Consider the following 54,930-nt stretch of genomic DNA (forward strand, 5'->3'; position numbering starts at 1 on the left):
TTGTCCTCTGGCTTCTTGTCTTTCCTAAGACCACCCCCCCCAACCCCCCTTGGGGCCCAGTTCGGCCAGCAGGTCCGTAAGGCTCTGGGGGCCCCGGGCGTTGGCGAGCACGACCTGGTGGTCCGCCGCCACGAGGATCCTGGCCAGGGTCGATCCGATCCGGCCCGTTCCGATGATGCCGATCCGCATGGGGGCTCCTCAGGTGGGTGCGGGGGGTCAGCCGGGTGTTCAGTCCATTCCGATCCAGACCGACTTGGTCTGGGTGTAGCTCTCCAGGGACTCGGGGCCGCACTCGCGCCCGTAGCCGGAGGCCTTGTAGCCGCCGTAGGGCACGGCGGGGTCGTACTGGTTGTAGCAATTGACCCAGACGGTCCCGGCCTTGATCTGCGAGGCGACCCGGTGGGCGCGCCGCAGGTCCTTGGTGTGGACGCCGGCGGCGAGGCCGTACGCGCTGTCGTTGGCGATGCGTACGGCGTCCTCCTCGGTGTCGAAGGGGATGATCGACAGGACGGGTCCGAAGATCTCCTCCTGGGCGATCCGCATGCCGTTGTCCACGCCGGTGAAGATGGTCGGCAGGAAGTACAGGCCTTCGGAGGAGGCCCCTTCGGGGGTCCAGCCGGTGCCGCCGACGCGCAGGTGGGCGCCTTCCTTCTCGCCGACCTCGATGTACGAGCTGACCTTGTCGAACTGCCCGCGGTGGGCGAGCGGTCCGAAGAGGGTGTCCGGGTCGCGCGGGTCTCCGGGCCGCAGGGCGGCCGCGCGGGCCACGAGCCGTTCGACCATCTCGTCGTGGATCGGGCGGTGCAGCAGCAGACGGGAGCCGGCGGTGCAGATCTCGCCCTTGTTGTAGTAGATGCCGAAGAAGGCGAGTTCCTCGGCGGCGTCGAGGTCGGCGTCGGCGAAGACGATGTTGGCGGACTTGCCGCCGAGCTCCATCGTCACCTTCTTCAGGGTGCCGGCCGCCTTGCGGATGATCGACTGGCCCACGGAGGTGGACCCGGTGAAGGCGATCTTGTCGATGCCGGGGTGGCCGGTGAGGGTCTCACCCAGTTCCACGCCCGGACCGGTGATGACGTTCAGCACGCCGTCCGGGATTTCCGCCTCCTGGAAGAGCTCGGCGATCTTCAGGGCGGTGAGCGGGGTGGCGGGCGAGGGCTTGTGGACCACCGTGTTCCCGGCCGCGAGGGCCGGGGCGATCTTCGTCATCGACAGCAGCAGCGGGAAGTTGAAGGGGGTGATGGCGCAGACCACGCCCAGCGGTTCGCGCAGGGTGTACGCGAGCTGCCCGCCGGCCGGGGCCCGGGAGGAACCGTCGACCCGGGTCACGGCTCCGGCGTAGTAGTGCATGAGCTGGGCGGCCATGGGGGCGTCGACCGTGGAGGAGAAGGCGAACGGCTTGCCCATGTCCACCGTCTCCAGCAGGGCGATCTCCTCCAGGTCGCGCTCGATGAGCTCCCCGACCCGGTTCAGCCGCAGCGCGCGTTCCTGGGCGGACAGTCTGCTCCAGGGACCTTCCTCGTACGCCGTACGGGCGGCGGCCACGGCCGCGTCCGCATCCGCGGCGGCCGCCTGGGCCACCGGCACGATCTCCTGGCCGTCCACGGGGCTGATGTCCGGTTCGGTACGGCCGTCCCGGGCCGGGACCCAGGTGCCGCCGATGAACAGTTTCCCGGGGTTGGCCAAGGGCTGGTCGCTGAGCGCGCGCTTGGTCATGGCTGTGGCTGCCTTCCGGTTTCGGGTGCGAGGGGCAGGGCGCTGGGGGGCGTCTCGGCAAGACGCCCCCTCCGACTAGCCCTGCGCGAGCTGACGTAAGAACGTCTCCGCGAGGGCCTTGGAGGAGTAGGGGTTCTGGCCGGTGGTGAGCTTGCGGTCCACCACCACGTGCGAGTCCCAGATCGCGTCGGCCTTCTCGTAGCGGGCTCCGAGCCGGGTGAGTTCGGCCTCCAGGATCAGCGGGAGCCGGCCGGCCATGTTGGTGACGAGCTCCTCGCTGTGCGAGAAGGCGGTCATCCGGTAGCCCGCGAAGGGCCACTGGCCCTCGCCGTCGCGCAGGGCCAGCAGGGCGGTGTGTCCGTGGCAGACGGTGGCCAGGGGCTTGTCCTGGGCGATGGCCCAGCGCAGGATCTGCGCGAGCTCGTCGGACTTGGGCAGGTCGCCGATGGCCCCGTGGCCGCCGCTGATGTAGATGCCGTCGTAGTCGGCGATGTCCTTCTCGCCCAGGGTCTCCAGGGCGATCGGGTTTCTCAGCTGCGGGGTGTCCTCTATGACGCGGCTGTACTCCAGGGCGCTGGCCGTGTCCGTGTCGGCGGAGCCCTGGGGGCGGACCCACTGGAGGAACTGGGGGTCGATGCTGGTCGCGTCGACCGTCGGGGTCTGCCCCCCGATCGTCGCCACGTCCACCGTGTGGCCCGCGTTCTTGAAGAGGGTGTAGGGAACGGCGAATTCCTCGGCCCAGAAACCCGAGGGGTGTTGTTCCCCGTCCAGCAGATGAAGCGTGGCCTTGGCCGTCATGACGACGAGAATCTTCATGACTCTTCTCCTTCTTCCGGATGTTCCGGCTGCGCTGGATTCGCTGCCGATTCAACACGCCCCCCGCTAGGGGCGTAAGGGGGAGACGTCAGGCACGCGATACTTCGTCACGTGCGTCCAACGCCGAGATGATGGTGCGGAATTCACCGACCAGGGGGTGGTCGGGATGGGCTTCGGAGAATATGCGCTCCCCGTAGAGCGCGGCCATTTCCGGAACGTAGGGCAGGATTCCGGCCAGCGGGGTGCGGTAGACCTCCTCGGCCCGGCGCCGGGCCGCCTGCCGGTCGATGCCCTCGGGCGCCATGCTCATCACCAGGGTCCGCCGGCAGGCGAGCCGGCCGGTCAGGGCGATGGTCTCCTCGACGCCGAGGAGGTCGATCCGGTCGGCCCTGGCCATGATCAGCAGGACGTCGGCGCTGGCCATCGCGGTGACCGACTCGTTGTTGAGCCCGGCATGGGTGTCGAGCAGCAGGACGTCCAGGGCGTGGTGCAGGGCCAGCCGGTCGAAGCCCTCGGGCAGCAGCCCCACGTCGTAGCCGGTGGTCATGAGCTCCCGGAGGGCCGCCGTCCCGGTCCGCGCCGGTACGACGTACAGGCTCCGACCGCAGCCCGTGACGACCTCCTGGGCGGCGGCCTCGATCTCGCACCGGCCGAGCAGGTAGTCGGCGAGCGAGGGGCCGGGGCCGAGCCGGAAGAGCAGGTCCAGGGTGGGCGACTGGATGTCCGTGTCGATCACCCCCACCCGGCGGCCCTCGGCCGCGAGGAGCAGGGCCAGGTTCGCCAGCACCGAGGACTTTCCGGTACCGCCGCGGTACGAGTGCACCACGATGGTCAGGGTCATCAGGCCACGACCTGGCGGTCGGCGCCGTCCGCGTGCGGCCCCCGCGCCGCGCGTGGCCGGTGCAGGGCCAGCATGGTGACGTCGTCGTGCTGTTCGGCCGTTCCGGTGTGTTCGCGTACCGCCGTGTCCATGCGCTGGACCACCTCCCTGCCGCTCACCGGAGGACCGGAGAGCAGCTGCAGCATCCGCTCGTCGCCGAGGAAGCCGCCGCTGGGGCAGCGCGCCTCGGGCACTCCGTCGGTGAACACGAAGAGCGTGTCACCCGGGTTCACCTGGGCGTAGCCGAGCGTGTACACACAGTCCGGGAGCACCCCGACGGCGGGCCCGGTCACCTCCAGCGCGCGCGGCTCGCCACCGTCGGCGTCCAGCAGCAGCGGCGGGTTGTGGCCGCCGTTGATGTAGACGAGGGAGCCGGTGAGCGGGTCGAGCACCCCGAAGAAGAGGGTGGCGAAGTAGCCCTGCCTCAGGTGGTTGCGGGTCAGGTAGCCGTTGGTGGCGGTGACCGCGTTGAGCAGCGGCGTGGCACCCACCACGGGGATGCGCCGGCTGTTGCCGGTGCGGCCGGCGGCCACCAGGTGCTGGAGGCCGCTGTTCTCGGCGGTGTGCCGCAGCAGGGAGCGGATGAGCGCCATGAAGAGCGCGGCTCCGACCCCCTTGTCGCAGACGTCGGCGACGACGAAGGCCAGGCGCCTGCCGCGGGAGAGCTCGAAGACGTCGTAGAAGTCCCCGGCGACCTGCCGGGCGGGCCGGAAGCACACGTCGATCTCCCAGCCCTCGGGGATCGGCAGCGATTCCGGCAGGAAGCCGGCCTGGATCTCGCGGCCGATCTCCAGCTCCTTCTCGTATCCCATGAGTTCGGCGCGGGCATCGGCTTCGCGCAGGGTGCGGCCGAGTCCGGAGCGCTCCGAGCAGCTGTGCAGCCGGGCCCCGACGAGGGCGGGCAGGAAGGGGGGTACGAGGTAGTCGTGCCCGATCCGGACGTGTTCCTCCAGGGCGGCGAACTCCGTCACGGTCCAGACGACCACGATGGGGGCGCCGGCCCAGCGGCGCAGCCGGCGCACGGCGGTCCGCACGGACTCTCCGTCGGCCTGGGCCGGGGCGAGCAGCACGTCCGCTTCGGGCAGCTCCTCCAGTGGGCCGGCCAGCAGCTCGGCCAGCGTGCGCGGGACGAGTTCCGCGCCCATCTCCCCCAGGGCTCCGAGGAGTTCGAGGGGTGGCGGCGGGTACTCGTCGAGGATGATCACGGTCGTGGAGGGCATGGGTCCGTCCCCTCAGCCATCACAGTCAGCGTGCTGATGTTGCGGCCGTCCCTGCGTACGTAGTCGAACTCGTCCACGCTGGTCAGTGCGAGGTGGATGCCGAGTCCGCCGATCCGCCGCCGCTCGGGAGCGGTGTGCGGCTCGGGCGGCAGTCGCCCCTGGACGGGGTCGAAGGCCGGGGCGCGGTCCTCGATGGAGATCCGCACCCGGCCCGGCCCGGAGCGGCCCCGGACGGTGATCCGTCCGTCGCCGCCCCGGTACCCGTGCATCACGATGTTGGTGGCCAGCTCGTCCACCGCCAACCGGATGCGGTACGAGGCGCCCTTGCCCAGTCCCGCGCTCCCGGCCAGCCGCAGGACCAGCGCGGCGATGTCGCCCAGTGCCCCCAGGGTGGCGGGCACTTCCAGCTCGGCGGACATCCTCGCCGTCTTGACGGCCTCGTCCATCGGACTCAGTCGTCGGAGAGCACGATGCTGCGGTCGAGTCCGGCCGTCCGGATGGTCCGGGACACGGGCTCGATGGCGCCGACCACCTTGATGGTGACGTGCTCCCCCACCTTCTGCTGGGCGAAGACCAGGGAGCGCAGTCCGGCGCTGGCCATGTAGCCGACGCCGGCCATGCGGATCTCGACGGTGGTGGTGCCGTGGCCGGCGGCCTTCTCGATGGTCTGGTGGAAGTCCGGCGCGGTCTTGGCGTCCAGTTCGCCCTCCAGCTCGATCACGGTGGTGTCGCCCTCGATGCTCAGGGACACGGAAAGCGGCATGTCAGGTCTCCTTCGGTGCATGGGCCGGAGCCCGGCCGTGGGCATGAGCGGCCGTGGGCCGGGGCCCGGCCGTGGGCTAGAGCTCGGCGTCGGGCGTGCGGCCGACCAGGATCACGACCGAGCGCGGACCGATCAGGTACTTCCCGGCGTTCTCCAGTTCGAGTTCGGCGCCGGGGGTGCGGATGTCGTACGGGGCCTCGGCCCCGGTGTCCGCGAAGAGGTGCCAGCTGCGGCCGCCCGGGAGGGCGGGCAGTTCCAGGTCGTGCGCTTCCCAGTGGGAGTTCATGGCCGCGTACACCACGTCGTCGTCACCGGTGCCGCAGCGGGCGACCGCCAGCAGCCGGCTGTCCGGCGACCAGTCGGGCTGCCAGGCCCGCTCCCCGTGCCAGCTGATGTCGGGCAGCCCCAGGCTGTCCCGGAGCTGTCCGGTGGGGTGCGAGGTGGAGCGCAGCTCGCGGTGGTGCTTGCGGAAGGCGATCATCTCCCGGGTGAACCTGAGCAGTTCGGAGTTCTCGTCGACCTGGCTCCAGTCGAACCAGGACAGTTCGTTGTCCTGGCAGTACGTGTTGTTGTTGCCCTGCTGGGTGCGCGCCACCTCGTCGCCGGAGAGCAGCATCGGGATGCCCTGGCTGGTGAAGAGGATGGCCAGGGCGTTCTTCATCTGGCGCAGCCGCAGCGCGTTGACCCCGGGGTCGTCGGTCGGTCCCTCGGCCCCGCAGTTCCAGCTTGCGTTGTCGTTGCCGCCGTCGTTGTTGCCCTCGCCGTTGGCCTCGTTGTGCTTGTCGTTGTACGAGACCAGGTCGGCCAGGCTGAAACCGTCGTGCGCGGTCAGGAAGTTGACCGATGCCGAGGTCCCGCGGGTGGAGTAGAGGTCCGGCGAGCCGGCGATGCGGGTGGCGAGTTCCCCGGTGATCCCGGGGTCGCCCTTGAGGAAGCTGCGTACGGTGTCGCGGTACTTGCCGTTCCACTCCGCCCAGCGGCCGTACGCCGGGAAGTTGCCGACCTCGTAGAGGCCGCCGGCGTCCCAGGCCTCGGCGATGAGCTTGGTGTGCCGCAGCACCGGGTCGTAGGCGAGCAGTTCCAGCAGCGGCGGGTTGGGCAGCGGGGTGCCGTCCGGGGAGCGGCCGAGGATGGCCGCGAGGTCGAAGCGGAAACCGTCGATGTGGTAGTCGGCGACCCAGTGGCGCAGGCAGTCGAGGACGTAGTTGCGCACGACGGGGTGGTTGCAGTTGACGGTGTTGCCGGTGCCGCTGAAGTTGAAGTAGTACCCCTCGGGCGTGAGCATGTAGTACGTGGCGTTGTCGAGCCCCTTGAAGGAGATGGTGGGGCCCTGCTCGTTGCCCTCGGCCGTGTGGTTGAAGACGACGTCGAGGATGACCTCGATGCCGGCCGCGTGCAGGTCCTTGATCAGGGTGCGGAACTCGTCGCCCTGCATGCCGTAGCGTCCGGTGGCCGCGTAGCCGGCCTTGGGGGCGAAGAAGGAGACGGTGTTGTAGCCCCAGTAGTCGAAGAGCTGCTCGCCGGTCTCCGGGTTGGTGCGCGGGTTGTCGCTCTCGTCGAACTCGAACACCGGGAGCAGCTCGATGCAGTTGATCCCGAGCTCCTTCAGGTACGGGATCTTCTCCCGCAGCCCCGCGAAGGTGCCGGGGGCGGTGACCTGCGAGGAGGGGTGCCGGGTGAAGCCGCGCACGTGGGTCTCGTACACGACGAGGTCCTCGGCGGGGATGCCCAGCGGGGTGTCGTCGCCCCAGTCGAAGTCCTGGAGGCAGACGCGGGAGCGGTACTGGTAGCCGCGGCTGCGGTCCGGCTCCACGCCCCACACGTCGCGGCCGGCGATCAGCCGGGCGTACGGGTCGGAGAGCACCTGGCGGGCGTCGAAGCGGTGGCCGGTGACGGGGTCGTAGGGCCCGTCGGCCCGGTAGCCGTACTCGATGTTCTCGTGGTCGAGGCCGAAGACCGTCATGGCGAAGACGCTGCCGGTGCGGAATTCCTGGGGGAACTCCAGCTCGGCCATCGGCTCGGGCTCTCCGCGCTGGTAGATGACCAGGGTCATGGAGGTGGCCTGGTCGGAGAAGACGGAGAAGCTGACCCCGCCGGGGACCACGTTGGCCCCGAAGGGGAACGGTTTGCCGGCGCGGACGCGGTACCCGCCCACCTCGTGGGTCGGGTACGCGTCGACGCGCAGCACCTGTTCGGACGCCGGCTCGCTCATCGCGCGGCCTTGGCGGCCGTCTTGGCGGCTTTGGCCGCGGCCGCCTCGGCCTCGCCGGTGGAGAAGAAGTCGAGGAAGCCGGTGGCCGACATGACGAACCGGACTTCCTCGCTCACCCCGTAGAGGGTGACGGCGACCCCGGCGTGCTGGGCCTCGCGGTAGACGACGAGCAGGGTGCGCAGCCCGGCGCTGGAGACGTAGGTGACGGCCGTCAGGTCGATGCGCAGCGGCCTTCCCTCGCGGACCAGCGGCAGCAGCGTCTGCAGCAGCGATCCGGAGGTCTCACTGTTGATCTCGCCGGTGGCGACGAGTACGGTGCCCGCCTTGTTGCGGCGTTCCTTCACGTTCAGGGTCATTGCTTTCCCCTCTGAGTGGGGCGCCCCCGTTGAGCGCTACTGGGCGGTCGGGCGCAGCCGGACCTTGACCTTGACCCGGCCCTGGACGTCGGGCAGCCGGACGGTGAGTCCGTCGGCGTCGAAGTCCGTGTACGGCTTCTCGTCGATCTCGACGGACGCGATCCGCACCGAGCCGGCGGGGAGCAGGTCGGGCGAGACGCGCAGCACGCGGTCGGGCAGGTTCGTCGGGTCGGGCTGGAAGTGGAAGTCCATCTCCCGGCCGTTGATGAGCAGGTTGTTGTAGACGGCGGACAGGTAGCAGAGCTCCGCCGAGTGGTACATGGACATCGAGTGGCTGCCCTTGAGCCGCTCGGTCCCGAGCAGGTACGGGGTCCCGCTCGCGAGGACGTTGAAGTAGACGGCTCCCTCGTCGTGGTCGAGGAAGAAGGTGTTGTAGAAGGCCTCCGCCTGGCGGGCCTCGCGCAGGAAGCCGTCACCGCCGACGGTGCCGTTCAGGATGAGGTAGGCGAGGATCGCCTGCTCCTGCTGCCACCAGGCCTTGCGGTCGTGCCAGGCGAAACGATACGTCTCCTCGTCGCCCGACTTGACGCGCTCGACCACGTCGTACCAGCCGCCGCGCTGCACGTCGCTGCCGACGGCCGGCATGATCTCGCCGATCTTGCGGGCGAGCTCCTCGTAGGCCGGCTTGGCCTTCAGCGAGTTCATCCGCATCAGGTTCCAGGCGATCTTGAGGTTGTGACCGACGACCGCGCGGTTCTGCTGCCAGCTGTGCGCGGTGTCGTGGGACCAGTCGCGGAAGAAGCGCTCCTGGACGAAGGGGCTGTTCTTGTAGTCCGGGAACTTGTCCGCGATCGTGTCGAAGGTGTACTCGAGGAAGTCCGCGTAGCTCTGCTCCCCGGTCGCGAGGTACAGGTTGATCAGGTACGCGGGGGCGTGGTCGCCGACCGAGTTCCAGTTCTTGCGCTCCGCGTTCTCCCCGAGGGACTCGTGGTCGGCGCTGAAGAGGATCGGGTCGATGTGCGAGTAGTAGCCGCCCTGCTCCGGGTCCTTGAAGAACTTGTCGAACAGCCGGATGGTGGCGTCCGCGTCGTTCTTGATCCGGATGTCGCCGGTGACCCGGTAGGTCTGGATCGGGCCGGCCAGCGCGTAGATCTGCTCGTACATCGGGATCGCGTCGTAGTCGTCGGAGAACTCCGAGGTGAACAGCTTGCGTTCGCTGTCCCCGTCGACGCTGATGCCGTGGTACCAGAAGACCACGTCCTCCTCGCTGTCCACGACGCGCATGTGCTTGCGCAGGTACTCGGTGCCGCGCTCGGCGACCTCCAGGTACTCGTCCTTGCCGGTCAGCAGGTAGGCCGAGGCCATGCCGTAGACCAGGCGGGAGATCGTGTCGGTCTCCTGGACGTGGCTGGCGGTCTTGTCACCGCCGAGCCGGATCTCGGTGCGGTACTCGGTGAAGTCCACCGGCCCGTCGCCGAACTGTGCCCGCTTGTAGAAGTCGGCCAGCGACTCGATCTGCTTGATCCACCAGCTGGGCTCCTCGAAGCGGTAGTCCTCGGCCCCGCGGCCCAGGAACACCAGGCGCTTGGCCTCGAAGCGGCCGCCCTGCTCGGGGTAGTGCACCCCGTAGACGTAGAGGAAGCGTCCCGGCGAGAGCATCTCGTCGATGTGCCCGGAGGCGTCGATGTACGGCTCGTCCAGGTTGCGGACCAGCTCGGCGCTGGGGTCCCCGGCCAGGGAGACGTCGAACTCGCGGCCGTCCGAGGTCTTCAGCCGCAGCAGCCGGGACCCGGAGTCGAAGCGGCCGACGTAGCCGGCGATCGTGTCGGAGAAGGAGAAGCTCACGGCGTCCGCCATGTCATGCACCGTCCTTGTCGTGTTGACCGTGTTCGTCCTCGAATCCCTGGCTGACCTCGACGATCACCCCGTCCGGATCGCGGACCCACACGGTCCGCCACCCACAGATGAAGTCGTCGAAGTCCAGTGGTCCCAGGGTCACTTCGGCCGCTTCGCCTAGCGTGGCCAGGAAGCCGTCCACGCTGTCGGTCTGGAAGGCCAGGTGCCGCATCCGGCCCGGCGCCGCCGGCCCGTCGTGCTGGGGCGTGTCGGCCGGCTCGGTGCCCGCCGCGAAGAGCTCCAGGTACACGTCCCCCTGGCGGAGGAAGATGATCTGTGCGTCTCCGAGGTCGACCACCCGGGCCCGGGTGAAGCCGAAGTACCGGGTGTAGAAGTCCTCGGTGGTCTTCTGGTCGGCGCAGTTCAGGCCCACGTGCGACCAGACCATCGGGGCCATCAGGCGGTGCCCTGACGGCTCTGGTCCCCCTGGGCCCGCGCACCCCGACCGGCGGCGATCAGCTCGATGATCCGGCGGGCGAACAGGTGGTGGTGGGCCCCGGTGCGGCCGGTGACCAGGTCACCGTCGACCACCACGTCCTCGTCCACGTACTCGCCGCCCATGTTCCGGACGTCGCCGATGAGGTTGTTGTGGCAGACGACCTTGCGGCCGCGCACCTTGTCCGGGATCGAGGCGGCCAGCCACATGCCGTGGCAGATGATCCCCTTGAGGACGGTCGGCTCCTCGAAGGCCCGGCGCAGCAGCTCCGTCGCCGGGGCCAGCACGTCCACGTCCTCGGTGTAGCGCAGCCGGTCGGCCACCATGCCCGAGGGCACGATGATCGCCGCGTACCGGCGCAGTTCCTCGTCGCTCAGCCCCTCCAGGGACTTGTCGGCGGTGAACGGCGCCCGGTACTCGTGCCCGGAGAAGGTGATGGAGTCGTTGCCCCACAGCCGGGTCAGGAAGTCGACCTCGGCGCCCTCCTCCGCGAACCGGTGGCCGTAGTAGAAGATCTCCGGCTCGTAGAAGTCGCTCTCGACCAGGACCGCGATCCGGGTTCCGGTCAGCGCACCCTCGCGCAGGACCACATCAGGCACGGGACACCCCCTTCAGGAAGTCCGCCGCGCGCTCGGCGATCATCGCGATGGCGGTGTGGCAGTTGCCCGAAGGCACGGCGGGCATCACGCTCGCGTCGACGACGCGCAGGTTCCGTACGCCGTGCACCCGCAGTTCGGGGTCGACGACGGAGAGGTCGTCGATGCCCATGCGGCAGGAGCCGGCCTGGTGGTGGTAGCTCTCCGACTTCTGCTTCACGAAGGTGCGCAGGTCCTCGTCGGACACGTAACCCGGTCCCGGCTGGAGCTCCTGCTTGTACCAGGGCGAGAAGGCGGAGGTCGCGAAGAGCTCCCGGGCGGTCTTGACGCCCTGGACCATCCGCTCCAGGTCCCAGCGGTCGCCCAGGTAGTTCGGGTGGATCAGCGGGTGGGCCAGCGGATCGGCGCTCGCCAGCTTGATCCAGCCCCGCGAGACGGGACGGACGACGCCGGGCAGGATGGACACGGTGTTCGGGTGGTCCTGGCCGACGATCACGTCGAACGGCACGTGGACGAAGGCGATCTGCAGGTCCGGCGCGGGCAGTCCCGGCCGGGAGGAGAGGAACAGCGCGCTCTCCGACAAGTTCTGTGCGGGCGGCGGCAGTTCCTGGGTGACCTCGGCCATCAGCCCGGTCAGGACGTGGTTGTGGAAGTTCTCGCCGACCCCGGGCAGCTCCGCGACCGTTCCGATGCCGTGCTCGCGCAGCTGCTCGGGGTGCCCGATCCCGGAGAGCAGCAGCAGCTTCGGCGATTCGATCGCCCCGGCGGCCACGATCACCTCCCGGCGGGCCCGTACGGTGTGCGGCCCGGGCTCGCTCGCGGTGCTGTGTCCGTCCCGCACGGTACGGCCGACCATCTCGGCAGGGGCCTGGAGCTGGACGTACTCCACGCCCGTGCAGGTGTCCCCGTCGAAGAGCAGCCGGGTGCTCTGCGCACTGGTGCGCAGGGTCAGGTTGGAGCGGTCGAGCGCGGGCTCCAGGTAGGCCGCGAGGACGCCCTGGCGGCGGCCGTCGGCCACGTCGATGTGGTGCCAGCCGGTGCCGAAGAGTCCGCGCCGCGGCCCGTCGGTGTTGAAGTCGGCGATCTCCTCGTGGCCGAGCTCGACGGCGGCGTCGATGAAGGCGCGGGAGACCGGGTTGGGGCCGTGCCGCCCGGCGTGGGTGATCCGCTGCGGCCCGCGGGTGCCGGTGGTCGGCGCGGTGGCGTCCTCCTGGCCCTCCAGCAGCGAGAAGTAGGGCAGTACGTCCTCGTGCGCCCAGCCGGCCGCGCCCTGGTAGGCCCAGTTGTCGAAGTCCGAGGCGTGGCCCCGGATGTGCATCATGATGTAGAGGTTGCTGCTGCCGCCGGGGGCCTTGCCGCGCGGTTCGTAGGTGCGGCGGCCGTCCAGGCCGGGCTGCGGGACGCTGGTGTAACCCCAGTCGACGGGCCCGCCGAGCAGCTTGTACCAGGAGGACGGATCGTCCACCTCGGGAGGGATGCGGCCCGCTCCCGCCTCCAGGACCAGGACGCTGACGTCCGGGTCCTCGGAGAGGCGGTTCGCGAGGACGCTGCCGGCGGTGCCGGATCCCACGATGATGTAGTCGTACTCGTCCACGGCCATCGCGCGCCCCCTCAGCCCTGGCCGAGCACCTGGAAGGGAACCGTGTCGTGGTAGTTCGCCATGTAGGCGATCTTTCCGTCCACGATCCGGAAGAAGTTCATGACCTCGGCCTCGATCTCCTCCCCGGAGGGGGTGACCGCGGTCAGGTGGGAGACGGCCGCGGCCTTCTCCCCGTCGACGAGGAAGTGCACGGGCTCGTTGCGGAAGACCCGGTACATGGTCCCCATGCCCTTCATCATCGACCGCAGCGTCTCCAGGCCCTCGATGTGGCCGGCGAGCTGCTCGTCCATGACCTGGTCCTCGGCGAACAGGTCGCACCAGCTGTCCCAGTCACCGGCGTTGGCGTGCTCGTAGTACTTCTGCAAGATCTGCCGCGCGTCCATGGCGCTCATCCCCCTACTGGTCCCTGCGGGTTCCGTCCGGGGCGAAGGGCGCCCAGAACTGGCTGAAGGCCGTGGCCGTGTCACCGAACAGGCCGTCGTGGCCCTCGACGATCCGGCCGTCGCGCCAGCGCATGAAGTGGAAGACCGGGTAGTCCATCCGCTCGTACGGGGACCCGCTCGAGGCGTCGGCGCCGCCGCGGACGGCGACGTTGCGGCAGACGTCCGCGCTGCAGTCCTCGCCGACGAGGACGGCTTCGATGTCCATGCGGAAGGTGCCGCCCGTGAGCTTGTGGGTCTGGCCCATCAGCTCCAGGAAGGCGTCCAGGCTCTCGTACCAGCCGGCGAGCGGGTGGTTGCCGGGGACCTGCCAGCGCAGGTCCTCGGCGTAGTACTCCAGGATCCTGGCCCGGTCGCCGGAGCCGAGGGCGCGGTACGCCGCTTCGACCCGCTCCCGTGTCACTTCGGTCATCGTCGCTTCTCCTTCGGCGCTCAGAGGGAGGCGGAACCGGGCATGGGCGCCAGTTCGTTGACGGTGTACTGCCGGATCAGCGGCCCGTCGGGGCCGGCGACCACGGTCCAGGTCTGGTCGGCGTCGAAGCCCAGCCACACGCTGCGGGCGGCCGGCGGGTCCCAGATCTTGGCCTGCCAGTTGACGAGGACCCGGACGATCGCCCGGTCGCCCTCGATGACGGGCTCCACCTTCGTGACCGTGTGCACCTCGTCGAAGAAGCGGTTCGTGACCGCCTCGTACCAGCGGCCGAAGCCCTGGTGGCCGAGGAAGGTGTCCTCCGGGACCTTGAACTCCAGGTCCTCGGTGATCAGGGCAAGCACCTGGTCCGGCTGGACGTGCTGGTCCAGGGCCACGTACCACTTCTCGGCGAAGGCGCGGATCGCGTCCTCGGTCAGCCGCTCGGCGGGCATGCGGTCTCCTCCTGTCTGTGGCGGTGTCAGATGTGTATGTCCACGAGGAACGGCCCCGGGTGGGCGAGCATCCGGCCCACCGCGGCGATCGCCTCGTCGGGCTTCTCCACCCGCGTCCCGCCCGCCCCGAGCGACCGGGCCAGGGCGGCGAAGTCGATCTCCGGGTGCGAGAGGTCGAAGGAGCCCGGGAAGCCGTGCTGCGGAATCTCCCGCTCCCGCCAGTACTGGGCGATGTTGTCGTCCAGCAGCCGGTACTTGCGGTTGTTGCAGACCACGAACTTGGCCTCGATGCCGTGCCGGGCCGCGGTCCACAGCGCCTGGTAGGTGTACATCGAGCCGCCGTCGCCGGCGAAGCCGACGACGAGCCGCTCCGGCCGGGCCAGCTTGACGCCGACCGCGCCCGGGAAGCCCACGCCCAGCGAACCGCCCCGGGTCAGGTGGTAGTCGCCCGGCCGCTCCGGCGGCAGGTAGCGGGTGACCAGCGGGGAGGTGGTCAGCGCCTCGTCGAAGACGATCAGGTCCCCGCCCGTGCGCTCGGCCAGGGTCCGCAGGAAGACGGCCATCGGCGAGCCGTCCGCCTCCATGGCCTCCCGCTCGGCCAGGCCCGTCCGCACCCGTTCCCGGGTCCGTGCGTCCAGCCGCCCGGCCGCCGCCGCCCGCTGCGCGGGGGTGAGCAGCCGTTCCAGTACGCCGGCCAGCGCGCGCAGCGCCTGCCGGGGATCGGCGGCGAGCCCGAGGTCCACCGGATGGTTCTTGGCGATCTCGTAGGCGTTCAGGTCGATGTGCACGACCCGCGCGCCGGCCCGGAAGGGGCTCTCCAGCTCCGGGAACACCTCGGGGAAGACGTAGGTGCCGACGATCAGCACCCCGTCCGCCTTCCCGATCAGCTCCTTGCTGTGCGGGCCGAACATGTGGCCCGTCTGACCGCGGCGCAGCGGGTGCGAGGCCGCGATGTTCACCTCGGAGGAGTCGACCTCGTACACGTCGGCGCCGAGCAGCTCGGCGACGGCGACGAGTTCGCGCTGCGCCCCGGAGAGCGCGACCCCGTCCCCGACGAGGACGACCGGCCGTTCGGCGGAGGCCAGCAGCTCGGCCGCCCGCCCCACCGAGGCGGCCGAGGGCGCCACGTCCGTGAGCGGCACCGTGGCGGGCAGCACGAGCTCGGAGTTGAGCTCGTCCAGCACGTCCATCGGCAGCGCCACGAACACCGGCCCGCGCGGCGGGGTCAGGGCGATCTTCACCGCGCGGCGGATCGTGCGCAGTACGGAGTGCCGGTCGGTGACCCGGGTCGCGTACTTGGTCACCGGCTTCGCCATCGCCACGAGGTCGGACGCCATCTGCGCGTCCATGGCGTCGTAGCGCACCCCGGCGTCTCCGGCGACCACGACGAGCGGGGTGTGGCCGCGCAGCGACTGGTAGAGCATCCCGATGCCGTTGCCCAGCCCCACCCCGGAGTGGAGCTGGAGCAGCGCCGCCCCGCCGGTGGCGCGGGCGTAGCCGTCGGCGATCCCGGCGGCCACCGTCTCCTGGAGGGCGAGGACGTAGTGGAAGTCCTCCGCCGCGTCGACCGCGTCGAGGAATCCCTGTTCCACCGTCCCCGGATTTCCGAACATGACGTTCAGGCCGTCGGCCTTGAACTGGTCGATCAGCCTTTCCCGTCCGGGAGTGGCTCCAGAACTCATCGAACTCCCCCTCCTTTTGCGTACCGTCGTTCCGGAGTTACCGGAGTTACCGGAATTACCAGCCGTACCGGGTGAGACCGTTCTCCAGGACTTCCACGATCTTCTGCCCCGTGAGATACGAGTCGGGGGTCGAACGACCGGTCACGAACGGGAAGTCGACGATGACCGAAAGGGGGTGACCGAAATTCCCGTGGTACGCGCCGCGCGGCCCGGTCGCATCGCGCAGGATGTACTCCAGCGGATACGGCGGCGGCCCCATGTTGAAATCGGTGCCGAGGAATCCGGTGCCGTCCTTGTAGTCGTACTCCTTGCAGTGGCCGGTCACGTGCTTGCCCCAGATGATGCTGCGGCGGTCGCCCCAGTCCCGGGCGAAGGCCAGGCAGGCGACGCCGTAGCACTCGGCCGCGACCACCTTGCCCGCGTTCTTGAAGGCGAGGATCAGGGCGTGCACGCGCTCGTTGTTGGCGAGGTCGACGATCGGACCGCTGCCGCCCACGATGAGCACCGCGTCGAAGCCGGCGATGTCGGCCTGGAGCTTGTCCAGATCGCGGTGGTACTGCTCCAGCTTGGGCAGATAGGCCGAGTCGCTCGTGTACGGGCGCTCGGGGGCCCACGCTTCGATGTCGAGGGGGGAGTCGAGCCGGCTCGACTGCTCGAACTCCCGGCCCAGCCGGGCGTTCTCCTCGGTGGTGACCGAGCGTCCCAGCGGAGGATCGATGTAGTTCGCGTCGAGGCTCGGCGGGAGAGCGTGGGCACGCTTTCCGGTCGGCGTGGCGAATACGACTTCATAGCCCTGCTCGTCGAACTGGGATACGGGGCCGATCAGTTCTTCGGCCCAGTAACCGTGTTCGGAGACAATGACCAGAATCTTTCTGCTCACGGATTCCTCCAGGCGCCGCCTGTTGTCGTTGGCGTCCCCCACACTGGCCGCGCCCGGGGCTGCCGTCAAAGCGCTGGTATGCGACTTCGTGAGGTAGTCGACCAGCTCGTGGGGGCACCTCAGGAAGTCGTCCGGCGAGGTCATGAAGTAGCCGAAGGACTACCTGACTTCGGCCGAATCCCTGAACCGTCGCCGGGGCTCCGCCTTATGGTCTGGACGCGCCGTGAATCACGGGCGCGCTGCAATCACGGGCGCGAAGCACGAGAGCGCGAGAGAGGGACGGGGACGATGACGATGGACCTGTTGTGCACCCACATCGAGTCGATACGTCCGGTGAAACCCGGCACCGAGGGCTGCGAGGAGTGCCTCGTCTCCGGTGACGCCTGGGTGCACCTGCGGATGTGCCTGAGCTGCGGACACGTCGGCTGCTGCGACTCCTCGAAGAACCGTCACGCCACCCGGCACTACGGGACCACCGCGCACCCCATCGCGGCCTCCCACGAGCCCGGCGAGGACTGGGCCTGGTGCTACGCCGACAAGCTGATGCTGGACCCGGCGTGAGCGCGGCCCCGGAGAGCGCCGCCGCCGGCACCGCGCCGACGAGCACCGCGTCCACGAGCACGGCGTCCACGAGCACCGCGACCGCGAGCGCCGAAGCCGCGGCGCGCGCGGAGAGCCGCAAGCCCGTCATCCTGGCCGTGGACGACGACCCGCAGGTGCTGCGCGCCGTCCGCCGCGACCTGCGCAGCGCGTACGGAGACCGCTACCGGGTGCTCGGCGCCTCCTCGGCCGCCGACGCCCTCAAGATTCTGGACTCCCTCGACGAGCGCGGCCACGACCCGGCGCTCTTCCTCGTCGACCAGCGGATGCCGGACGTCACCGGGGTCGAGTTCCTGCTGGAGGCCGTCAGCCGGTTCCCCGACGCCCGCCGCGTGCTCCTCACCGCGTACGCCGAGACGGACGCGGCGATCACCGCCATCAACCGGGTCCGCCTGGACTACTACCTGCTCAAGCCCTGGGACCCGCCGCACGAGCGGCTCTTCCCGGTCCTGGACGATCTGCTCTCCGACTGGCTCGCCACCTACCGCCCGGCGTACGACGGGATCATCGTCGCGGGTCACCTGGTCTCCCCCGGCACCCACGCCGTCCGGGACTTCTTCACCCGCAACGGCCAGCCCTTCCGCTTCCTCAACGTCGAGCGGGACCCCGAGGCACTGACCGTGATCGCCGCCGCCCAGCCCGACGCCGCGCTGCCCCTGGTCCGTTTCCCGGACGGCTCGGTGCTCTCCGCGCCGACGGACACGCAGCTGGCCCAGCGCCTGGGGCTGGCCACCACCGCCTCGCGCCCGCACTACGAGTGCGTCATCGTCGGCGCGGGCCCGGCGGGGCTGGCGGCCGGCGTCTACTCGGCCTCCGAGGGCCTGTCCACGCTCATGCTGGACTCCCGCGCCCCGGGCGGCCAGGCGGGCACCTCCAGCCTGATCGAGAACTACCTCGGCTTCCCCTCGGGCCTCTCCGGCGGCGACCTGACCCGCCGCGCCACCATCCAGGCCTCCCGCTTCGGAGCCGAGATCCTGCACCCGGTGGAGGTGACCTCGCTGACCCGTGACGACCCGGCGAAGATCCTGACCCTGGCGGACGGTACGGAGATCAGCGCCGAGACGGTGCTCCTGGCGACCGGGGTCTCGTACAACCGCCTGGACGCCCCGGGCGCCGACCGCTTCGAGGGCGCCGGGCTCTACTACGGCGCGGCGACCACGGAGAGCTCGGCGTGCATCTCGCAGCACGTGTTCATCGTGGGCGGGGCCAACTCGGCCGGCCAGGCCGCCGTGCACTTCGCCAAGTACGCCGCCCGGGTCACGATCCTGGTCCGCGCGGCCTCGCTCGACGACAGCATGTCCCGCTACCTGATCGACGAGATCGAGCGCACCCCCAACATCGAGGTGCGGGTCCGCACGACGGTCGTCCGCCTGCACGGCGAGGACCACCTCGAACGGCTGACCCTCCACGACTCCGAGACCGGCGAGGACAAGGAGATCCCGGCCCGCTTCATGTTCACCTTCATCGGCGCCCGCCCGCACACGGGGTGGCTGGCCGGGGTGGTGGAGCGGGACGAGTACGGCTTCGTGCTCACCGGCTCGGACCTGATCTCCAACGGCGGCGAACTCCCGGCGGAATGGAGCCTGGAGCGCGCCCCGTACCCGCTGGAGACCAGCGTCCCCGGGGTCTTCGCGGCGGGGGACGTACGGGCCCACTCGGTCAAACGCGTCGCCTCGGGCGTGGGCGAGGGAGCCATGGCGGTCTCCCTGATCCACCGCTACCGCTCGATGGGCTGAGAGCGAACAGCGGCCGGACCCCCTTGCGATCAAGGAAGCACCGGACGCACCGTTGATTACATGATTACATCCGAGCAGAACGAGCAGCTCCGCTCCTGGTTCGCCGAGCGGCTGCCGGTGGACGTCTACGCGTCGCTCCTCTCGGTCACGGTCGACCGGGAGGAGATCACCGTCGTCGGTGAGATACCCGCGACCGAATCGGTGGCGGCCTTCCGCGAGCGCACCCGGGAACAGCGCGTCGAGGTGGCCCGGGAGGCGGAGGAGCTCTACCGCCGCAAGGTGTCCTGGGCCGCACAGTCGGGCGAGGAGCGGACCCTCTTCACCCACCTCGCGGTCCCCGTCATGACCCGCCTGCGCCAGCCCGAGCGCCAGGTTCTCGACACCCTGGTCGCGGGCGGCGTCGCCCGCAGCCGCGCCGACGCCCTGGCCTGGTGCGTCCGCCTGGTCGGCCGCAACACCGACACCTGGCTGGCGGACCTCCGCGAGTCCCTGGACCGGGTCCAGCAGGTCCGCGCAGAAGGTCCGGACCTCACCGATCCCCTCGCCGATTCCCCCTCCGACTCCCAGAAGTCCGGGTCATAACGGCGAAAGATCTCCCGGCGCCCGCAAGATCGCGCAAGCCTGGCACGGACCACCGGCGATCAACGCCCGACCCCAGGGAGAGGCCCGCACCATGACCACCACCGTCGAATACATCCGTTACCGGATCGCATTGGACGATCAGCCGGCTTTCGAAGACGCGTACGTCAGGGCTTCCGAGTCCCTGGCCGCCTCGCCGGAGTGCATCGACTACGAACTCGCGCGCAGCGAGGAGGAGCCCGAGCGCTACATCCTGCGCATCCGCTGGACTTCGATCGACGCCCACCTGAACGGATTCCGCAAGGGCGAGCACTTTCCCGCGTTCTTCAGCGCGATCCGCCCGTACGTCACGGCCATCGAGGAAATGAAGCACTACCTCGTCACCAAGGTGGCCGGCCCCGGAAAGGCTTCCACCCCGTCATGAGCACCACACCCGACACCACACCGGACACCACGCCGACGATCTACGAGTGGATGGGCGGCGAGGAGGCGATGAACCGCCTCACGGACGTCTTCTACGCCCACGCCCTGCAGGACGAGATCCTGGCCCCGGTCTTCGCGGGCATGGACTCCGAGCACCCCCAGCACGTGGCGGTCTGGCTGGCGGAGGTCTTCGGCGGCCCGAAGAAGTACACCGCGTCCCACGGCGGCCACCAGCACATGGCCACCAAGCACCTGGGCCGCGGCATCACCGAACAGCAGCGCCGCCGCTGGGTGGACCTCCTGACGGACACGGCCGACGAGGTGGGCCTGCCCACGGACCCGGAGTTCCGCGCGGTCTTCGCGTACTACATCGAGTGGGGCACCCGCATGGCCCTGATCTACTCGGGCCCCAACCCACCCCCGGTCGACGCGGCGGACATCCCGGTCTGGTCCTGGGGCCAAACCCCACCCTGGATCCCGAAGTCCTGAAGTCAACACCCCGGCGGAGCCCACCGGCTCCGCCGGGCCCACCCGGCACCGCCGCACCATCGAGCTCCGCCGGGGCAAATTCAGCCCCGCCGGCGTTTGAGGCGCGGGGTCCGGGACGGAGCCCCGGCGGCCGGCCCCGGGACGGACTCGGCCAGCAGCACGGTCAGCTCGGGCCCCGCCCCCTCGCCCTCGGACTCGGCCCGCCAGAAGTCGACGGCCTCCTCCAGGATCTCGGTCAGGGTCTCCCAGTCCGCGGGCCGAGCCTCCGCGTACCCCCGCCAGGAGGTCACGACGACCAGCCGCCCCGGCGCCGCCGGCAACCACGACAGATCCTTCAGCGCATCGGCCAGCGCATCCCAGTTCCCCCCGAAGTACTCGGGAACGTCCAGCACGGCCCCGCACCGCCGCATCAGCTCCGCCTTGCTCCGTACGCCGTCCAGATCCAGCCGTACGGTCGCCCAGCCGGCGGCCTCCGCCGCTTCGAGCGCGGGGGTCAGGGGCCGCGGGTCCAGGGTCATCGGAGAACCGCCTTGAAGGTCTCGTAGTGGTCGTCCGTGTAGTAGAACTCCCCGCCCCCACCGGTCACGATCCGCCGGGCCCCACGGTCCCGCTCACCGGGCGTCTTCACGGTGAACTCGTGGTAGTAGCCGCGCTTCTTCTGCGGCAGGACCTTCTCGAAATTGCCGAAGACGGTCCCGTCCTGCCGGTACTGGTACGGCCCGCCCTTGTCGATCAGCGCCAGCACGTCCCGGGCCTGCTGCGGCAGTGCCGAGGCCCGTACCGTCGCCATGCCCTTCGCCCATCCGGGCGTCGGCACCGCGGAACTCGCCGCCCCGCTCGGGGCGACGTCAACGCCGGAGCCGGCGCTCGCGCTCGTACTGGTGGCGGCGGCAGGCGCGGGTTTCTTCCCGCTGCAACCCACCGCACCGACCAGCGCCGCGCAGAGGAACACAGCCCCCAGCACACGCAGCAACGATCGGGGCACGTTCCGAAAGATCATGCACCGATCGTGCCAAATATCCGATTCTCCCGCGAATCGCGCGGTGTCTTCAGAGGGCGGACATCTTGGTGTACGGACTCAGGATGCGCTTACGGACCTCAGGCCCGAATTCGACGAGGACAGCGATCCCCTCCTCAATGGCGACGACACGGCCGAGGCCGTGCTCATCGTGAGAAACCCGGTCGCCGACGTTGAAGTGCCGGAGCGGCGCTTCCACGGGGGCCTTGAACGGGCTGGACGGCAGATGGCGGCGAGGTACTGCGGACTTTGTCATTGAACCCAGTATGCGCCCAGCAGGCCGTCGAACGGTCCGCCGTTCGGATCTCAATTACGGCACCATCCGCATCAGCGAACCTCGCGTGCCCGCGTTTGACCGGCATTCGTCCGGACAATCGGATCAATCCGCACCATCACTCGTCCGGGTCGGCCCGCTCCAGCGCCGGCCGCAGACCGGGCTCCGATTCGGTCAGCAGGTAGTCCGCCACGGCGGTGTCGGTGACCAGGCTGGTCACCAGCCCCGAACGCAGCACCGCCCCGATCGCGGACGCCTTGCGCAGCCCGCCGGCGATGGCGACGACCTCGGGGATCCGGCGCAGCCGGTCCGCCTCCACGGTGATGCAGCGCTCGCCGAGGTCCCGGCCGACCCGGCGCCCCTCGGCGTCGAACAGGTGAGCCGACATCTCGGCGGCGACGCCCAGCGAGGCGTAGTGCGCCCGCTCCTCGTCGCTCAGCATGTCGTGGACGGTCGAGATGCCCGGCTCCCAGGAGCCGATGGAGACGGCGGCGACGGTCACCTTGTCGAAGTACTCGAAGGCCCGCGCGATCCCCGTCTGGCTCCGCAGGGCGGCCGCGGTGGCCGGATCGGGCAGCAGCATCGGCGCGTAGATGGGGTGGGCGTCCCCGCCCGACACCTGCGCGGCCCTGCGTACGGCCTCCACGGACCCGCGCTCGGCCGTCCCGGCGTCGTACACGCCCGTCAGCTGGACGACGGTGCAGGGAGGCAGCCGGTGCAGGGAGGCGGCCATGTGGATGGTCGACCGCCCCCACGCGAGGCCCAGCACATCGCCCTCGTTGACGAGCTCGCCCAGCAGATCGGCGGCCACGGCACCCAGGTTCTCCGGGTCCGGAGCGTCCTCGGTGGCATCGGCGGGAGACTCCACGACCACGGCGTGCCGCAGGCCGTACCGGGCGCGCAGCGCGTCGGACCGCTCCGCGTCCAGCTCGGCCGGTACGCGGATCTCGATGCGTACGAGGTCGCGCTCCAGGGCGGTTTCCAGGACCCGGGCCACCTTGAAGCGGCTCACGCCGAACTCCTCGGCGATCTGGATCTTGGACTTCCCCTCCAGGTAGAAACGGCGCGCCATGGCCGCCGCCTGCACCAGCTCCGCGGGTCCCATCCGCAGGGCTGACCGTCCCGCCGACATTGCAGACACCGCGTTCTCCTCACTGCTGTTCACACCATCGTGTTCACACTCTCGACTCGCCGTTCATCCTGTCAGATCCGACGGCCGTTGATCAGCCTGGACAGCTCCCGTTCACCGAGCTGTTCACCAAGCCTTGTTTCAGTGGCTGCACGCCCAGGGCGCAGCAGCGATCGCCGCACCCGCCTGGTCACGCAGCGTGCGGACGGCTGCCGCCGGATCGACCGCTCCGTAGACCGCGCTGCCCGCCACGAACACGTCGGCGCCGGCCTCGGCGCACCGCTCGATGGTCGTCGCGGAGACGCCTCCGTCGACCTGGAGCCACAGCTCCAGACCGTGCTTGGAGATGAGCTCCCGGGTCCGGCGGATCTTGGGCAGCATGATGTCGAGGAAGGGCTGACCGCCGAAGCCGGGCTCCACGGTCATGATCAGCAGCATGTCGAGCTCGGGGAGGATGTCCTCGTACTGCTCGATGGGCGTCGCGGGCTTCAGCGCCATGGACGCCCGCGCCCCCTTGGCCCGGATCTCCCGCGCGAGCCGTACGGGCGCTGCGGCCGCCTCGGCGTGGAAGGTCACGGAACCCGCGCCGGCCTCGATGTACTGGGGGGCCCAGCGGTCGGGGTCTTCGATCATGAGGTGCAGGTCGAGCGGGATGTCCGTCGCCCGGCTGAGCGACTCCACGATCGGCACGCCGAGGGTGAGGTTCGGGACGAAGTGGTTGTCCATGACGTCGACATGCAGCCAGTCGGCCCCCTGGACGGCCTTCGCCTCCTCGGCGAGCCGGGCGAAGTCGGCGGACAAGATGCTGGGATTGATCTGAACGGCCATGCCCCAAGCGTGCCATGCCGCAATCGCCTTCCGGCCACTACCCCGGAAGTGGGGTGCAGGGGGGCGATCACAGGGGGAGAACAGAAGAGGACCAGGATGCTATTCAAGTTTGACTAGCTGGGTCGGGCGGCCCTACGGTCGGAGGATGAGCGAGAAACTGGCGGCGATACTCCCCTGCAGGTCCATCCCCGAGACGGTCGGCTTCTACAAGGCCATCGGCTTCGAGGTCACGTTCTACCAAGAACGTCCGTACGCCTATGCCGTCGTGCGGCACGGTGAGGTCGAGTTGCAGTTCATGGCGCTGAAGGGCTTCGAGCCGGCCGGGTCGTACGGCGCGTGCTACATCACGACCGACGACGTCGACGGGTTGTACGCGAAGTTCCGCGGCGGTCTGAAGCAGGAGCTGGGCAGGATCCCGACCCGTGGCCTCCCCCGGATCGGTCCGCTGAAGGACACCACCTACGGGGTGCGGCAGTTCATCATGGCCGACCCGGGCGGCAACAGCATTCGCATCGGCCAGCCGATCAGCGAGGACCTCCACCACGCACCGGTCCCGAAGGAACCGGTGGCCAAGGCCCTCCACATGGCCTCCCTGCTCGGCGATTCCAAAGAGGATCACCCGGCCGCCGCCAAGATCCTCGACCGCCTCCTTTCCTCCGACACGCTCGACGTCCCTCCCCCGGCCCGCGTCAAAGCCCTCATCCTCCGCGCCGCCATGGCCGTCCACCTGGACGACGGCCCCCTCGCCGCCCGTCTGCTGGCCGAGGCCGACCGGATCCCGCTCTCGGCCTCGGACCGTGCCTCGCTGGCCGACGACCTCCTCCGCGCGGAGGACCTCCGCGCCGGCTGACCCGAAGGCCGTCGCGGACCCCTCACCCCTAGGGCTAGTCGCCGTAGCGCGCCGCGACCGCCGCGCCGCGCTCGCGCAGCCACGTGCGCAAGGACTGCGGGGCCAGGGCCTCCCCGTCCATGCCGAGCTGCCACAGTGCCCACCGGGCATGCCGTTCGTCCTGGAAGGTGACCTCCAGGCGCAGCCAGCCGTCTGCGTCCGGTTCCTCGGCGCGGACCGCCAGTGCGGTGTCGAGCAGGTCTTCCCGCCGGGCCGGGTTCACCCGGAGCAGCACGGCGATGTGGTCGCCGCCGGAGAGGAACCGCGCGGAGCGCTCCCGCCAGATCCGGTCCAGATCGACCCGGCCCGGCCGCTCGGCCGCTTCGGGGAGTTCCTCGGCGGCCAGCACGCGCGACAGCCGGTAGGTGCGGTCCTCGCCCGATCGCGTGGCCAGCAGGTAGGCCCGGTCCCGTACGGTGACCAGCCCGATCGGGTCCACCGTGCGCCACTGCGGCGGCTCGCCCGTGGCCGCGTAGCGGATCCGCAGCTTGTGTCCGGCGAGCACCGCGCGCCGGACCTCGACCATCGTGCCGCCGGGCACCTCCTCGGTGACCAGCCGGCGCGAGAGCAGGTCGGCCTCCGGGTCGACGAGGAACCGCTGGGCCGCGTCATTGGCGGCGGCAAGGTGGCTCACGGGCAGCGCGTCGACCACCTTGCGCATCGCCGAAGCGAGCTCCGGGCCCAGGCCGAACGCCTGCTCGCCGCGCCCCGGTCCGGCGGTCAGCAGGGCGAGGGTCTCGTCGTGGTTCAGGCCGGTGAGCTCGGTGCGGAATCCGGGCGACAGCGCGAACCCGCCGTGCCGGCCGCGTTCCGCGTAGACCGGGACCCCCGCGGCCGACAGCGCCTCGATGTCACGCAGCACCGTACGGGGGGATACCTCCAGCTCGCGGGCGAGCGTGTCCGCGGTCAGCCGACCGCGCTGACGCAACAGCAGCACCAGCGAGACCAACCGGTCTGCGCGCATGCGAAAACCTCGGCCCGACCGGCTAGCCGGTCCGGCGGATCAGCGCCAGGTACATCGCGTCCGTGCCGTGCAGGTGCGGCCACAGCTGCACGTCAGGCCCGTCGCCCAGCGCCGGGACGTCCTGCATGTACGGCCGCGCGTCGATCAGCTCAGCCTCGATCGGGGCCGCACCCGCGCCGCGCCCCTTCAGTACGTCCTCCACCACCACCCGGGTCTCCGCCAGGTGCGGCGAGCACGTCGCGTAGCCCACGACGCCGCCCACCCGGACGGCCGAGAGCGCCTCGCGCAGCAGCCCGCGCTGGAGCGGCGCGAAGCTCTCCAGGTCCTCCGGCCGGCGGCGCCAGCGCGCCTCCGGGCGGCGGCGCAGCGCGCCCAGGCCCGAGCAGGGCACGTCCATCAGGACGCGGTCGAAGGAGCCCGGCAGCCACGGCGGGCGCGTTCCGTCGGCCGTGATGACCTGGTAGGGGCCCGGGTTTCCGGCGAGCGCCCGCTCGACCAGCCTGGCCCGGTGGGGCTGCTTCTCGGAGGCCAGCAGGAACGCACCGCGCTGGGCGGCGAGCGCCGCGAGCAGCGCGGCCTTGCCGCCCGGTCCGGCGCAGCCGTCGAGCCAGCGCTCGTCGCGGCCCTCGACCGGGACGGCCGCCAGGGCCATCGCCACCAGCTGGCTGCCTTCGTCCTGCACACCGGCGCGGCCTTCGCGCACCGCCTCCAGCGCGCCCGGTTCGCCGCCCTCGGCCATCCTGACCGCGTACGGGGACCAGCGTCCCGGCAGCGCCGAGTCCTCGCCCACCGCCTCCAGCAGCTCCTGCGCCGTGGACCGCCCGGGCCGTGCCACGAGGGTGACCTCGGGCCGCTCGTTGTCGGCCTCCAGCAGGTCCTCGATCCCGGCGCGGCCGCCGCCCAGCGAGTCCCACAGGGCGCTGACGACCCACCTCGGGTGCGAGTGGTAGACCGCGAGGTGCTCCTCGGCGTCGTCCTCGTAGGGCGGGGCGACCTTCTCCAACCACCCTTCGAGGTCGTGCGCGGAGATCTTGCGCAGCACCGCGTTGACGAACTTCGCCCGCCCGTCCCCGAGCACCACCCGGGCCAGCTCCACGCTCGCGGACACCGCCGCGTGGGTGGGGATCCGGGTCCCGAGCAGCTGGTGCGCGCCGAGCGAGAGCACGTCGAGCACCGGCGGGTCGACCTCGCGCAGCGGGCGGTCGATGCAGGCCTTGATGACCGCGTCGTACGTGCCCTGGCGGCGCAGGGTCCCGTACACGAGCTCGGTGGCCAGCGCCGCGTCCCGGGCCTGGAAGGTCTCGTCCTTGCGGGCCTTCTTCAGCAGCGGCGGCAGCACGAGGTTCGCGTACGCGTCGCGCTCGTCCACCGCCCGCAGCACCTCGAAGGCCAGCATCCGGACGGGGTCCTTCTTGGGCCTGCGGTACGGCTTGGCGGGCTTGCCGTTGGCCTTGGTGGCGGCCGGTCGGCGAGGGGGCTGTTCGCTCACGTGAAAGGTGCTCCGGGATTACGTAACGCTATGACGATGGAACAGGAGGACGAAGGCGACTCCGCAGATCAGCGTACGTCGGACCCGCCCAGCCGCTCACCCGGAGCGATCCGCACCCCGCGCGCCCAGTCGGCGGCCTTCATCGGCTTCTTGCCCTGCGGCTGCACCCAGAGCAGCTCCACGGCGTGCGAGCCGGTGCCGACGTAGACGTTGTTCTTGGCCGCGCCCAGGTCGCCCGGCTTCAGGTCGGTCCGGTCCGCGACCGGCGCGACCGAGACCAGCTTGAGCCGCTCCCCCCGGAAGACCGTCCACGCGCCCGGCGCCGGGGTGCAGCCGCGCACCAGCCGGTCGACGCGCATCGCGGGCGCGTTCCAGTCGACGCGGGCGTCCTCGACGGTGATCTTCGGCGCGAGCGAGACCCCGTCGGCGGGCTGCTCCACCGCGCGCAGGGTGCCGTCCTCGATGCCGTCCATGGTGGCGACCAGCAGCCCGGAGCCGGCGAAGGCGAGGCGGGTCAGCAGGTCGCCGCTGGTGTCGGTGGGCCGGATCTCCTCCGTGAGGATCCCGAAGACCGGGCCGGTGTCGAGCCCCTCCTCGATCCGGAAGGTGGAGGCACCGGTGACCTGGTCCCCCGCCATGATCGACTGCTGCACGGGGGCGGCACCGCGCCACGCGGGCAGCAGCGAGAAGTGCAGGTTGACCCAGCCGTGCTTGGGGATGTCCAGGGCGTCCTTGGGGATCAGCGCCCCGTACGCGACCACCGGGCAGCAGTCGGGTCCGATCTCCCTCAGCCGGGCCTGGAATTCCGGGTCGCGCGGCCGGGCGGGCTTGAGGACCTCGATGCCGGCTTCCTCGGCGCGCTCGGCGACGGGGCTGGCGACGAGGCGACGGCCCCGGCCGGCCGGCGCGTCGGGCCGGGTGACGACGGCGGCGACCTCGTGGCGCCCGGAGGCGATCAGAGCGTCCAGGGCGGGCACGGCGACCTCGGGGGTGCCTGCGAAGACGAGCTTCACTGGGGTCTACCTCGCTATCTCGGCTGTCAGCAGCGCATCAGTCTATGCGGTGGCCGCACACCGTCCCACTTGCGAGGCGACGCCGGCCCGAGGGGGCGTACGCACACACGCGCGCTCCTCGCATATGCCGACACGCCCCCATAGCGTGACCTGCCCACCGGGTAGCGCGTTGGTCAAAAGAGATTGACCGAAACGGGCCGCGAAACAGAACGGTGTCTGCGGCCCGATCCGCTCTTCAGCACCGGTTCGAGAGGCTTCTTCATGGCCGACCACGCCACCCACGACGCCCAAGCACGGGCCAGCCTGCACCTCCTGGTGCGGGACATCGAGCGGGTTCGCCGGCAGGTGGATGCTCTGCGTACGCTCACCGCCCAGCTCGGCAACGTCTACCGCCCGCGCCGATCGGGCCCTTCCACGGGATTCGTCGTCTACGGCAGGGCCCCCGCACCCACCGTCCGCCTCGCGCAGGAACTGCGGGACAGCGTCGAGACGCTGGTCACCGCCGCGGTGGACTTCGACCGCTCGCTCGGCTTCTCGTGGGACGCGGTCGGCTCGGCGCTCGGCGTCACCAAGCAGGCCGTCCACCGGCGCTACGGCGCCCGGCGGGCGCAGAGCGCCGATTCCGCCGAGCGGGAGCCGCTGGCCGAGGGCACGACGACCCGGACCCTGGGGCCACTGCCCACCGTCCCGGCGGCGCGCTCGGTGCCGCCGCAGCCGGTGCGCGAGGAGGCGGGCGCGTCCCGCCCCGCCGCCTTCCCCGGCCCCCGCAACGGCTGACCCCCGGCCGCCGGGACGCCGACCCCCGACGACCCAGCCCCCGCCGGAACGATCCGACAGATCACCTCCGGCGGGGGCTCCGTCGTTTCCCCCACCGGGTTGGGCCCGTTGCCCTGCGGGGCGGTGTCCCCTACCCGCCCTCCGCCCGGACCCGGTCCTCAAGCGCCGGACGGGCTGGATTTTCCGGCTGCGCCGGAAAATTTCAGCCTCGCCGGCGTTTGAGGCGCGGGGTCTGGGGCGGAGCCCCAGGGGGGTCCGGGCGCAGCCCGGGGAACGGTGGAAGGGCGGGTAGGGGACGGCCCCGCAGGGCCCGCCTCCCCGGCCCGGCCCGGGCCTAGCCGATGTCCAGGGGGTCGATCCGGATCCGGACCGCCTCCGACGCCGGAACGCCCCGGGCCATCCGGGCCACCTGGGCGGACTTGAGGGCGGCAGCCAACGCCGCCCCGCTCCCGGGCGGAACCCGGACCAGCGCCCGCTCCCCCGCAGCCGGCTCCCCCCGCCGCCCAGGCACCGGCACCGGCCCCAGCACCTCCGCGTCCACCGGCAACCCGGCCCCCGCCAGGAAGGCCGAGACCGCCTCGGCGCTGCCCGCGGCGACCGCCGCCATCCGGGAGACCGGCGGGAACCCGAGCTGCGCCCGCTCCGCGAGCTCCCGCACCGCGTGCCCGACGGGATCCCACCGCACCAGCGCCTGGACCGGCCGCAGCGTCGGCTCGGCGACGACCACCACCTGTCCGTCCCCCCGTACCAGCGAGGCCGCCGCGATCCACCGCCGCAGCGCGTCCTCGCTCGCCCGCAGGTCGGGCCGGCTCAGCATGGCCCAGCCGTCCAGCAGCAGCGCCGCCGCGTATCCCGCGCCCGCCGCGACCGGCTCGGCGCCCGGCGTGGACACCACCAGCGCGGGCCGGTCCGGCACCTCGTCCAGGATGTGGTCGCGCCCGGAGGTGCGGACGGGTACGGCCGGGAAGGCCCGCCCCAGCTCCTCGGCGGTCCGCCGCGCGCCCACCACCTGGGCCCGCAGCCGGAACGATCCGCACTCCTCGCAGTGCCAGGCCGGCTCGGCCCGCCCGCACCACCCGCAGTGCAGGTCCCGCGCATCGGGCGCCTCCAGGGGCCCCGCACAGACCGTGCACCGCGCCGGCGTCCGGCACCGCTCGCAGGCCAGCCGGGGCACGTAGCCGCGCCGGGGCACCTGGACGAGCACGGGCCCGGTCTTCAGCCCCTCCCGTACGGTCTCCCAGGCGAGGCTCGGCAGCCGGGCTGCCCGCGCGGCCCCGTCCCGGGCCAGCAGCTCGTCTCCGACGGTCCGGATCCGGGGTGCGTACGTGCGCACCGTCTCGCGGTCGGCGACCAGCGGCCGGGCCCAGCCGGACTCGACGAGCTGCGCGGCCTCCACCGTGCAGCTGGTGCTGCCCACCAGGAAGCCGCAGCCGTCGGTGACCGCGCGCAGTTCCAGCACCTCCCGCACGTGCGGGAAGGGGGCGTGCACGTCGCTGTGGCTGGAGTCGCCGTCGTCCCAGACCGCGACGAGCCCGAGGTCCCGTACGGGAGCGAACATCGCGGCCCGGGTGCCGACCACGGCGCGCACCGAGCCCCGGCTGACGGCCAGCCACTGGCGGTAGCGCTTCTCCGGTCCCGACTCGGCGGTCAGCAGCGCGTGCCGCCCCTCGCCGAGCAGGGCGGTGAGCGCCGCGTCGACGCGGGCCGCGGTGCGTCCGTCGGGGACCACCGCGAGGGCGCCGCGTCCGGAGGCGAGGGTGGCGGCCATGGCGCGGGCCAGCTCGTCGGCCCAGCCGGGGCCCGGCAGGGCCGTCCACACGGCGCGCGGGGTCCCGCCGCCCGCCAGGGCCCGCAGGAAGCCGGGGCCGGCCCCGTACCGCTCCCAGCCCGCGGGCTCGGGCGCGGCCGGCGGGGGCAGCGGTTCGGGGGACGGCTTGGACTCGGCGCGGGCGCTGCGCGCGGGCAGGGCGAGCTGGAGCACGTCGGCGAGGCTGCCGGCGTACCGGTCGGCGACGGCGCGGGCGAGGGCGAGCATGCGGGGGCCGAGCACGACCTCGGACGAGACGACCTGGGCGAGGGCCGCGAGGGCTCCGTTGTAGTCGGACTCGGCGCGGCGCTCGATGACGAAGCCGTCGATGAGCCCGCCGCCCTCGCGGCGGCCGCCGTGGACCCGGTGGGAGCCCGCGCCGAAGCGGACCCGGACGCGGACGCCGGGCTGGGCGGACTCGGAGAGTTCGGCGGGGACCGCGTAGTCGAAGAGCCGGTCGAGGTGGAGCACGCCCTTGTTCACGAGGACCCGGGCCACGGGCAGCTCCTCGGCGACGGAAGCCCCCCGCCAGGTCCGCGGCTTGGCCTTGGGCGCCTTGGCCTTCGCCTCGGCGACCATCTCCCGCATCAGCGCGAGCTGCTCCGGCGGACCTCCCGGCCCGCTCCGCTCCCCCGCGTCATTGGTGCTGCTCACACCCGCATTCTTACCAAACCCCACCGACAACGGCGGAGGGGCCCGCACGCACGGACGGCCCCGGACCACGAGGGTCCGGGGCCGTCCGTCCAGCGGGTGCCGAGGGGTATTACAGACCGGCGGCGGTACGCAGAGCGTCCACGCGGTCGGTGCGCTCCCAGGTGAAGTCCGGCAGCTCGCGGCCGAAGTGGCCGTAGGCGGCGGTCTGGGCGTAGATCGGGCGGAGCAGGTCGAGGTCGCGGATGATCGCGGCCGGACGCAGGTCGAAGACCTGGCTGATGGCGTTCTCGATCTTCTCGACGTCGACCTTGTGCGTGCCGAAGGTCTCGACGAAGAGGCCGACGGGCTCGGCCTTGCCGATCGCGTACGCGACCTGGACCTCGCAGCGCGAGGCCAGACCGGCGGCGACCACGTTCTTGGCGACCCAGCGCATGGCGTACGCGGCGGAGCGGTCGACCTTGGACGGGTCCTTGCCCGAGAAGGCACCGCCACCGTGACGGGCCATGCCGCCGTAGGTGTCGATGATGATCTTGCGGCCGGTGAGGCCGGCGTCGCCCATCGGGCCGCCGATCTCGAAACGGCCGGTCGGGTTGACCAGCAGGCGGTAGCCCTCGGTCTCCAGCTTGATGCCGTCCTCGACCAGCTGGTTCAGGACGTGCTCCACGACGAACTCGCGGATGTCCGGAGCCAGCAGCGAGTCCAGGTCGATGTCCGCCGCGTGCTGCGAGGACACCACGACCGTGTCGAGACGGACGGCCTTGTCACCGTCGTACTCGATGGTGACCTGGGTCTTGCCGTCGGGACGCAGGTACGGGATGGTCCCGTTCTTGCGGACCTCGGACAGCCGCTTGGAGAGGCGGTGCGCGATGTGGATCGGCAGCGGCATCAGCTCGGGCGTCTCGTCGCAGGCGTACCCGAACATCAGGCCCTGGTCGCCGGCACCCTGCTTGTCGAGCTCGTCCTCGTCGCCCTCGACCCGCTTCTCGTACGCGGTGTCGACGCCCTGCGCGATGTCCGGGGACTGCGCACCGATGGACACCGACACGCCGCAGGAGGCGCCGTCGAAGCCCTTCTTCGAGGAGTCGTAGCCGATCTCGAGGATCTTGTCGCGGACGAGCTGCGCGATCGGCGCGTACGCCTTCGTCGTCACCTCTCCCGCGATGTGGACGAGACCGGTGGTGATGAGGGTCTCCACGGCGACGCGCGAGGTCGGGTCCTCGGTGAGGAGCGCGTCGAGGATGGTGTCGCTGATCTGGTCAGCGATCTTGTCGGGGTGACCCTCGGTCACAGACTCCGAGGTGAAGAGACGACGGGACACAACGCTCCCTGGGGTTGCAGCGGCTGCTGGCTGAAATATTGGTGGAACCTCATCGGAGGCTGCGCCCGATCACGTTCCGGCTGCAGTTTATCGGTCGCCACCGTTCGCCGGACCACCCGTCTCGCCCTATGGGAGCCGTGTGACCTGCGACACTCCATTCTTACCCAAGGATCAGCCCGCGGAAAGGGCCTCCGCTCAGGCGCGTCGCGCCGCGAGTCGCGGGGCGACCTGATCCCAAATCACGTCTGCGAGCGATTCCTTCGGACCATAGGGGACGGCGAGCTCGCTTCCGTCGGAGGACAGGATGACCGCCTCGTTCTCCTCGGAACCGAAGGTCTTCGCCTCACCCACCTCGTTGACGACGAGAAAGTCACATCCCTTGCGGAGGAGCTTGCTCCGCCCGTTGGCGAGTACGTCGTCGGTCTCGGCGGCGAAACCCACCACGACCTGCCCCTCCCGGGCACGGTCGGCGGAAATCTCCGCGAGAATGTCCGGATTACGCACAAGGGTGACCGGTGCGGGCTCCTGCCCGTCCTTCTTCTTGATCTTTCCGCCCGCGTACTCGGCCGGCCGGAAGTCGGCCACGGCCGCGGCCATCACCACCGCGTCGGCGTCCGCGGCGGCCTTGAGCACGGCCTCGCGCAGCTGCAGGGCCGTCCCGACCCGTACGAGGTCCACCCCGGCGGGGTCGGCGAGCGCGGTGTTGGCGGAGACCAGGGTGACCCGGGCCCCGCGGGCGACGGCGGTACGGGCGAGGGCGTAGCCCTGCTTGCCGGACGAGCGGTTGCCGAGGAAGCGGACCGGGTCCAGGGGTTCGCGCGTCCCGCCCGCGCTGATCACCACGTGCCGGCCGGCGAGGTCGGGCTCGGCCACCCCGCGGGCCAACACCCTGGCGCACACCTCGAAGATCTCCTCGGGGTCGGGCAGCCGCCCCTTGCCGGTGTCCTTGCCGGTGAGCCGGCCGACCGCCGGCTCGATGACCACGGCGCCGCGGCGGCGCAGCGTGGCCACGTTCTCCTGAGTGGCCGGGTGCTCCCACATCTCGGTGTGCATCGCGGGTGCGAACACCACCGGGCAGCGTGCGGTGAGCAGCGTGTTGGTGAGCAGGTCGTCGGCCAGCCCGTGGGCGGCCTTGGCGAGCATGTCGGCGGTGGCCGGGGCGACGACCACGAGGTCGGCGGACTGCCCGATGCGCACGTGCGGCACCTCGTGGACGCTCTCCCAGACCTCGGTGGAGGCCGGGTTCCCCGAGAGGGCGGCCCAGGTGGCCTCCCCGACGAAGTTCAGCGACGCCGCCGTCGGCACCACGCGCACGTCGTGCCCGGACTCGGTCAGCCGGCGCAGCAGCTCGCACGCCTTGTAAGCGGCGATCCCGCCGCTGACTCCGAGCACGACCTTCGGCTTACCCACCACACACGCCCCTTCGGCTGATGACCGCTATGAACACCTATGACACACCACTGGCACACCACTGACACACCACAGGCCCGGCAGATGTTCTGCCGGGCCTGTGGTGAAAAGGAAACTCGTGCCTTACTGAGCCGGGGCCTCGATGGCCTCGGAGGTCAGCAGACCCGCGTTGATCTCGCGCAGCGCGATCGAAAGCGGCTTCTCGTGGACGTGGGTGTCCACCAGCGGGCCGACGTACTCGAGCAGGCCCTCACCGAGCTGCGAGTAGTACGCGTTGATCTGACGCGCGCGCTTGGCCGCGTAGATCACGAGGCTGTACTTCGAGTCCGTGGCCTCGAGCAGCTCGTCGATCGGCGGGTTGATGATGCCCTCGGGCGCAGTAATGGAAGAGGACACGCTCTACCTTCCGAAGATGGGGTAAGACCTAGAAGTGTCGAATCCGGACCGTCCGGACCGGTTGAACACCGGTCAACGATCAGACGACATTCATCAAGGCTAGCAGCTCGCGCGCGACGTCCTCGACCGAGGTGTTGACCAGGGTGGTGTCGAACTCGGATTCGGCAGCCAGTTCGATCTTGGCGGCACCGAGCCTGCGCTCGACGACCTCCGCGGTTTCGGTGCCCCGGCCGGTGAGCCGGCGGACCAGTTCGTCCCAGCTCGGAGGAGCCAGGAAGACCAGCTGAGCCTCGGACATGGACTCGCGTACGAGCCGTGCGCCCTGGAGATCGATCTCCAGCAGGACCGGCTCGCCGTTCTCCAGGCGTTCCAGCACTGCGCCGCGCGGCGTGCCGTAGCGGTTGCCCGCGAACTCGGCCCACTCCAGCAGCTCGCCATTGGCGATCAGCTTGTCGAACTCGTCGTCGTTGACGAAGAAGTAGTGGACTCCGTGCCGTTCACCGGGCCGCGGCTTGCGGGTGGTGGCCGACACCGAGAGCCAGACCTCGGGGTGAACCTTGCGCATATGCGCGACGACCGTGCTCTTGCCGACCCCCGAAGGGCCGGAGAGCACGGTCAGCCGCGGACGAACCTCTGCTGCCATAGAGCGATTATCCAGCTTCTCGGGACTGCCTGAGAACGCCGGGAGAACTTCGGACGACGCCTTAGGCGGCGTTACCGCCGAACTCACGCTCCAGAGAGGCGATCTGGTTGGAACCGAGACCTCGGACACGCCGGGACTCGGAGATGCCGAGGCGCTCCATGAGCTGCTTGGCGCGCACCTTGCCGACGCCGGGCAGGGACTCCAGGAGAGCGGAAACCTTCATCTTGCCGATGACGTCGTTCTCCTGCCCCAGCTTGATGACGTCATGCAGGGAGGCGCCGGAGTGCTTGAGTCGATTCTTCACCTCGGCCCGCTCCCGGCGAGCCGCGGCGGCCTTTTCGAGCGCTGCTGCGCGCTGTTCAGGGGTAAGGGGCGGAAGAGCCACGCCTACGTCACCTCGGATGTCGAACTGTCGGATACGGACCAGTGGAATGCCGGAAGGCATCACACCAGGCGAGCCCCCGAACAGCGGTGGTGCTCGATCGCTGCTCGTTCACTCTGCTCGGAGACTAGCGGCCAAGGCCGCTCCAGTCAGCGAGAACGGACGAAAAGTCCTGGTCAGCCTCCACTGAACCGTACATCACGGACAAACCACCCCGGATTTGTCCGGTGAAGTACGTTCGAATTTCGTCAAGGAGTGCGATGAGACCGTCCGACGGCGTCCTCGAACGCCCCGATCCCGCGTGCGGCGAGTGCCGCGCGCAGGTCGTCGCGGATCCTCAGGGGCGCGGACGGATCGTTGAACAGGGCGGTCCCCACCGCCACGCCGGAGGCTCCGGCGAGGACGAATTCGAGCGCGTCCCGGCCGGAGGCGATCCCGCCCATCCCGAGGATCGGGACCTGCCGGACGGCGCCGGCCAGCATGGCCCCGTACACCTGGAAGACGCAGCGGACGGCGACGGGCCGGATCGCCGGGCCGGAGAGGCCTCCGGTGACCCCGGCGAGGGCCGGGCGCATGGTGTCGGTGTCGATGGCCATCCCGAGGACGGTGTTGATCATCGAGAGCCCGTCGGCGCCCGCGTCCGTACACGCGGCCGCGATGTCCGTGATCCGCGTCACGTCGGGGGTCAGCTTGGCGTAGACGGGCAGTACGGGATCGGCCGCCGCCTTGACCGCCTTGACCACCTCGAAGGAGGCGCCGGCGTCGCAGGCGAAGACGAGACCGCGGTTCGCGACGTTGGGGCAGGAGATGTTGACCTCGATGCCGACCACCCCGGGCTGCCCGGTCAGCCGGGCCGCGGCCTCGGCGAACTCCTCGGTCCGCTCCCCCGCGACCGATACGAGCACCCGTGCCCCGCGCTCGGCCAGCCAGGGCAGCTCGTGTTCGACGAAGTGGTCGATGCCGGAGCCCTGGAGCCCGATGGAGTTCAGCATCCCGCTGGGGGTCTCGGCCATCCGGGGAGTGGCCCGGCCGGAGCGGACGTGCGGCATCACGGTCTTGGTGGTGATGGTGCCCAGCTCGTGCAGGGGCGTGAACCGGTGCAGCTCGCGGCCGTAGCCGGCGCAGCCGGAGGCGGTGGAGACGGGGTTGGGAAGGGTGACGCGGGTACCGAGGGGCGCCGACATGTCGACATCCTCGGGGGCTACGGGGTCCAGGGGATTCATCACCGGCTCGCCTTCGGGGTCATGGCGGCCGCGCCTTCGAGGTCGTCGGGCAGGGTGCCGGCGTCGTCCCAGCGGACGCTGGTGCCGTCGAAAACGGGGCCGGATGTGCAGGAGCGAAGGAAACGGGTGACGCCGTCGGGGCCGGTGACGGGCAGGACGCAGCTCATGCAGATCCCGATCCCGCAGGCCATGGCCTCCTCGACGGCGGTGTGGCTGGCGGCTCCGGCGGCGGTGGCGATCTCCGTGACGGCCTTGAGCATGCCCATCGGGCCGCAGGAGTGGACCTCGGTGGCGCCGGTCACCGTGATGGCCTCGGGGAGGACGTCGGTCACCCGGCCCCGCCGTCCGGCCGAACCGTCGTCGGTCACCACGTACACGTGCTCGGCGAGGGCCTCGGCCCGCTCGACTCCGAACAGCCGGTCCTCGGTGGCCGCGCCGAGCACGAAGGCGACCCGGCCGCCGCGCCCGAGGATCTCCTCGGCCAGGGCGAACATCGGCGCACTGCCGTAGCCGCCGGCGACGAGGACCGCTCCGACCGGGCCGTCGGGGAGCGGGAAGGGGGTGCCGAGGGGGGCGATGAGGTCCACGGCGTCGCCGGGGCGGTGCGCGGCCAGCGCCCTGGTTCCGCGGCCGGCCTCGGCGAAGACGAACTCGACGGTGCCGGTGTCGGGGTCGGCGCGGTGGATGGAGAACGCGCGGCGGAGCAGTGTGCTCGCGTCCCGGCCGCCGATGGCGAGGGCGCCGAAGTGTCCGGGGCGCACCCCGGTGACGCCGGGGGCGTCGAGGACGAGGTGGTGGTAGGCCCCGACGGGCGTGATCCGCCGGATGGTGGCGACGGTCTGTACTGGGGGCACGCTGGGCGCTCCGTCCGGGGGTAGGGGGCGTAACCCCCCACCCCATGATCGCCCTGGGACCACCCGCCCCACACCGGTCCGAAGACCCGACCCTCCGGGCCCTACGCCCCGGTCCCCGCTCCTCAAACGCCGGAGGGGCTGGAATTGCCGCTACGCGGCAAACCAGCCCCTCCGGGGCGCACATGCAAGCCGACCCCAGCCACAATCCAGCCTCGCCGGCGTTTGAGGCGCGGGGTCTGGGGCGGAGCCCCAGGGGGTCCGGGGCGCAGCCCCGGGGAACGGGCGAAGGGCGGGTAGGGGACTTCGCCCCGCGCAGCGGCGCACCCGCTGCACGCGCCGCGGGCGCGGTATGCGGCCGGGGGTGGCCCCGTACGCTTGGTGTCGGAAAACCGCCAGCCCGGGGCCCGGCCGGCCGGGAGGATGGGAGCCATGTACACCGATACGGAGCGTTGCGTACGGGCCGTCCAGTCGAAGGACGCGCGGTTCGACGGGTGGTTCTTCACCGCCGTGAGGACCACCGGGATCTACTGCCGCCCCAGCTGCCCCGCCGTACCGCCCAAGGTCGAGAACATGACCTTCCTGCCCAGCGCCGCCGCCTGCCAGCAGAACGGCTACCGGGCCTGCAAGCGGTGCCGGCCCGACACCTCCCCCGGCTCCCCCGAGTGGAACGCCCGCGCCGACGCCGTCGCCCGTGCCATGCGGCTCATCCAGGACGGGGTGGTCGACCGGGAGGGGGTCCCCGGGCTGGCCTCCCGGCTCGGGTACTCCGCCCGCCAGGTGGAGCGCCAGCTGGGCGCCGAGCTCGGCGCCGGGCCGCTCGCCCTCGCCCGGGCCCAGCGCGCGCAGACCGCCCGGCTGCTGATCGAAACCTCCGGGCTCCCGATGGGCGACATCGCCTTCGCCGCCGGGTTCTCCTCGATCCGGACCTTCAACGACACCGTCCGCGAGGTCTTCGCCCTGGCCCCGAGCGAGCTCCGGGCGCGGGCGGCCGGCCGGGGGGCCGTCCCGGGTGCCGGACCCGGCCAGGTGCCGGGCACCATCAGCCTGCGGCTGCCCTTCCGTGCCCCGCTCACCCCCGACAACCTCTTCGGCCACCTCGCCGCGACCGCCGTCCCCGGGGTCGAGGAGTGGCGGGCGGGCGCCTACCGCCGCACGCTCCGGTTGCCGTACGGCACCGGCGTCGTCGCCCTCACCCCGCAGCCCGACCACATCGGCTGCCGGCTCGCCCTCACCGACCTGCGCGACCTCACCATCGCCATCAGCCGCTGCCGCCGGCTCCTGGACCTCGACGCGGACCCCGAGGCCGTGGACGAGCAGCTGAGCGCCGACCCGCTGCTGGCCCCGCTCGTGGCCAAGGCTCCCGGCCGCCGGGTGCCGCGTACCGTCGACGCGGAGGAGTTCGCCGTACGGGCGGTGCTCGGCCAGCAGGTGTCCACCGCGGCGGCCCGTACGCACGCGGCCCGCCTGGTCCGCGCCCTCGGCGAGCCGGTCACCGACCCCGACCCCGAGGGCGGGCTGACCCACCTGTTCCCCACGTCGCAGGCGCTGGCCGGGCTGGACCCGGAGTCCCTGGCCCTGCCGCGCAGCCGCCGGATCACCTTCACCACGCTCGTCTCGGCCCTCGCCGACGGCTCGCTCCCGCTCGGCATCGACAGCGACTGGGAGGCGGCCCGCGCCCGGCTGGGCGCGCTGCCCGGTTTCGGGCCGTGGACCACCGAGATCATCGCGATGCGGGCCCTGGGCGATCCGGATGCCTTCATTCCGGCCGACCTGGGGATCCGCCGGGCGGCGAAGGGGCTCGGGCTGCCCTCCACGCCCGCTGCGCTGACGGCGCGCGCGGCGCACTGGCGGCCCTGGCGCGCGTACGCCGTGCAGTACCTGTGGGCCACCGAGGACCACGCGATCAACGTCCTGCCCGCCTGACCCCCATCGGCTTCCACCGACTTCCACTGATTTCCGAGGAGTACGAGCATCATGAGCAGCAGCACGACCGGCACCCGGCAGCACACCGTCGTGGACAGCCCCTACGGGCCGCTCACCCTCGTCGCCGCCGACGGGTTCCTCTGCGGCCTCTACATGACCGGACAGCGCCACCGCCCGGCCGAGGAGGCCTTCGGGGAGCGCGTCGCGGCCGGTGAGGCCCCCTTCCCGGAGGTGGTGCGGCAGCTGACCGCGTACTTCGCCGGGGAGCTCACCGAGTTCGACCTGCCGGTCCGGCTGGAGGGCACCGAGTTCCAGCGCAGCGTGTGGGAGCAGCTCGTACGGATCCCCTACGGGCAGACCTGGTCCTACGGGGAGCTGGCCGCCAAGCTCGGCAAGCCGAACGCCTCGCGCGCGGTGGGGCTGGCCAACGGGAAGAACCCGGTCGGCATCATCGTGCCGTGCCACCGCGTCATCGGGGCCTCCGGCTCCATGACCGGCTACGGCGGCGGCATCGACCGCAAGGTGCGCCTGCTGGCCTTCGAGTCCGGCGCCGAGCAGCTCTAGGGGGCCGGCGGTGCGATCGCTTCGAGGTCGGCGACGGTGCCGGACATGACGGCACGGACGTGGCGGGTGAGGTGCTCCACCGGCCAGTCCCACCAGGCGAGGGCGAGCAGGCGGGCGATCTCCTCGTCGGTGTGGCGGGTCCGGATGAGGGTGGCCGGGTTGCCGCCGACGATCCCGTAGTCGGGGACGTCGTCCACGACCACGGCGCCGGCGGCGATGATCGCGCCGTGCCCGATGCGCACCCCCGGCATGACCATCGCGCCGTAGCCGAACCAGACGTCGTTGCCGACGACGGTGTCGCCCCGGCCGGGCAGGCCGGCGAGCAGGTCGAAGTGGTCGGCCCAGGACCCGCCCATGATGGGGAAGGGGAAGGTGGAGGGGCCGTCCATGCGGTGGTTGGCGCCGTTCATGAGGAACCGGACCCCGGTGCCCAGCGCGCAGAACTTCCCGATGACCAGCTTCTCCGGCCCGTAGTGGTAGAGCACGTTGCGGGTCTCGAAGGCGGTGGGATCGTCCGGGTCGTCGTAGTAGGAGTACTCCCCCACCTCGATCAGCGGCGAGGTGACCAGCGGCTTCAGCAGGACCACGCGCGGCTGGTCGGGAAACGGGTGGAGCACCGTCGGGTCCGCGGGGAGGGCACTCACGGCTAGATGACCACCAGCGGGACCAGCAGTGCGAAGGCCGCGCCGGCCTCGACCGCGTAGGCGTACAGGGACGGGTGCTGGACGGGGGCCGCGAGCAGGACCACGCTCTGCTGGGCGGCTGCCGCTCCCACCCAGTCGGAGTCGGCGCCGAGGCCGCCCTGGTACCAGCCCTCGCAGGAGCCGGGGCCGGTGACGGCGAGGACGTCGTCCTCGCGGCGGTAGAAGGCCTGCCAGCCCTCGGCCGGGGCGGACCAGGCCTCGAAGTCGGTGAACGGGGCCCAACCGCCGTCGCGGATCGCGGTGTCGAACATCCAGACCGGCACCCCGTCGGGGGTGACCTCGCCGCTCTCCTGCTGGTCGGTGGTGAAGTGGACCATGGGCAGGGCGTCGGGCCCGTCGGCGGTGCTGGGCCAGGCGTACATCGTGATCATTTGCTGAATTCTGTCCTGCTCGGTGTAGGCACGGAATAACGAGCGGACGGGGCTACGAGGCCTGCGGCCTGCGGCCGTTCTCCAGCTCCACGGTGCCCTCGCCGGTCTGCAGGACCCGGCACGCCTCCACGGTGCGCCGGCCCAGGGATCCGAGCAGATGGTCCGTCAGCTCGGCCTGCTCCACCAGCCGCCACGAGATCAGCTCCTCTTCCTGGAGCTTGATGGAGGCGAGCTGCGCGGCGTCGAGCACGCCGCCGTCGTAGAGGTACGCGACGAGCGGGGGCCGGCCCTCGCCGAGCGACCAGTCGACGGCGAGCAGCCGGCCGAGCGGCACGTCGATGCCGATCTCCTCGGCGCTCTCCCGGCGGGCGGCCGTACGCGGGGACTCCCCCGTGTCCGACTCGATGGTGCCGCCCGGCAGCGCCCAGCCCTCCCGGTAGTTGGGCTCGACGAGGAGCACCCGGCCCTCGGCGTCCCGGAAGAGGGCGGCCGCTCCGGCCAGCACCCGGGGCAGGCTCGCGATGTAGGTGGCAAAGTCATCGGTGGTCGTCACGCCGCCACCCTACCCAGCCGCCCCGGGTGGCCGGAGATCACTCTTCCCCGGTGCCGCCGCCCGGCGGCCCGTCCTCCCGGTCGCGGTTCCTCGACTCCGCCACGCGGCGCAGGCGGGGGTGGCGGTCCGGGGCCCGTTCGGTGATGGCGTCGCCGACCATGGCCTTGACCGCGTCCCGGAGTCCGTGGAGGGCGTGGTGGCGGACGGGGCCCGCGCCCGGGTCCTCGCGCAGTTCCTTCACCAGGGCCCAGCACAGGAGCAGCATCACGACCACGAACGGCAGCGCGACCAGGATGGTGGCCGTCTGCAGGGACTTCAGGCCGCCCGCGACGAGGAGTACGGCGGCCACGGCGGCCATGAGCACGCCCCAGGTGACCACGAGCCAGGTCGGCGGGTTCAGGGAGCCGCGGCTGGTGAGGGAGCCCATGACGAGGGAGGCGGAGTCGGCGCTGGTGACGAAGTACGTCATCACCAGGAGCATCGCGATCCACGAGGTGACCGTGCCGAGCGGGAGGGCGTCGAGCATCGCGAAGAGCGAGGCCTCGGTGCCCTCCTTGGCCTTGGCGGCCATGTCGGCGACTCCGGTGGAGTCGAGGCGGATCGCGGTGCCGCCCATGACGCAGAACCAGACGACGGTGGCGCCGCTGGGCACCAGGAGCACGCCGACGAGGAACTCGCGGATGGTGCGGCCGCGCGAGATGCGGGCGATGAAGGTGCCGACGAAGGGCGCCCAGGAGAGCCACCACGCCCAGTAGAAGATCGTCCACGCGCCCAGCCACTCGCTGTCGGTGAAGGCGCCGGTGCGGGTGGCCATGGGGAGCAGTTCGTGCAGGTAGCTGCCGACGCTCGCGGGGATCACGTCGAGGATGTAGACGGTCGGGCCGAGGACGAAGACGAAGGTCATCAGGGCCGCGGCGAGCACGATGTTGATCGTGCTGAGCCATTTGACGCCCTTGTGCAGCCCGGAGAAGGCGGAGAGCACGAAGGCGGCGGAGAGGGAGACGATGATGATCAGCTCGACGGTGGTCGAGTCCTCGATCCCGGTGGTGATGTTGAGGCCCTTGGAGACCTGGAGGGCGCCGAGGCCTAGGCTGGTGGCGGTGCCGAAGACGGTCGCGAAGACGGCGAGCAGGTCGATGGCCTTGCCCGGCCAGCCGTTGGCCCGCTCCTCGCCCATGAGGGGGACGAAGGCGGAGCTGAGGCGGTTGCCGCGGCCCTTGCGGAAGGTCGCGTAGGCGAGGGCGAGGCCGGCGATGCCGTAGATCGCCCAGGGGGTGAGGGTCCAGTGGAAGAAGGAGTAGTCGAGCGCGGCGCGGGCGGCGTCGCCGGTGCCGGGGGCCGCGCCGGAGGCCGGGGGCGGGTTCAGGTAGTGGGTGAGCGGCTCGCCCACTCCGTAGAACATGAGTCCGATCCCCATGCCCGCGCTGAACATCATCGCGATCCACGCGAGGTTCGTGAACTCCGGCTCCGAGTCGTCCTTGCCGAGGCGGATCCGGCCGAAGCGGCTGATCGCGAGCACGACGCACATGACCAGGAACACATCGGCGGCGATCACGAAGAGCCACGCGAAGTTGCCGAGCACCCAGGCCAGTGCGCTGCTCGACGCCGAGTCGAAGGAACTCTTCCCGAGTGCCGCCCAGGCGACCACCGCCAGGACGGAGATCACTCCGATGGTGACGACGGTGCGGTCGGGAGTGCCGTCGGTGGCGCCGGTGCCGCCAGTCCCGCCGGTGCCGCCGGCGCCGTCGACGGGGCCGTCGGACCCTCCACCTGGGGAATCCGGACGTGGCTGTTCCAGTGAATCCGTGCTCATGCGGCCACACTATGCGGGCGTATGTCCGCCTTTAGGGGTATGCCGCGCCGTGTGTGGCCCAGGCCACGCATGGGCATAGGAGGATCCTCCGGATAGGCTCAGGGGTGGCGCGACTGCACTGTTCGATAGCAAGGGATTAGCAAGGTGACGGACGGAGCAGTAACTGAGACCGCGCGCGTGCTCATCGCCGCGGACAAATTCAAGGGCTCGCTCACGGCCGTTCAGGTCGCGGAGCGGGTGACGGCCGGCCTTCGCAAGGCCGTACCGGGCGTGGAGATCGAGACCCTCCCCGTCGCGGACGGCGGCGACGGTACGGTCGCGGCCGCTGTGGCGGCCGGGTTCGAACGCCGGGAGGTACGGGTCACCGGACCGCTCGGTGACCAGGTCACGGCCGCTTTCGCCCTGCGCGAGGGCACCGCGGTGGTCGAGATGGCGGAAGCCTCCGGGCTCCAGCTGCTGCCGGCGGGTGTCTTCGCCCCGCTGACGGCGACCACCTACGGCTCCGGCGAACTGCTGAAGGCCGCACTCGACGCGGGAGCGCGCTCGATCGTCTTCGGTGTGGGCGGCAGCGCCACCACCGACGGCGGCGCGGGCATGCTGGCCGCGCTGGGCGCGGTGTTCCTGGATGCGAACGGTGAACCGGTCGGTCCGGGCGGCGGCGCCCTGGCCGGGCTGGCCTCGGCCGACCTGTCGGGCATCGACCCCCGCATCAAGGAGGTCGACTTCGTCCTGGCGAGCGACGTGGACAACCCTCTGACGGGTCCGAAGGGCGCTCCGGCGGTCTACGGCCCGCAGAAGGGGGCGTCGCCCGAGGACGTGGCGACGCTGGACGCGGCGCTGGCGCACTTCGCGGTGGTCCTGGAGAAGTCGATCGGCTCCCTGGCCGCCGAGGCGGCGGTCTCGCCCGGTGCGGGCGGCGCGGGCGGCATCGGCTACGGGGCGCTGCTGCTCGGTGCCTCGTTCCGTCCCGGCATCGAGCTGATGCTCGAGGTGCTCGGCTTCGCGCCGGCGCTGGAGCGGGCCACGCTGGTCATCACCGGTGAGGGTTCGCTGGACGAGCAGACCCTCCACGGCAAGGCCCCGGCCGGTGTCGCGGCGGCGGCTCGTGCGGCGGGCAAGCCGGTCGTCGCGGTCTGCGGCCGCCTGCTGCTGACGCAGGAGGCCCTCCAGGCCGCCGGCATCCAGCGGGCCTACCCGCTCACGGACCTCGAGCCGGACCCGGCGGTGAGCATCCCCAACGCGGGGCCGCTGCTGGAGCGGGTGGCGGAGAGCATCGCGGCCGACGTCCTCTGACGAGGCGTCCGCACACGGTGACGGCCCGGATTCCCTGACGGGGGGTCCGGGCCGTCGGTGTGTCCGGGCCGGGCAGGCCGAGCGGGGCCGGGCGGCCCCGTGGGGGAGTCCCCTACCCGCCCTTCGCCCGTTCCCCGGGGCTCCGCCCCGGACCCCGCGCCTCAAACGCCGGCGAGGCTGGATCTTTCCAGCCCGCCCGGCGTTTGAGGGCACGGGCGCGGAGCGCACGTACGGGTCCGGGCGGAGCTCGGGGAACGGTGGAAGGGCGGGTAGGGGACTCCCCCCACGGGGCCCACCCGCGGCGGCTCAGAACCGCGCGGGGGCCGGTGCGGCGGTGCGGGCCGCGGTCACGAGCTGCTCGGTGGTGACGATCCGGGCGAAGCCGCCGCCCTGGAGGTTGACCGCGGTGGCGGTGGCGAGCTGGTCGGCCGTCAGCCGGGGTGCGTCCGGGCCGGGTTCGGCGGCCAGGTCGAAGGTGTGCGTGGCATCGAGCGGCACGAGGACCTCGTAGCCCAGGTTCCCGGCCATCCGGGCCGTGGTCTCGACGCACATGTTCGTCTGGATCCCGGTGATGACGAGCTGTCCGACGCCCTGGGCGCTGAGCCAGTCGGCGAGGTCCGGGGTGCCGTAGAAGGAGGAGTTCACGGACTTGGTGACGTGCAGCGCGGCCCGGCCTGCCCGCTCGGCGACGAAGTCCTTGAAGGCGTACCCGGGCCGGTCCGGCGCGAGGACGGAGCCGGCCGTGCGGGAAGCGTGCTGCACGAGGACGAGGGGACGGCCCGACTCCTGCCAGGCGTCCATCAGCGCGGCCATGTTTCCCTCGGCGGCCGGGTTGTTGCGCGGCCCCCAGAAGTCGGCGTCGTCGAAGCCCTGTTGGACGTCGATGACCAGCAGGGCGCTGTTCGCGGCGATCTCGATGTCGGAGGTGGACGTCGTCGTCGGGGTCGGGGTCGTGATCTCGTTCGTCATGCCCTCATCCTGGGCGGCCCCTCCCCCTCGAACCAGTACCACCCGGCCCCCGAACCGATGGGATCCTGCCAAGGTGGCAGATCCGGGCCCGGAGCGCCCGGAAGCCCGGCTCCGCCCCAGGTCGGGGGCCTCGCGGCGGCATCGGCCGGAAGCTCGGCCCTCCCCTTCGGCGGGGCCTCCGTGGCAGACTCACGGCCATGCACCGCGTTGCGATCGTCGTTCAGCCCGGCATCCGCGCTTTCGACCTGGCCGTCATCACCGAGGTCTGGGGGCACGACCGCGGCCACAGCGGGGTACCGCCCTTCGAGCTCCGCCGGTGCGCCCTCGACACGGGCCCGATCCCGCTCCCCGGAGGGCTGACCCTGACCCCGGACCGCGGGCTCGACTGGCTCGCAGATGCCGACCTCGTCGTGGTCCCCGCGCTGGACCGGCCCTCCGACCCGACGCCCGAGCCGGTCCTCGCCGTCCTGCGGGACACCCACGCCCGGGGCATACCGGTGGCCGCCCTGTGCGCCGGCGCCTTCATCCTCGCCGAGGCCGGGCTGCTGGCCGGCCGCCGGGCCGTGACCCACTGGTCGCTGGCCCCCGCGCTGGCCGGGCGGTACCCCGCCGTGCGCGTCGAGGAGGCTCCGCTCTACGTCGGGGACGACGGGCTGTGGACCTCCGCCGGGGTCGCCTCCGGGATCGACCTCTGCCTGCACCTGGTCCGCGAGGCCCACGGCTCCGAGGCGGCCGCGGCCATCGCCCGCTCGATGGTGACCGGCCCCTTCCGCACCGGCGAACACGCCCAGTACCTGGACCGCCCGACCCCGGTCGCCGACCGGACCGCCGAGGCGCTGGCCCTCGTACGGGAGCGGGCGCTCGGGCGGCTGCACGAGGCGCTGGACGTGGCCACGCTGGCCCGGTGGGCCGGGATGTCCCCGCGGTCCTTCGCCCGGCACTTCGCCGCGTCGACCGGCACCACCCCGCACAAATGGCTCCTGGGGCACCGTCTGGACGAAGCGCGCAAACTGCTGGAGCGCACGGATCATCCGGTCACCGAGGTGGCCCGGCGGGCCGGATTCGCCAGCGAGGTCACCTTCCGCCAGCACTTCACCTCGTACGTCGGCACGAGCCCCCGCGCGTACCGTGCGGCCGCCACCGCCCTAGGGGGTGTCTTGTCGATCGGGCCGGATCAGGGAGCGGTGTCCGGTGCCGTGCATCGCAAGGCGGAGGAGGGAGTCGACGCGGAGCGTCGGCGAGTGACGACAACGCGGCGAGGTGCGGTGCCGGACACCGCGAGCCCGGCCTGATCGGCAAGACACCCCCTAGGGGCTCGGGGCCTCCCCCAAACCACTCCGACAGTGTTAGAAATGGCTCATGACCGGACGTTTTGGCCTACCCAGGGGCTCCGAAGGAGCGCCCGAGGACAGGCCCCCGCCCGAGGACGGGTCGCCACCCGGAACCGGGCCCGGACATGCACCCGGACAGGCACCCGGAATCGGCCCCGCACCCGGGCCCGGCCGCAGTCGCCTGCGCCGTCTCGCACACCGCCTCGCCCGCCCGTTCTCCCGGCTGTTCGCCCACCCCTCGCTCGGCGCCCGCAGCGTCGCCGGCCAGGTCTTCGCCCTCCAGGCCGTCCTCGTCCTGGTGCTGATCACGGCCGCCGCCTCGGCCCTGTTCTTCCAGGCCCGGTACGACAGCCAGCGCGACGCCCGCAACCGCTCCCTCGCCGCCGCCGAGGCCTTCGCGCACGCCCCCGGCCTCCCCGCGGCCCTGGAGTCCCGCGACCCCACCGCCGTGCTCCAGCCGCTGGCCGAGGGCGCCCGCCGGGCCTCGGGCGTCGATTTCATCGCCGTCATGACCACCGACGGGATCCGGTACACCGACTCCCGCCCCGAGCTCATCGGCCAACGCGCCACCGGCGACCTCTCCCGCGCCGCGGCCGGACAGGCCTTCACCGAGACGTTCCAGGGGAAGCCGAGCGACGTGGTCCGCGCCGTGGTCCCCGTACGGGACTCCGCGGGCGCGGTGGTCGGCCTGGTCGCCACCGGGATCGAGGTCGAGAACGTCGGCGACGTGGTCGAGGGCCAGCTGCCCCTGCTCCTCGGCGCGGCCACCGGCGCCCTGATCCTCGGCACCGGCGGCGCCGCCCTCGTCAGCCGCCGGCTGCGGCGCCAGACCCGGGGCCTCGGCGAGGCCGAGATGACCCGGATGAACGAACACCACGAAGCGGTTCTGCACGCCGTCCGCGAGGGCGTCCTGATCATCGACGCCGAAGGCCGGCTGCAGCTCGCCAACGACGAGGCCCGCCGGCTCCTCGACCTGCCCGCCGACGCCGAGCTGCGGCACGTGCGCGACCTCGGCCTCGATCCGACCACGGCCGCACTGCTGGCCTCCGGGCGGGCCGCCACCGACGAAGTCCACCGCGCGGGCGACCGGCTCCTCGCCGTGAACGTCCGCCCGACCAAGCCCTACGGGGGCCGCCCGTCCGGCACCGTGACCACCCTGCGCGACTCCACCGAGCTCGCCGCGCTCTCCGGCCGGGCCGCGGTCGCCCGCGACCGCCTCCAGCTGCTCTACGACGCCGGCGTGCGCATCGGGACCACCCTGGACGTGGTCCGCACCGCCGAGGAGCTCTCCGAGGTCGCGGTCCCGCGGTTCGCGGACTTCGTGACCGTCGAGCTGCTGGAGCCGGTGCTGCGGGGCGAGGAGCCCGGCGGTGGCACGCACACCGAGATGCGCCGGGCCGCCATCAGCGGGGTCCGCGTGGATTCCCCGCTCCAGCCGGTGGGCGACGTGATCCGCTTCGTGGTGCCGACCGCGCCGATGTCGGCGGCCCTGGACGCCGGCCGGGGCGTCCTCGCGGCCGATCTGACCGCCGCCTTCGGCTGGCGGGCCCAGGACCACGACGGCACCCGGATGGCCCTGGAGTACGGACTGCACTCGCTGATCTCCGTACCGCTCCAGGCCCGCGGGGTGGTCCTCGGGATGGCCAACTTCTGGCGGGCCGACACCCCCGAGCCCTTCGACGGGGAGGACTTGTCCTTCGCCGAGGAGCTGGCGGCGCGGGCCGCGGTCTCCATCGACAACGCCCGCCGCTTCACGCGCGAGCACGCGGTCGCGGTGACCCTCCAGCGCAGCCTGCTGCCGCGGGTGCTGCCCGATCTGAGCGCCGTGGACGTCGCGTTCCGGTACCTGCCCGCGAAGGCGGGGGTGGGCGGGGACTGGTTCGACGTGATCCCGCTCGCCGGGGCCCGGGTCGCGCTGGTCGTCGGCGACGTGGTGGGGCACGGGGTGCACGCCGCCGCCACCATGGGCCGGCTGCGGACCGCCGTGCACAACTTCTCCACGCTCGACATGCCGCCCGACGAGCTGCTGGGCCACCTCGACGAGCTGATCGACCGGATCGACCAGGACGAGTCCTCGGCCGACGAGGATTCCGGGGAGGGCGAGTCCGCGGGCGTCACCGGCGCCACCTGCCTGTACGCGGTGTACGACCCGGTGTCCGGCCACTGCGCCGTGGCCAGCGCCGGCCACCCCGGCCCGGCCCTGGTGGGGACCGACGGACGGGTGGAGTACCCCGAGCTGCCGATCGGGCTGCCCCTGGGCGTCGGCGGGATGCCCTTCGAGGCCGTGGAACTGCAGCTGCCCGAGGCGAGCCGGCTCGTGCTGTTCACCGACGGGCTGCTGGAGGACCGCGACCGGGACTTCGACACCGGCCTCGGACTGCTGACCGAGGCCCTGTCCCGGCCGGACCGCAGCCCCGACCAGGCCTGTTCCGACGTACTGTCCGCGCTGCTGTTCCCGGCGCCGAGCGATGACATCGCCCTGCTCATCGCCGACACCCGGCGGCTGCCGGCCGAGCAGATCGCGGAGTGGGAGGTGCTCCCGGACCCCTCCGACGTGTCCCGGGTCCGCCGCGCGGGCTCCGCACAGCTCACCGCGTGGGGCCTGGAGGACGTCACCTTCACCGCCGAGCTCATCCTCAGCGAGCTGATCACCAACGCCATCCGCTACGGGACCCCGCCGATCAGGGTCCGGCTGCTCCGCGACCGCACCCTGATCTGCGAGATCTCCGACGGCAGCAGCACCTCGCCGCACCTGCGCTACGCGGCCACGACCGACGAGGGCGGGCGCGGCCTGTTCCTCGTCGCCCAGTACGCGGAGCGCTGGGGCACCCGCTACACGGACCGCGGCAAGGTGATCTGGGCGGAGCTCCCCCTGACGGGCGCGGCCGAGCCGGCGCCGCCGGCCGTAGTGGACCTGGAGGCCCTGGAGGACCTGGCCTGGTAGACGGCGTGCACGGCCTAGAGCCGGGCGGCCAGCCGGGCCTTCGCCTCCGGCCATTCGTCGGCCAGCAGGGAGAAGTACACGCTGTCGCGCCAGGTGCCGTCCGGGCGCCGGCGGTGGCGGCGCAGGACGCCTTCGCGCTGCGCTCCGAGGCGGGCGATCGCGGCCTGGGAGCGGGTGTTGAGGTGGTCCGTCTTGAGCTGGACCCGGCCCATGCCGAGGTCCTCGAAGGCGTGGGTGAGCAGGAGCAGCTTGGACTCGGTGTTGACGGCGCTGCGCCAGTAGGCGCGTCCGTACCAGGTCCAGCCGATCTCCAGGCGTTCGTCGCCCGCGCTGATGTCCATGTACGTGGTCCAGCCGGCGGCCCGGCCGGATTCCAGGTGGATGACGGCGAAGGGGACGTACTCGCCGCGCTCCGCGTCCTCCAGCAGTGCGTCGAGCGTGGCGCCCAGCTCCTGCTCCGTCCGCGGAGCGGAGCCGCCCACCCAGCGCCAGACCTCCTCGTCGCCGCCTCCGGCCGCGTAGAGGTCGGGGAGGTGGCTCCTGGTCAGCGGCTCCAGGCGGACGTGGCGGCCGGTGAGCGTGATGGGGGACGGCGACTTGGCAGGCATGGAAGAAACCGTAGCCGCCCATTGCGCTAGATACAAACAATTATTGCACTAGTGCATTCATTGGGTCCGGGCCAGCAGCACCGCCACGTCGTCCTGCGGGGCCTCCGGGAGGAGACGCGCCAGGATCGCGTCGCACAGGGTCTCCAGGGGCTCTCCCCCGCCCCTCAGGGCCTCCGCCAGCCCCGCCATGCCCTCGTCCAGGTCCCGGTCCCGGGACTCGATGAGGCCGTCCGTGTAGAGCACGAACAGGCTGCCCGGCTCGAGCCGGACCTCCTCCGTGCGGAACTCCCGTCCGCCCGTGCCGAGCGGGGTCCCCGGCGGGCCCTCCAGGAAGGTCACGGCCCCGGCGGCCGTGACCACGGCCGGCGGCGGGTGGCCGGCGCGGGCGATGACGCACGCACCCGTCACCGGGTCGTGGACGGCGTAGACGCAGGTGGCCATCTCGTCCTCGCCCAGGTCGGCCACCACGGCGTCCAGCGACCGGAGCATCTGCTCCGGGGTCACCTGATGCCGCGCCAGGGTCCGTACGGCGGTGCGCAGTTGGCCCATGACCGCGGCCGCGTGGATGCCGTGGCCCATCACGTCGCCGATCACCAGGCCGGTCCGGCCGTCCGGCAGCTCGATCACGTCGTACCAGTCCCCGCCGACGTCGTGGTCGCTGGCCGGCAGGTAGCGGCCGGTCAGCTCCAGCCCTGCGACCTCGGGCAGCGCGTTGTTGGTGAGGCTGCGCTGGAGCGTCAGGGCCGCCGCGCGCTGGGTGGTGTACATCCGGGCGTTGTCGATGTTCAGCGCCGCCCGGGCCACCACCTCGTCGATGAGCACGCAGTCCTCGTCGTCGAAGGGATCGCGCCCGCGCACCCGGGTCACCACCACCACCCCGAGCACCCGGCCGCGGGCCACCAGCGGGACCATCCGGGCGCAGCCCAGGGTGGCCAGGTAGGCGCGCAGCGCGGCCGCGCGCGGATCCTTGATCAGGGCCGGGATGTCGGCCGTGAAGAGGTTCATGGGCTGGCCGGCGGTGATGACCTGCTCGTAGGCGGTGTGCGCCGGGATCTGGAAGGTCTGCCCGGCGACCAGTTTGGCGGTCGGGGCGGTCGGGTCCGGGAAGAGGGCGGCGAGGCGGCGCAGCAGGCCCCGGGTGGACGCGCCGGCCTCGTCCGGGTCCAGTACGGCTTCCAGGAGCTGTACGTCGGCCGAGTCCGCGAGCTGCGGTACCAGCACCTCCACGATCTCCTCGGCGGTCTGCTCCAGGTCCAGCGTGGTGCCGATGCGGGTACCGGCCTCGGCGAGCAGGGCGAACCGGCTGCGCGCCCGCTCCGCCTCCGCCTGGGCGCGCTGCCCGTCGGTGATGTCGATGAGGGAGGCGATCAGGCCGAGCGGCCGCCCGGACCCGTCCAGCAGCGGGGCGTAGGAGCAGGACCAGGTCCGGTCGTGGTCGGGGTCGGCGGGGGTGCGGCCGGTGCGCCGGACGTCCACGACGGCGGAGCCGCATTCCAGCACCTTGCGCATGAGCCGTTCGAGTGCGGCGGCATTGACCCCGGGCACGACCTCGGTGAGCCGTTTGCCGACGTGCTCGGCGGCGGACACCCCGTTCATCCGGGCGAGGGCGTCGTTGACGCGCAGGAAGCGCAGGTCCGGGCCGAGGGTGCCGAGGCCGATCGGCGACTGGGTGAACAGGCTCTGCAGCGCGGCGAGCGAATCGCGCATCCGCAGGACCTCGGAGGTCTCCACGGCGATCAGCATGGAACCGGTGCGCCCCTGCGGATCCGGTGAGGGCAGGATCCACATCTCCATCGGGACCTGATGTCCGTCGCGGTGGCGCACGGGCAGGGTGCCGACGACCGTCTCCCCGGCCTGGACCCGGCGGGTCAGCTGGTCGGCGAGCTCGTGGTTGGCGTCGGGGACGAGCACGTCGGAGCCCGGCCGGCCGAGGATGTCCTCGGGGCGGTGGCCCAGCAGGTCCTGGGCGGCCAGCGACCATTCGACGACGAGCCCGTCGGCGTCTTCCCGCCACAGGGCGATCGGCAGCAGCTCGCTCAGTACGCCCGCGTACCCGACAGCAGCCACCGGCTGGTCCGGTACCTCGCTCGTCTCCTGGTACGTGTCCAATGCACCGACCTCACCCCAGGGGGCCCTGTTCCTACCGATTCACCCTATCCGAGCCTTCGCCGCCCGGCGCAGTGTCGGGCCGGACGGCACGGATTCCGGCTTCGGGCGGAGCCGGGGCGGGATCACGGACCGGGCCGCCCCGGGGCCGGGCGCTGCTACTCCCAGTCGTCCCACGGCGGGTCGATGTGCTCGTCCTCCGGGCCGAAGAGCGACTCCTCCGCCCGCGGGGCCGGCGGGGACTGGGCGGGCACGGCGGCGGAGGTGACCGCCACGGCCCGGGCGGCCGGGGCGGCCGCGGCGGTGGTGGCGGCCGGCGGGGCGGCCGGCGGGGCTGAGTGCCCCGCATCCGGCGCGGGCTGCGCGCCGCCCAGGGTCCGCAGGATGCCCTCGGCGTACTTGGCGAGCTTCGCCTCGCCGACACCGCTGATCGTGCCCAGTTCCGCGACCGTTCCGGGCAGCTGGGTCGCGATCTCCCGCAGCGTCGCGTCGTGGAAGACGACGTACGCCGGCACGCCCTGCTCCTTCGCGGTCTCGGCGCGCCACGCACGGAGGGACTCGAACACCGGTACGGCGGCTGCCGGCAGGTCGACCGGCACCCGGCCGCCCTTCCCGGAGCGCGATCCGCCGGACTCCCTGCGGGAGGACCCGGCCGGCGGCGCCGTCTCCTTGCGCATCGGAACGCTCCGGCGCCCGCCCAGCACCTCGCCGCTGGCCTCGGTCAGCACCAGGGTGCCGTAGTCGCCTTCGACCGCCAGCAGTCCGAGTGCCAGCAGCTGCCGGACGACCCCGCGCCATTCGGTGGTGCCCAGGTCCGCTCCGATGCCGAACACCGAGAGCCCGTCGTGGTCGAACTGGATGACCTTGGCGGTCTTCTTGCCCTGCAGGATGTCGATGATCTGGCCGGCGCCGAACTTCTGGCGCCGTTCCTTGGCCAGCCGCCACACCGTGGACAGCAGTTTCTGCGCCGGGACCGTCCCGTCCCAGGACTCGGCGGGCGTCAGGCAGGTGTCGCAGTTCCCGCAGTCCGGCGCGCCGGTCTGCCCGAAGTACGCCAGCAGCCGTACGCGGCGGCAGCCGACCGTCTCGCACAGTGCGAGCATCGCCTCCAGGTGTCCGGCCAGCGCGCGGCGGTGCGCTTCGTCGCCCTCGGAGCCCTCGATCATCTTGCGCTGCTGCACCACGTCCTGGAGCCCGTACGCCAGCCAGGCCGTCGCCGGTTCCCCGTCGCGGCCGGCACGGCCGGTCTCCTGGTAGTAGCCCTCGACCGATTTGGGCAGGTCCAGGTGGGCCACGAAGCGCACGTCCGGCTTGTCGATGCCCATGCCGAACGCGATCGTGGCCACCACCACGACCCCGTCCTCGCGCAGGAACTTCGACTGGTTCGCCGCGCGCGTCCGGGAGTCCATGCCCGCGTGGTAGGGCACGGCGTCGATGCCCTGTTCGACCAGGGCGGCCGCCGTCTTCTCCACCGAGGCCCGCGAGAGGCAGTAGACGACCCCGGCGTCCCCGGGGTGCTCGGTGCGGATCAGCTCCAGCAGCTGCTTGAGCGGGTTGTTCTTCGCCACGATCCGGTACTGGATGTTCGGCCGGTCGAAGCCGGCCACGAAGTGGCGGGCCTCCTCCAGACCGAGGCGCGCCGCGATCTCGGCGTGCGTGGCCTCGGTGGCCGTCGCGGTCAGCGCGATCCGGGGCACCTTCGGCCAGCGCTCGTGCAGCATGGACAGCGCGAGGTAGTCGGGCCGGAAGTCGTGGCCCCACTGGGCGACGCAGTGTGCTTCGTCGATGGCGAAGAGCGAGACCGTGCCCCGGTCGAGCAGCCGCTGCGTCCCTTCGGTGCGCAGCCGCTCGGGTGCCAGGTAGAGCAGGTCGAGCTCGCCGTCGAGGAAGGCCTGCTCGACGGCGCGCCGGTCGTCGGACAGCTGCGTCGAGTTGAGGAAGCCGGCCCGCACTCCGAGCGCGTTGAGGGCGTCCACCTGGTCCTGCATCAGGGCGATCAGCGGGGAGATCACCACTCCGGTGCCCGCTCTGACCAGCGCCGGGATCTGGTAGCAGAGCGATTTGCCGCCGCCCGTGGGCATCAGCACCAGCGCGTCGCCGCCACCGGCCACGTGCTCGATGATCTGCTGCTGCTCGCCGCGGAACGAGTCGTACCCGAAGACGCGGTGGAGCACCTGCTGGGCGTCGGGGATCTCGACGGCTGCCTCGGAAGTGGTCATCCCAGAAGCCTAGCGACCTCCTCGGACACATCCGCCCGGATCCCTCGGCCCTGTGGATATCGCCTGGATGTCCCGGGAGGACGCCGGGCGCCCCGAACGCCGCGGCGCGGCCGGGCGCCCCGACGGCCCGACCGGTGACAAAGTGGAGGATCTCCCGTATCTCCCGGTCTCCGAGAGGAACACGCGATGTGGCAGCCCGACGGGTGGGACGTGCGCGTCCGCCTCGGCGTCCTCACCCCGCACGCCGATGTCGGCCCCGAGTCGGAGCTGCGCGCCATGGCTC

55 protein-coding genes (1 of these 55 cut by a window edge) are annotated in these 54,930 nt (G+C 71.7%); 13 read left to right on the plus strand and 42 right to left on the minus strand.

The window, feature by feature from the left end:
* Positions 1 to 24: 24 nt before the first annotated feature.
* The 18 genes from ACFRU2_RS09565 to ACFRU2_RS09650 all read right to left on the minus strand — a co-directional run bounded on the left by ACFRU2_RS09565 (position 25) and on the right by ACFRU2_RS09650 (position 16,354).
* On the minus strand, positions 25 to 189 hold the full coding sequence (locus tag ACFRU2_RS09565) for an NAD(P)-binding domain-containing protein (RefSeq protein WP_382969879.1): 165 nt from the start codon (positions 187 to 189) through the stop codon (positions 25 to 27).
* Positions 190 to 228: 39 nt separating this feature from the next.
* Positions 229 to 1,713, minus strand: a complete 1,485-nt coding sequence (locus tag ACFRU2_RS09570) for an aldehyde dehydrogenase family protein (protein ID WP_382969881.1) — start codon at positions 1,711 to 1,713, stop codon at positions 229 to 231.
* A 75-nt stretch (positions 1,714 to 1,788) separates the two neighbouring features.
* A complete protein-coding gene (locus tag ACFRU2_RS09575; RefSeq protein WP_382969883.1) occupies positions 1,789 to 2,529 on the minus strand; it encodes a type 1 glutamine amidotransferase domain-containing protein in 741 nt (246 codons plus the stop codon).
* 88 nt (positions 2,530 to 2,617) lie between these two features.
* Positions 2,618 to 3,370, minus strand: a complete 753-nt coding sequence (locus ACFRU2_RS09580) for a P-loop NTPase (RefSeq protein ID WP_382969886.1) — start codon at positions 3,368 to 3,370, stop codon at positions 2,618 to 2,620.
* Entirely contained in the window at positions 3,370 to 4,629 is a 1,260-nt protein-coding gene (locus ACFRU2_RS09585) for a PP2C family protein-serine/threonine phosphatase (RefSeq protein WP_382969889.1), read from the minus strand. The genes ACFRU2_RS09580 and ACFRU2_RS09585 overlap by 1 nt, the downstream gene beginning before the upstream one ends.
* Positions 4,611 to 5,075, minus strand: coding sequence for an anti-sigma regulatory factor (locus tag ACFRU2_RS09590; RefSeq protein WP_250741372.1), 465 nt, complete (start codon positions 5,073 to 5,075; stop codon positions 4,611 to 4,613). The genes ACFRU2_RS09585 and ACFRU2_RS09590 overlap by 19 nt, the downstream gene beginning before the upstream one ends.
* A gap of 5 nt (positions 5,076 to 5,080) precedes the next feature.
* The gene (locus ACFRU2_RS09595; protein ID WP_382969892.1) at positions 5,081 to 5,392 is read right to left on the minus strand and encodes an STAS domain-containing protein; all 312 of its coding nucleotides are present in this window, start codon (positions 5,390 to 5,392) and stop codon (positions 5,081 to 5,083) included.
* A gap of 76 nt (positions 5,393 to 5,468) precedes the next feature.
* Positions 5,469 to 7,604 (minus strand): glycogen debranching protein GlgX, encoded by a 2,136-nt coding sequence (glgX, locus tag ACFRU2_RS09600; protein ID WP_382969895.1) that lies wholly within the window; start codon positions 7,602 to 7,604, stop codon positions 5,469 to 5,471.
* Positions 7,601 to 7,960, minus strand: coding sequence for an STAS domain-containing protein (locus tag ACFRU2_RS09605; RefSeq protein ID WP_382969897.1), 360 nt, complete (start codon positions 7,958 to 7,960; stop codon positions 7,601 to 7,603). Before ACFRU2_RS09605 ends, glgX begins: the two co-directional genes overlap by 4 nt.
* A gap of 36 nt (positions 7,961 to 7,996) precedes the next feature.
* Positions 7,997 to 9,817, minus strand: a complete 1,821-nt coding sequence (locus ACFRU2_RS09610; RefSeq protein WP_382969900.1) for an AGE family epimerase/isomerase — start codon at positions 9,815 to 9,817, stop codon at positions 7,997 to 7,999.
* Position 9,818: 1 nt separating this feature from the next.
* Positions 9,819 to 10,253, minus strand: coding sequence for a VOC family protein (locus ACFRU2_RS09615; RefSeq protein WP_382969903.1), 435 nt, complete (start codon positions 10,251 to 10,253; stop codon positions 9,819 to 9,821).
* Positions 10,253 to 10,891 (minus strand): DJ-1/PfpI family protein, encoded by a 639-nt coding sequence (locus ACFRU2_RS09620; RefSeq protein ID WP_382969906.1) that lies wholly within the window; start codon positions 10,889 to 10,891, stop codon positions 10,253 to 10,255. The genes ACFRU2_RS09615 and ACFRU2_RS09620 overlap by 1 nt, the downstream gene beginning before the upstream one ends.
* Entirely contained in the window at positions 10,884 to 12,488 is a 1,605-nt protein-coding gene (locus ACFRU2_RS09625; protein ID WP_382969909.1) for a GMC family oxidoreductase, read from the minus strand. Before ACFRU2_RS09625 ends, ACFRU2_RS09620 begins: the two co-directional genes overlap by 8 nt.
* An 11-nt stretch (positions 12,489 to 12,499) precedes the next feature.
* Positions 12,500 to 12,880: a nuclear transport factor 2 family protein gene (locus ACFRU2_RS09630; RefSeq protein WP_382969912.1), complete on the minus strand. Its 381-nt coding sequence runs from the start codon at positions 12,878 to 12,880 to the stop codon at positions 12,500 to 12,502.
* A 4-nt stretch (positions 12,881 to 12,884) separates the two neighbouring features.
* Positions 12,885 to 13,340: a nuclear transport factor 2 family protein gene (locus ACFRU2_RS09635; RefSeq protein WP_274547901.1), complete on the minus strand. Its 456-nt coding sequence runs from the start codon at positions 13,338 to 13,340 to the stop codon at positions 12,885 to 12,887.
* 20 nt (positions 13,341 to 13,360) lie between these two features.
* Positions 13,361 to 13,792 carry a nuclear transport factor 2 family protein gene (locus ACFRU2_RS09640; RefSeq protein ID WP_250741355.1) on the minus strand — a complete coding sequence of 144 codons (432 nt, stop codon included), beginning with the start codon at positions 13,790 to 13,792 and terminating at the stop codon, positions 13,361 to 13,363.
* A gap of 26 nt (positions 13,793 to 13,818) precedes the next feature.
* Positions 13,819 to 15,474, minus strand: a complete 1,656-nt coding sequence (locus ACFRU2_RS09645; RefSeq protein WP_382969915.1) for a thiamine pyrophosphate-binding protein — start codon at positions 15,472 to 15,474, stop codon at positions 13,819 to 13,821.
* A 55-nt stretch (positions 15,475 to 15,529) separates the two neighbouring features.
* Positions 15,530 to 16,354 carry a type 1 glutamine amidotransferase domain-containing protein gene (locus tag ACFRU2_RS09650; protein WP_274547903.1) on the minus strand — a complete coding sequence of 275 codons (825 nt, stop codon included), beginning with the start codon at positions 16,352 to 16,354 and terminating at the stop codon, positions 15,530 to 15,532.
* Between the two features lie 288 nt (positions 16,355 to 16,642).
* On the opposite strand from ACFRU2_RS09650, the gene ACFRU2_RS09655 reads away from it, so the two are divergent.
* From ACFRU2_RS09655 to ACFRU2_RS09675, 5 genes are all read left to right on the plus strand, one after another.
* The gene (locus tag ACFRU2_RS09655) at positions 16,643 to 16,915 is read left to right on the plus strand and encodes a UBP-type zinc finger domain-containing protein (protein ID WP_266910459.1); all 273 of its coding nucleotides are present in this window, start codon (positions 16,643 to 16,645) and stop codon (positions 16,913 to 16,915) included.
* Positions 16,916 to 17,046: 131 nt separating this feature from the next.
* On the plus strand, positions 17,047 to 18,690 hold the full coding sequence (locus tag ACFRU2_RS09660) for an FAD-dependent oxidoreductase (protein WP_250741551.1): 1,644 nt from the start codon (positions 17,047 to 17,049) through the stop codon (positions 18,688 to 18,690).
* Between the two features lie 60 nt (positions 18,691 to 18,750).
* The gene (locus ACFRU2_RS09665; protein WP_382969919.1) at positions 18,751 to 19,272 is read left to right on the plus strand and encodes a hypothetical protein; all 522 of its coding nucleotides are present in this window, start codon (positions 18,751 to 18,753) and stop codon (positions 19,270 to 19,272) included.
* Between the two features lie 91 nt (positions 19,273 to 19,363).
* Positions 19,364 to 19,693, plus strand: coding sequence for a putative quinol monooxygenase (locus tag ACFRU2_RS09670; protein ID WP_382969922.1), 330 nt, complete (start codon positions 19,364 to 19,366; stop codon positions 19,691 to 19,693).
* Positions 19,690 to 20,181 (plus strand): group II truncated hemoglobin, encoded by a 492-nt coding sequence (locus ACFRU2_RS09675; protein WP_338056817.1) that lies wholly within the window; start codon positions 19,690 to 19,692, stop codon positions 20,179 to 20,181. Before ACFRU2_RS09670 ends, ACFRU2_RS09675 begins: the two co-directional genes overlap by 4 nt.
* An 80-nt stretch (positions 20,182 to 20,261) precedes the next feature.
* On the opposite strand, the gene ACFRU2_RS09680 is transcribed toward ACFRU2_RS09675, so the two are convergent.
* The 5 genes from ACFRU2_RS09680 to rpe all read right to left on the minus strand — a co-directional run bounded on the left by ACFRU2_RS09680 (position 20,262) and on the right by rpe (position 23,430).
* Positions 20,262 to 20,699 (minus strand): barstar family protein, encoded by a 438-nt coding sequence (locus tag ACFRU2_RS09680; RefSeq protein WP_382969925.1) that lies wholly within the window; start codon positions 20,697 to 20,699, stop codon positions 20,262 to 20,264.
* Positions 20,696 to 21,181 (minus strand): ribonuclease domain-containing protein, encoded by a 486-nt coding sequence (locus ACFRU2_RS09685; protein ID WP_382969928.1) that lies wholly within the window; start codon positions 21,179 to 21,181, stop codon positions 20,696 to 20,698. The genes ACFRU2_RS09680 and ACFRU2_RS09685 overlap by 4 nt, the downstream gene beginning before the upstream one ends.
* Before the next feature lie 49 nt (positions 21,182 to 21,230).
* The gene (locus ACFRU2_RS09690) at positions 21,231 to 21,455 is read right to left on the minus strand and encodes a hypothetical protein (RefSeq protein WP_382969930.1); all 225 of its coding nucleotides are present in this window, start codon (positions 21,453 to 21,455) and stop codon (positions 21,231 to 21,233) included.
* Positions 21,456 to 21,591: 136 nt separating this feature from the next.
* A complete protein-coding gene (locus ACFRU2_RS09695) occupies positions 21,592 to 22,605 on the minus strand; it encodes a sugar-binding transcriptional regulator (protein WP_250741550.1) in 1,014 nt (337 codons plus the stop codon).
* Positions 22,606 to 22,743: 138 nt separating this feature from the next.
* Entirely contained in the window at positions 22,744 to 23,430 is a 687-nt protein-coding gene (rpe, locus tag ACFRU2_RS09700; RefSeq protein ID WP_382969933.1) for a ribulose-phosphate 3-epimerase, read from the minus strand.
* A gap of 145 nt (positions 23,431 to 23,575) precedes the next feature.
* On the opposite strand from rpe, the gene ACFRU2_RS09705 reads away from it, so the two are divergent.
* On the plus strand, positions 23,576 to 24,280 hold the full coding sequence (locus ACFRU2_RS09705; RefSeq protein ID WP_382969936.1) for a bleomycin resistance protein: 705 nt from the start codon (positions 23,576 to 23,578) through the stop codon (positions 24,278 to 24,280).
* Positions 24,281 to 24,314: 34 nt separating this feature from the next.
* Here ACFRU2_RS09705 and ACFRU2_RS09710 read toward each other — a convergent pair whose 3' ends face one another.
* The 3 genes from ACFRU2_RS09710 to fmt all read right to left on the minus strand — a co-directional run bounded on the left by ACFRU2_RS09710 (position 24,315) and on the right by fmt (position 27,785).
* Positions 24,315 to 25,283, minus strand: coding sequence for a helix-turn-helix transcriptional regulator (locus tag ACFRU2_RS09710; protein WP_382969937.1), 969 nt, complete (start codon positions 25,281 to 25,283; stop codon positions 24,315 to 24,317).
* Between the two features lie 22 nt (positions 25,284 to 25,305).
* Positions 25,306 to 26,772: an RsmB/NOP family class I SAM-dependent RNA methyltransferase gene (locus tag ACFRU2_RS09715; RefSeq protein WP_382969940.1), complete on the minus strand. Its 1,467-nt coding sequence runs from the start codon at positions 26,770 to 26,772 to the stop codon at positions 25,306 to 25,308.
* Between the two features lie 68 nt (positions 26,773 to 26,840).
* Positions 26,841 to 27,785 carry a methionyl-tRNA formyltransferase gene (gene fmt, locus ACFRU2_RS09720; protein ID WP_382969943.1) on the minus strand — a complete coding sequence of 315 codons (945 nt, stop codon included), beginning with the start codon at positions 27,783 to 27,785 and terminating at the stop codon, positions 26,841 to 26,843.
* 261 nt (positions 27,786 to 28,046) lie between these two features.
* Here fmt and ACFRU2_RS09725 point away from each other — a divergent pair, with 261 nt between their 5' ends.
* Complete coding sequence (locus ACFRU2_RS09725; RefSeq protein ID WP_382969944.1) at positions 28,047 to 28,562, plus strand: hypothetical protein; 516 nt, start codon at positions 28,047 to 28,049, stop codon at positions 28,560 to 28,562.
* Between the two features lie 334 nt (positions 28,563 to 28,896).
* Here ACFRU2_RS09725 and ACFRU2_RS09730 read toward each other — a convergent pair whose 3' ends face one another.
* The 8 genes from ACFRU2_RS09730 to ACFRU2_RS09765 form a co-directional block, all read right to left on the minus strand.
* Positions 28,897 to 30,957, minus strand: a complete 2,061-nt coding sequence (locus ACFRU2_RS09730) for a primosomal protein N' (RefSeq protein WP_382970811.1) — start codon at positions 30,955 to 30,957, stop codon at positions 28,897 to 28,899.
* 175 nt (positions 30,958 to 31,132) lie between these two features.
* The gene (gene metK, locus ACFRU2_RS09735; protein WP_382969947.1) at positions 31,133 to 32,341 is read right to left on the minus strand and encodes a methionine adenosyltransferase; all 1,209 of its coding nucleotides are present in this window, start codon (positions 32,339 to 32,341) and stop codon (positions 31,133 to 31,135) included.
* Positions 32,342 to 32,536: 195 nt separating this feature from the next.
* A complete protein-coding gene (gene coaBC, locus ACFRU2_RS09740; RefSeq protein ID WP_382969950.1) occupies positions 32,537 to 33,751 on the minus strand; it encodes a bifunctional phosphopantothenoylcysteine decarboxylase/phosphopantothenate--cysteine ligase CoaBC in 1,215 nt (404 codons plus the stop codon).
* A 123-nt stretch (positions 33,752 to 33,874) separates the two neighbouring features.
* A complete protein-coding gene (rpoZ, locus tag ACFRU2_RS09745; protein WP_004948662.1) occupies positions 33,875 to 34,147 on the minus strand; it encodes a DNA-directed RNA polymerase subunit omega in 273 nt (90 codons plus the stop codon).
* Between the two features lie 79 nt (positions 34,148 to 34,226).
* Positions 34,227 to 34,790: a guanylate kinase gene (gmk, locus tag ACFRU2_RS09750; RefSeq protein WP_243334346.1), complete on the minus strand. Its 564-nt coding sequence runs from the start codon at positions 34,788 to 34,790 to the stop codon at positions 34,227 to 34,229.
* Between the two features lie 61 nt (positions 34,791 to 34,851).
* Positions 34,852 to 35,175, minus strand: a complete 324-nt coding sequence (gene mihF, locus ACFRU2_RS09755) for an integration host factor, actinobacterial type (RefSeq protein ID WP_243334344.1) — start codon at positions 35,173 to 35,175, stop codon at positions 34,852 to 34,854.
* A gap of 245 nt (positions 35,176 to 35,420) precedes the next feature.
* Positions 35,421 to 36,356 carry a dihydroorotate dehydrogenase gene (locus tag ACFRU2_RS09760; protein ID WP_382969954.1) on the minus strand — a complete coding sequence of 312 codons (936 nt, stop codon included), beginning with the start codon at positions 36,354 to 36,356 and terminating at the stop codon, positions 35,421 to 35,423.
* Positions 36,357 to 36,394: 38 nt separating this feature from the next.
* Complete coding sequence (locus tag ACFRU2_RS09765) at positions 36,395 to 37,249, minus strand: dihydroorotate dehydrogenase electron transfer subunit (RefSeq protein WP_382969957.1); 855 nt, start codon at positions 37,247 to 37,249, stop codon at positions 36,395 to 36,397.
* A gap of 429 nt (positions 37,250 to 37,678) precedes the next feature.
* Between ACFRU2_RS09765 and ACFRU2_RS09770 the strand changes: the two genes are divergently transcribed.
* Together ACFRU2_RS09770 and ACFRU2_RS09775 are read left to right on the plus strand one after the other, a co-directional pair.
* Positions 37,679 to 39,172, plus strand: a complete 1,494-nt coding sequence (locus ACFRU2_RS09770; RefSeq protein WP_382969960.1) for an AlkA N-terminal domain-containing protein — start codon at positions 37,679 to 37,681, stop codon at positions 39,170 to 39,172.
* A gap of 51 nt (positions 39,173 to 39,223) precedes the next feature.
* Complete coding sequence (locus ACFRU2_RS09775) at positions 39,224 to 39,736, plus strand: methylated-DNA--[protein]-cysteine S-methyltransferase (protein ID WP_382969962.1); 513 nt, start codon at positions 39,224 to 39,226, stop codon at positions 39,734 to 39,736.
* Here ACFRU2_RS09775 and ACFRU2_RS09780 read toward each other — a convergent pair.
* Genes ACFRU2_RS09780 through ACFRU2_RS09795 form a run of 4 tightly spaced genes read right to left on the minus strand, consistent with a single transcriptional unit; the run spans position 39,733 to position 43,177 of the window.
* Positions 39,733 to 40,380 (minus strand): CatB-related O-acetyltransferase, encoded by a 648-nt coding sequence (locus ACFRU2_RS09780; protein WP_382969965.1) that lies wholly within the window; start codon positions 40,378 to 40,380, stop codon positions 39,733 to 39,735. The two genes, ACFRU2_RS09775 and ACFRU2_RS09780, sit on opposite strands and share 4 nt — an antisense overlap.
* A gap of 2 nt (positions 40,381 to 40,382) precedes the next feature.
* A complete protein-coding gene (locus ACFRU2_RS09785; protein ID WP_382969968.1) occupies positions 40,383 to 40,811 on the minus strand; it encodes a hypothetical protein in 429 nt (142 codons plus the stop codon).
* A gap of 52 nt (positions 40,812 to 40,863) precedes the next feature.
* Entirely contained in the window at positions 40,864 to 41,364 is a 501-nt protein-coding gene (locus tag ACFRU2_RS09790; RefSeq protein ID WP_382969971.1) for an NUDIX domain-containing protein, read from the minus strand.
* A 37-nt stretch (positions 41,365 to 41,401) separates the two neighbouring features.
* Complete coding sequence (locus tag ACFRU2_RS09795; protein WP_382969973.1) at positions 41,402 to 43,177, minus strand: BCCT family transporter; 1,776 nt, start codon at positions 43,175 to 43,177, stop codon at positions 41,402 to 41,404.
* Between the two features lie 144 nt (positions 43,178 to 43,321).
* On the opposite strand from ACFRU2_RS09795, the gene ACFRU2_RS09800 reads away from it, so the two are divergent.
* Positions 43,322 to 44,470 (plus strand): glycerate kinase, encoded by a 1,149-nt coding sequence (locus ACFRU2_RS09800; RefSeq protein WP_267040303.1) that lies wholly within the window; start codon positions 43,322 to 43,324, stop codon positions 44,468 to 44,470.
* Positions 44,471 to 44,776: 306 nt separating this feature from the next.
* Here ACFRU2_RS09800 and ACFRU2_RS09805 read toward each other — a convergent pair whose 3' ends face one another.
* Positions 44,777 to 45,439: a cysteine hydrolase family protein gene (locus ACFRU2_RS09805; protein ID WP_382969976.1), complete on the minus strand. Its 663-nt coding sequence runs from the start codon at positions 45,437 to 45,439 to the stop codon at positions 44,777 to 44,779.
* Between the two features lie 197 nt (positions 45,440 to 45,636).
* Between ACFRU2_RS09805 and ACFRU2_RS09810 the strand changes: the two genes are divergently transcribed.
* Both ACFRU2_RS09810 and ACFRU2_RS09815 read left to right on the plus strand, forming a co-directional pair.
* Positions 45,637 to 46,731, plus strand: coding sequence for a GlxA family transcriptional regulator (locus ACFRU2_RS09810; protein ID WP_382969979.1), 1,095 nt, complete (start codon positions 45,637 to 45,639; stop codon positions 46,729 to 46,731).
* Positions 46,732 to 46,798: 67 nt separating this feature from the next.
* Entirely contained in the window at positions 46,799 to 49,714 is a 2,916-nt protein-coding gene (locus ACFRU2_RS09815) for a SpoIIE family protein phosphatase (RefSeq protein WP_382969981.1), read from the plus strand.
* Between the two features lie 14 nt (positions 49,715 to 49,728).
* Here ACFRU2_RS09815 and ACFRU2_RS09820 read toward each other — a convergent pair whose 3' ends face one another.
* From ACFRU2_RS09820 to recQ, 3 genes are all read right to left on the minus strand, one after another.
* Positions 49,729 to 50,322 (minus strand): GNAT family N-acetyltransferase, encoded by a 594-nt coding sequence (locus ACFRU2_RS09820; protein ID WP_382969984.1) that lies wholly within the window; start codon positions 50,320 to 50,322, stop codon positions 49,729 to 49,731.
* Positions 50,323 to 50,379: 57 nt separating this feature from the next.
* Positions 50,380 to 52,431 carry a SpoIIE family protein phosphatase gene (locus tag ACFRU2_RS09825; protein ID WP_382969987.1) on the minus strand — a complete coding sequence of 684 codons (2,052 nt, stop codon included), beginning with the start codon at positions 52,429 to 52,431 and terminating at the stop codon, positions 50,380 to 50,382.
* Positions 52,432 to 52,586: 155 nt separating this feature from the next.
* Positions 52,587 to 54,647, minus strand: a complete 2,061-nt coding sequence (gene recQ / locus ACFRU2_RS09830) for a DNA helicase RecQ (RefSeq protein ID WP_382969989.1) — start codon at positions 54,645 to 54,647, stop codon at positions 52,587 to 52,589.
* 186 nt (positions 54,648 to 54,833) lie between these two features.
* On the opposite strand from recQ, the gene ACFRU2_RS09835 reads away from it, so the two are divergent.
* Positions 54,834 to 54,930, plus strand: the 5' portion of a protein-coding gene (locus ACFRU2_RS09835; RefSeq protein WP_382969992.1) for a maleate cis-trans isomerase. The gene runs 674 nt beyond the window's last position; 97 of the gene's 771 nt are visible here — the first part of the coding sequence; the start codon lies at positions 54,834 to 54,836; its stop codon lies off the right edge, out of view.

This window comes from Streptomyces sp. NPDC056883, assembly GCF_042788835.1.
In the GTDB taxonomy this organism is placed as follows: Bacteria; Actinomycetota; Actinomycetes; order Streptomycetales; family Streptomycetaceae; genus Streptomyces; species Streptomyces stoeckheimensis.

Excerpts from the sequence above, each read along its gene's own strand:
- ACFRU2_RS09565 (WP_382969879.1), bottom strand. The coding sequence starts at position 189 with ATGCGGATCGGCATCATCGGAACGGGCCGGATCGGATCGACCCTGGCC.
- ACFRU2_RS09570 (WP_382969881.1), bottom strand. The coding sequence starts at position 1,713 with ATGACCAAGCGCGCGCTCAGCGACCAGCCCTTGGCCAACCCCGGGAAA.
- ACFRU2_RS09575 (WP_382969883.1), bottom strand. The coding sequence starts at position 2,529 with ATGAAGATTCTCGTCGTCATGACGGCCAAGGCCACGCTTCATCTGCTG.
- ACFRU2_RS09580 (WP_382969886.1), bottom strand. The coding sequence starts at position 3,370 with ATGACCCTGACCATCGTGGTGCACTCGTACCGCGGCGGTACCGGAAAG.
- ACFRU2_RS09585 (WP_382969889.1), bottom strand. The coding sequence starts at position 4,629 with ATGCCCTCCACGACCGTGATCATCCTCGACGAGTACCCGCCGCCACCC.
- ACFRU2_RS09590 (WP_250741372.1), bottom strand. The coding sequence starts at position 5,075 with ATGGACGAGGCCGTCAAGACGGCGAGGATGTCCGCCGAGCTGGAAGTG.
- ACFRU2_RS09595 (WP_382969892.1), bottom strand. The coding sequence starts at position 5,392 with ATGCCGCTTTCCGTGTCCCTGAGCATCGAGGGCGACACCACCGTGATC.
- glgX (WP_382969895.1), bottom strand. The coding sequence starts at position 7,604 with ATGAGCGAGCCGGCGTCCGAACAGGTGCTGCGCGTCGACGCGTACCCG.
- ACFRU2_RS09605 (WP_382969897.1), bottom strand. The coding sequence starts at position 7,960 with ATGACCCTGAACGTGAAGGAACGCCGCAACAAGGCGGGCACCGTACTC.
- ACFRU2_RS09610 (WP_382969900.1), bottom strand. The coding sequence starts at position 9,817 with ATGGCGGACGCCGTGAGCTTCTCCTTCTCCGACACGATCGCCGGCTAC.
- ACFRU2_RS09615 (WP_382969903.1), bottom strand. The coding sequence starts at position 10,253 with ATGGCCCCGATGGTCTGGTCGCACGTGGGCCTGAACTGCGCCGACCAG.
- ACFRU2_RS09625 (WP_382969909.1), bottom strand. The coding sequence starts at position 12,488 with ATGGCCGTGGACGAGTACGACTACATCATCGTGGGATCCGGCACCGCC.
- ACFRU2_RS09630 (WP_382969912.1), bottom strand. The coding sequence starts at position 12,880 with ATGAGCGCCATGGACGCGCGGCAGATCTTGCAGAAGTACTACGAGCAC.
- ACFRU2_RS09635 (WP_274547901.1), bottom strand. The coding sequence starts at position 13,340 with ATGACCGAAGTGACACGGGAGCGGGTCGAAGCGGCGTACCGCGCCCTC.
- ACFRU2_RS09640 (WP_250741355.1), bottom strand. The coding sequence starts at position 13,792 with ATGCCCGCCGAGCGGCTGACCGAGGACGCGATCCGCGCCTTCGCCGAG.
- ACFRU2_RS09645 (WP_382969915.1), bottom strand. The coding sequence starts at position 15,474 with ATGAGTTCTGGAGCCACTCCCGGACGGGAAAGGCTGATCGACCAGTTC.
- ACFRU2_RS09655 (WP_266910459.1), top strand. The coding sequence starts at position 16,643 with ATGACGATGGACCTGTTGTGCACCCACATCGAGTCGATACGTCCGGTG.
- ACFRU2_RS09665 (WP_382969919.1), top strand. The coding sequence starts at position 18,751 with ATGATTACATCCGAGCAGAACGAGCAGCTCCGCTCCTGGTTCGCCGAG.
- ACFRU2_RS09670 (WP_382969922.1), top strand. The coding sequence starts at position 19,364 with ATGACCACCACCGTCGAATACATCCGTTACCGGATCGCATTGGACGAT.
- ACFRU2_RS09675 (WP_338056817.1), top strand. The coding sequence starts at position 19,690 with ATGAGCACCACACCCGACACCACACCGGACACCACGCCGACGATCTAC.
- ACFRU2_RS09680 (WP_382969925.1), bottom strand. The coding sequence starts at position 20,699 with ATGACCCTGGACCCGCGGCCCCTGACCCCCGCGCTCGAAGCGGCGGAG.
- ACFRU2_RS09685 (WP_382969928.1), bottom strand. The coding sequence starts at position 21,181 with ATGATCTTTCGGAACGTGCCCCGATCGTTGCTGCGTGTGCTGGGGGCT.
- ACFRU2_RS09690 (WP_382969930.1), bottom strand. The coding sequence starts at position 21,455 with ATGACAAAGTCCGCAGTACCTCGCCGCCATCTGCCGTCCAGCCCGTTC.
- ACFRU2_RS09695 (WP_250741550.1), bottom strand. The coding sequence starts at position 22,605 with ATGTCGGCGGGACGGTCAGCCCTGCGGATGGGACCCGCGGAGCTGGTG.
- rpe (WP_382969933.1), bottom strand. The coding sequence starts at position 23,430 with ATGGCCGTTCAGATCAATCCCAGCATCTTGTCCGCCGACTTCGCCCGG.
- ACFRU2_RS09705 (WP_382969936.1), top strand. The coding sequence starts at position 23,576 with ATGAGCGAGAAACTGGCGGCGATACTCCCCTGCAGGTCCATCCCCGAG.
- ACFRU2_RS09710 (WP_382969937.1), bottom strand. The coding sequence starts at position 25,283 with ATGCGCGCAGACCGGTTGGTCTCGCTGGTGCTGCTGTTGCGTCAGCGC.
- ACFRU2_RS09725 (WP_382969944.1), top strand. The coding sequence starts at position 28,047 with ATGGCCGACCACGCCACCCACGACGCCCAAGCACGGGCCAGCCTGCAC.
- ACFRU2_RS09730 (WP_382970811.1), bottom strand. The coding sequence starts at position 30,957 with ATGCGGGAGATGGTCGCCGAGGCGAAGGCCAAGGCGCCCAAGGCCAAG.
- gmk (WP_243334346.1), bottom strand. The coding sequence starts at position 34,790 with ATGGCAGCAGAGGTTCGTCCGCGGCTGACCGTGCTCTCCGGCCCTTCG.
- ACFRU2_RS09760 (WP_382969954.1), bottom strand. The coding sequence starts at position 36,356 with ATGTCGGCGCCCCTCGGTACCCGCGTCACCCTTCCCAACCCCGTCTCC.
- ACFRU2_RS09770 (WP_382969960.1), top strand. The coding sequence starts at position 37,679 with ATGTACACCGATACGGAGCGTTGCGTACGGGCCGTCCAGTCGAAGGAC.
- ACFRU2_RS09775 (WP_382969962.1), top strand. The coding sequence starts at position 39,224 with ATGAGCAGCAGCACGACCGGCACCCGGCAGCACACCGTCGTGGACAGC.
- ACFRU2_RS09785 (WP_382969968.1), bottom strand. The coding sequence starts at position 40,811 with ATGATCACGATGTACGCCTGGCCCAGCACCGCCGACGGGCCCGACGCC.
- ACFRU2_RS09795 (WP_382969973.1), bottom strand. The coding sequence starts at position 43,177 with ATGAGCACGGATTCACTGGAACAGCCACGTCCGGATTCCCCAGGTGGA.
- ACFRU2_RS09805 (WP_382969976.1), bottom strand. The coding sequence starts at position 45,439 with ATGACGAACGAGATCACGACCCCGACCCCGACGACGACGTCCACCTCC.
- ACFRU2_RS09810 (WP_382969979.1), top strand. The coding sequence starts at position 45,637 with ATGCACCGCGTTGCGATCGTCGTTCAGCCCGGCATCCGCGCTTTCGAC.
- ACFRU2_RS09815 (WP_382969981.1), top strand. The coding sequence starts at position 46,799 with ATGACCGGACGTTTTGGCCTACCCAGGGGCTCCGAAGGAGCGCCCGAG.
- ACFRU2_RS09820 (WP_382969984.1), bottom strand. The coding sequence starts at position 50,322 with ATGCCTGCCAAGTCGCCGTCCCCCATCACGCTCACCGGCCGCCACGTC.
- recQ (WP_382969989.1), bottom strand. The coding sequence starts at position 54,647 with ATGACCACTTCCGAGGCAGCCGTCGAGATCCCCGACGCCCAGCAGGTG.